This window comes from Ruegeria sp. HKCCA5929, from assembly GCF_013034525.1.
Classification (GTDB): Bacteria; Pseudomonadota; Alphaproteobacteria; order Rhodobacterales; family Rhodobacteraceae; genus Ruegeria.
This window is the reverse complement of the sequence record NZ_WQGE01000014.1, coordinates 1-40,609: the sequence shown is the minus strand read 5'-3', so window position 1 is coordinate 40,609 and position 40,609 is coordinate 1. Positions and strand designations below refer to the sequence as shown.

Sequence of the window (40,609 nt, the reverse complement as noted above, 5' to 3'; positions counted from 1 at the left end):
TTTGGACTCGACATCTCGGACAGACTTAGACCGCTCTCCTCATAGTTCGCGCTTGCCAATTTCACCGAGGCATGAGGGTATCTATCCGAAACGATTTCAAAGTACTTTTCGAGTTCCTTCTTACTGACTCGTGCTCCGAAAATCACTTCCTGGACGTTGTGTGGTTCAAGCGTAAGTATCCGACTTGGTGCACCAGTGATCATTCGATATTCGGCTTCGTAGGCCCACTCGCGAAATTTGTGACCCAATATGGCCTGAGCAAGCGTAAATTCCCTTTTTAACTCTTTTTTGTCGTAGATCACCTCAAAGCCGACAATCGCGTCGTTTTCATTGAGGATTTGGTCTGGGTCGATTCCAAGGCAAAAACCGTCATGGCTATTGGCGTAATGAGCCCACATAGGCATTGATGTCGGGTTGCGAGATAGTGACAAAACTCCGAGCTTGTCATTTGCGTCTCGGAAGAATTCGCGCTGTCCCACTCTGTTTATCAAGATAGATAAGAGTGCCCTTTCAAAATCTAGAAGGTCTTCCACTTTCTGGTTGGAAATATTGAGGTTTGCGCCCAGTTCCTTTGAAAGGGCATCCAAGACTTTCTGTGGGTCGGCGTCCAAACCAAGAGTGGCTGCAAATGGCCCTACTCCTTCGTAGAGATCGTTCAACGTGGCGGGTGGAGCAAAGAACAGCTCTCCATGAGTTAAACATCTAGTGTGAAATTCGGAATTCAGCGAACGGTACTTATACGCGAGTGACAATTTAACAGTTCCCCATATGGCAGTCCCATCCTCACACAATTGCGCAGCATGGAGAATTCTTGAAGTTGCGGAGTCTGTGGAACAAGTAGCAGAGTGGAAGCGGGCATGGGAGAAGCTACTTCGATCAGCGCCCGATGACACAGTGAAAAGGCTCCATCGCGAAGCTTGCGGCAGGTAGGCCCACAATCGACCTTGTAGCCCTGTTTCACAATGCCAGTGTTGTTTAACGGATTTGCCGCAATTTCAGAGTTTGTTTTGTTCAGCGGTCGAGCAACATGAACCATGACACGCGCTTCGAACTTTGAAAACCTGACATTCGCCGAAATGCAGAAAAAGTGTTACGTTTGGGCTCTTTCGGCACCTTAGCCGCGTTTTGCATGAAGGGCAGTTCTCGCAAACATACTATCCTGCCTTCTCCCCGAGCAGACCCCATCATGTCTAAAAAGTGTAGAAACTGAAGCTGTTTACCCGTCGTGTCTCTGTCAATGTCTCATTGAGCGTTTCTGACATTGTTATAGAGATATTGAGACGCTTGGCGACGCACTGTCGCAGAAAATTCCTTACCACCCTATTTTGCACTCAGCCGGACTCGACCCCAACAGGACCCGTCGAGATCCTGTATCAGATCGAAGACGTGGCCCGTCAGGTAGCCCTGCAAGCGCAGGTCACCGGTAGCATAAGTCTCCATGATTTTGATGTCCGTCGACGGTTCAACTCATTTAAAGGCGGGCAAGAGCTTGAAGCTTTCAAACGAAAGGCCCGGAAGAGCTTCCCGGACCTCGACATCGAGTATGCTGTTCTCGATGAGTGTAGCGACGTCTTCTATATGATCGAGCTCGGCCGCTATTACGCCAGCGACAGGGGCCTCAAGTAGTTCTCACGAAGGTGACCTAGCAGCAGTGATTCAAGAGGTGTCAGCTTTTTGTTTGGCGCCTTTTTTGCTCGGTAAACAGTGGCTTCTGACACCTGAAGGAGGTCAGCCAGGTCTTTAACAGTGAGACCTAGATCGATCCGGGCCTGTTCGAGATCCTTGAATTTTCCTGGCTTGATATCGTTGAGGATTACAATTGTTCGCACTGAGTATGACATGCCGCTGGCTCCAATATTGAATTCAGCAGATGTCTGTCAGTATGTAAGTCTCAAGCTTGGTCCTCTACTACAACATCAAAAAACAACCAGAGAACAATCATGGATCCAAAGGGCGACCAACACAATGAAATGATCCACCATGGCCACGTGCTCTGGCCATGCCACCTACGGTGCTGAAGATCAGCCAGATCACCAGTAGAACTAGAATGAATCCCAGCAGCGACAGAAGGGCTTCAAACAATTCTAGAAACCCTTTTCTTCAACCGACTTTCCTTCCAACACTAACTGTTCGTCAATCGCCAGAGTTGTGTTACCGGAGTTTTCGTATCTGATATATAGGAAGCCAACTTCGCTCTGAGGTGCCTCATCTGAATTGCAGTTGAGGGTGATCCTGTTTGGCCCTTATTGGAAGCTTTTTATGTCATTGAAGTGGCCTTTTCTGAACTTCGCGTTCGGATACTTCTCTTTCAAAATCCTCAGCACTGCGCTTTCAGTTGACAGACAAGCGCTCCGATCCATCTTGGATTGGGCGTAAATCATGAAGGGCAACCTACTTGTGGGTGTAATGGACACCCTGTAATCTCGAAAGATGCTGTTCGGCTCCGGTGGAACAACATCAAGGCTGTCCAGGTAAAGCTGCCAGCGTTCGCCAGCGCTGCTTTCTGCTGACCAAATGATCTTGTCTTCTTTGAGAATTTTGATTGATTCTGAAAATGGTTGATCGAACGGTATGCCAAAACCACCAGTTATTTCTTCAGCATTCACCTCAGAGAAACCAATCGCTAAAACTACTGCCGTTAAAAATGTTTTCACTTATTCAAGCCTTCAATTCGTCCAAGCTTCCACCAGCTTCCAAGTGCTCTTTAACCCAGCGAGGCTTCATGCCCCTGCCAGCCCAAGTCTGTGAGCTGTCAGCAGGATTCCTGAATTTCGGGGGCAGTTTCACCTTTGCTCCTGGAGCTGGCTGACCCATGTTACCCAATACTTGATCCACCGTGTAACCCTGCTCAGCCGCCAGCTTCACAAACTGATCTCGAAGGGCTTTCTGGGTTTCCTCATGGATAACTCGTTTTGCTTCGGTTGCCGCCTCTATAACGGCGTCTATCTCGGGCAAGCTGAGTTTCTTGAACTCTTCAAGCGTATATTTTGCTGGCATTTTGGTTCCTCTCGTTTGAGCCAATCAACCAGACTTACTTGTAATTTGCAACTTGCAAATAAGCCCTTAACCAAGTTCGAATTTCACACCTATATAACTATTGACGCTAAACGATTATAAACATAGTATAAAATTATGACTACAGTTAAACTCATACGCGATTCCAAAACAGTTTAAAACCCGGCATTCGGCCGGAACCATTACATTTGGAGACTTATGAGATGACTACTTCTGAAACCCTCGATCTTTGCATCGACTATCCACTATTCGTTGATACCAACTTCCTTGATTGCTTTGAGCCCGCCGTTGGGCCGGGTTGGATCCAATTGATCAAAGAAATGCTCGATGAGCTCAGGGCAATGACCCACGGGTATTCCGAGCAACCACAGTTCAACGATATCCGTGAAAAATGGGGGAAACTGGATGTCTTGGTTCACGCTGGGAACGATCAGATTTTTCAGCTTTTCGAAAAATACACGACCATCTCAGAACACGTGTGCGCTGAGTGCGGATCTTACGGTGACCGGCCGATGAAGGGTCGGAATGCGATCAGGCCGCTTTGCAGGGGCTGCGGGAACTATGACTGATCAGCTGGGTGACCTGACGACACGCGAGCTGCTCGACGAGATGCGACGCCGACTACGTGAGACACATCCTGATTTTGGAGCCTACTTTCTTAAGCAGTTGTTGCCTGATGACTTGTACCAGCCGGACAACGAACTCCATCAAGAGCTCGTCAGCGTAACGATGGACTGGCTGGAAGCAGAATTCAAACGGCATCGGCGAGCGCTGCATTCCGAAGGTCCAAGTGACGTCGAGAGCGCCATCGAGTGGATGGAAGAGCGCCGCGATTATTTAGAAAGCAAACGATTATGAGCAGAGTTCTTATCGACTGGAACGACCTTGAAGCCAGCGTCAAACGGCACCTGGAGGACCGGCCGGGCTGGGTTCCCCTAGTTGTTGAAGCGCTGGAGAAAATCAAAGAGCATGCCGAACTCGTTGGCGATGAGCTACCAGACATCACAACCATCAAGCAAGAGATGGGGTCTCTGATGATCTATAATGGCGGGTGTGCTGATCAGTATGTGTATGACGCTCTCGAACGGGCACAGCTGAAATCTGAATTCACTTGCGAATTCTGTGGAAGCTCGGCCCGTATCCAGGACTTCTATGGATATCTAGCGTGCCGGTGCCCTTGGTGCGCGCATGATCTGATCGAAGAGCGCAAGGAGGAGAACAGCCCGGAGCGTTACATTTTGAATCAACGCTTGCCGGAGTCCGAGAAGGACTTGTGTTGCACCGAATGCGGCTACTTCGGTCAGCGCGTTCGAGCTTGGCGGGAGACCAGGTGTCCGGTCTGCGTGATGAACGCCTGGGACCGGACCATGTCTTCAAATCTAATCTCCATCAGCTCGGGGATGATTCAGGACACAGGGAAAGCTGAGACCGACGTTGTCCAATACCAAGTGGTCTACGGCCATGATTTCGTCATGCGAAACGAGGAGTTCCAGGTCACCGGACATATGCGTACTGACGATCTGCTGGAGCGGTGTGCACAGGAAGTCCGTTCAGCAATTGAGGCCGGATAAATGAGGCTCCGACGTCTTCTTTGGCAGCTACCCAATGCCGCCCAAACAGACCTCCTGATGGAGCTGCGAGAAAGCATGTCAGATGAAGACAAAGCTACGTTCGAGCAACGCGTCAAACATCTGTTCGATACCAAAGAAGACCGGGCCCAAGCATGGCGACATGAGAATACAGGTTCATTCGACGCCCAGCGCCGCATTCATCGCGGGCCCAAGGATGATATTTAACATAAGAACTCTTACAGGTAATTTAGATGAGTGACCATTCTGTCATCGACTACGACAATATCCGAGGTTCAGCAGAGCGCAACCTGGGCGCTCAAAACGAGGGCTGGGTTGAGCTCGTCGCGAGGTGCTTTGAGGCCATCAAGAAGCACTGTGACCGCGAAGAGCTGCCATATCCGAGGGTGGCTCAGATCAAGCAGAAATTTGGCGGTCTGAGGATCTATCTGCACGACGGTGAAACTGGTGATGATCTGATGATCGACGAGTTCATCCACGCGGCATGCAATACCGCCGATAGTTCATGTGAAATGTGTGGAAATAGTAGCCGGCCGCAGTCAATTGGTGGATGGGTGCGCAATCTGTGCTGTTTCTGCGTTCACGCAGAGGCGCGTCGGCAGGAACGTGATCTAACTGCGTATCCGCTAAATGATCGCGTCGAACACCGTCTCAAATGTCTGTCCTGCGGATATCTTGGGCAGCTCGTAACAGGCCGCGATGACAAGAAATGCGCAGCCTGCGTGATCGGAGAACTTGAGAAATGAGACCAACGCTGAACTGGTTCGATATCAAAGATTCATTGGGCTACCAGATTGGCTACGAATACACCGACCTGATCGATACCGTGGCGGCCATCCTTGAGCGAGTACCCCGCTCACGCCGGCCGGTTGTCCAGGATCTTTATGTCGACGAGCAAGAATGTCGTCTGGTCATCGATTACAGCCATGCCAGCGATGATGTGGAGGCCTTGATCGATGAGGCTATACGAGCGGCCTACCCTTACATTCTCAGAGATATCATGAAAAAAACAGTTCAGAATCCGTGTTTCATCGCGTTGGAATCCAGCGATTTATGCTACGATGGCGGTTGGCCGGTCGAGGTAGGGACGGCAGTCAATGAAGGTGACTTTACGCATACCTGGTCGTCGTTAATCCGACCTAAAAAGGGCTGGAATATCGATAAAAATTGGGACGCACTTGCGGCGCGAGCGCATGGTATCGAAAAAAAGGATCTCATGACGGCGACAAAGAGAAAGAGGCTTAGCGAACAAATTTTGCTTAGTGCTATTCGTCATGACTATACGCTGGTTGTTCGTAACAAGCGCCACTCGCTTAATTTAATGAAGATGCTTTTTGGTGAGTACACGGAAAGATATGAGATCGATGTCATCAATTTTGATGATCTGCTAAAAATTCACGACCTGTCTGAGGCCCAGCTGACACGTGTTAATCGGTATTTCGAACGAGCCAATCAGCCGCTGCGAGCTGAAGCCTCGGCCGCAGCCATGGCATATGCGTACAAGCAAGCTGGTGAGTAATGAAACAACTGACCGCCGCCAGTTTTGATGTCTCAGATATGTCATCAATATTCATCGACATCCGGTCTGCAAATGTCAGGGGTAAGCTGTGGCCTGTGCAGATTGCTTTGTTGGGTATCAAAGACGGCGACGAATACTTGTGGTCCTCTGCAATCCACCCTGCCCTCTCGTGGCCCATGCAGATTTTGGACTTGGCTGACATCTATCTGAGAGACGCGCCGCGAGCGTCAGACGTCGCCAGAGAAACGCTGGAGCGCATCTCCAGAGCTTCTGGTAAATGGCTCCATGCAGAGGATCCTCCTGGCACCAAGAAGCTTCTCGATAGGCTTCTGGACGAGGCAAACCTCGCTTTCAGATCAGATGAGGCCGTCATCGCGATGGACATGGAATGGGGTCGTGATGGTGAAGCTGCTGGGGCCCGGATCAGGGAGTATTTTGGGAACTACCCTGCCCCATCGGATCCGGTCGATCAGGTTCAGAGGTTGGCAAATGCTTGGGTTTCTGGGTATCCGGGGTAGCCAGAAGAGAAACCTGGGGTTTTAAAGACACCCCTGCCCGACTGCTCTTAATCTCTCTAAGCAACTTAGCTATCCATTTGGCGATGAATTATGGGAATCAGAGACACGATCTGAACTTGATTCTGGGTTTTGGAGACACCCTGAGAATCCTGTTTTGGGTTTTAGAGACGGTCATGGACCCGATTTGGGGTGTTAAATAGGTGTTAATATAGGTGTTACGTGTCAGAATCCGTGTTGTAAGCTTTTGTTTTTTTTATGTTTATGGGAGAGCAGTGTCTTTAATACCCCGCAAAGGTGTCTTTAATACCCCGTAAGAACGTCTCTGATACCCCGAATCTGTTGATTGGGTTATCCACAGGCTGTATGGTACTAAGTTAAGCACTTTTTCGTCTTCAATACCCCGAATAGATCAGCTTGGTTCCAAAGGATAGCAGATGAAAAGCAAGAATAGCGTCTCTGATACCCCGAATCACAAGGGTAGTGATCTATTTTCCAAGGATAGCGTCTCTAAAACCCCGAATCGGGATGAGAATCCGAGCATTTCCAAGGATAGCGTCTTTGATACCCCGAATCGAATCGATGGTGAGATCAAGAAATCTCCCAACCTAGCTCTCCCAGATACAACCGGTTTGCTTCCGGAGCGTCACCCACAATCGGATTTGTTTCTGTGCGATATTGCGGATGCGGTATTCAAAGACATCCACCAAGGCATGGAACATCCTTTTTTCTCGCTATCAAAGAAGCCAGACACGACGCCTCGCGAGTATGAGCACAATGAAAAATGGATCAAAATCAATCCTTCGCCAATAGGCGGTATGCCAACAATCTATGACAAGGACGTTTTGATCTATGCGATCAGTCAGCTCATTGCCGCTCTGAATCGTGGAGAAAGAGTTTCACGAAGGATCAGGATCAACAGCCGAGATTTCCTTGTTTTTTCCAATCGAAAAACAGGTGGCAAGGACTACAAAGCGATGGAGGACTCCTTGGAGCGTCTGAGCGGCACTCGGATCAGGACAAATATTGTGACCGGTGATGAAGAACAGCTCGATGGCTTCGGCCTGATCAATGCTTATTCTGTTAGGAAAAAGAGAGATAGCAACGGCAAAGAAGGAAAGATGCTGTGGGTTGAGATTGAACTAAGCAGCTGGGTTTTCAACGCCATTGAGCAGCGTGAAGTCCTAACCCTAAGCCCTGACTATTTTCGTCTTAGGAAGCCTCTTGAGCGGAGGATCTACGAACTGGCTCGTAAACACTGTGGTCGCAAATCAGAATGGAAGTGCTCGGTCGACATTCTTTACAACAAGTCAGGCTCCAGATCGAACAAGCGCCAGTTCAGATACCTACTTTCTCAGATTGCACAGACTAATCATCTTCCTGACTATTTTGTGGAGTCTGACGGCCAGGAGGTCACATTTAGGAACCGGGGAACGGTTGGTTCTTCGCCTGCAATAGAGATCTTGGATGCCCCTACCCTGCCCAGCTATGCCTACGAAGACGCTCGTGAGGCCGCCCCTGGTTGGGATCCATATTACCTGGAACAGGAATGGAAAACATGGGTCGCGAAGGAATGCATCGACGTCAAAAGCCCAGGGAAGCATTTCCGAAAGTTCTGTGAGAGCTTTTATGAGAAGAACGGCCGGCCGCAATAACACCCCAAAAATGAAGACGCCCAGCGTATTGGCCAGGCGTCGTTCACATATTTTGCTAAGAAATCGGGGGGCTACCCCCCTGATTACCGCGAACTGGAAATGCGGGGGGTGCCCCCTGCCCTACTTGCCTTCGAACTTGTCCATTAAGATTTCAAGCATATCATAGTAGACCCGGCGGTCATCTTTGCACAGCTGCTTGAAGCGCTCGATAATATGATCGGGACCTTTAATGCTAATCTGGCCCTCTGTAGCTTTTTGTGGTGCCACCGGCTCTGCTGCTGGCTGTCTGGACACCCATTCTTGCCGTTCCCCCCTGCCCTTCTCCTTTTTGGACTCCTCAGGGGCTGAGACAGGTTCAGGACGCTTCTTAGGTTCAGTGAAGGCGCCGAAGTCGATGGGATTATTTTCGTTTGTCATCACGCGGCACCTCGCTGTTCGTCGTCTCCCCGAAGAACTTTGGAGACCTCAGCCGCGAAAGCTTTGGCATTCACCATTGCCTTGCCCACTCCGGAAACAGACTTTGGAAGGTCCTCCAGGGAACCGCCGGTATTGTGCAAGTTGCTGAAGGCGCCGCGATCTTTGAGTTCTGTATCAAAGCAAGGAACGTTACCGCGCATACTGCTGTTGATCATCTTGCGGAAGCGGGCCTTGGCCTGATCCAGCGCCTGAGTCCGAGTAAATAGAACACGTGCCGGAATCTGACGGTTTGCGAACTCGGCATCTTGCTTTACCTGCGCGAGTGTCTCAACGGCCGCTTTCGCGTCCTGTTGCTCGTCAGCCATTGGTACAATCACGAGGTCGGATTTCGCGATCACGAAGGAGTTCAGTCTGGAAGCAACGCCTTCCAGATCTACCAACACTACTTGTGAACGCTCTTGAGCGTCTTTAATTTCTTGCTGAATCCGTCGCTCATCTGCGCATGCTACGACATGGATATTCTCTGAGTGAGGCCCCTGCCCTGCCCAGTCCATGACGCGGGCTGCCGGGTCCGCGTCGATAATGGTCACCGTGAGTTGTTGGGCCAGAGTTGTGCCCAAAACAATGGTTGCAGTGGTTTTGCCGGCTCCACCTTTGGTTGAGGCGAATGCGATAACTGTCATGATTTTACCTGTTTTTTGTCTGCTCTACCTTAGTCTAGACTAGTCTACTCTACTCCTGTCTACCAAAAGTTACTTTGGCTTAGAGTTAACAAGAGTGTTCTATGGCAAGCATGACACAAGTACCCTACTCTACTGTATGGTATACTTGTCTACCGTACTCTACAGTACTGTAGACAAACTATCCAGAGACATCACAGCAGCATTTATAAATGTAATCGTCCCTATTGCTAAGGTATTTAATAATACGCACCAAAAACAATTTTAGTCTTAGTCAGTATAACCTAAAGCAGAGTTTGGACGGCGATGTTAAGTACAAGGACCTGATCACTGACGAGATCCGCGCACTGGAAGATGATCTGACTGCATTGAAGGCCGAGGAAGCCCTTTAGTCAACTGAGATTGCCGTCTAGAACGGCGTCGGCCACGTCCGGGACCCGAAAACGAAGGCTTGAACATTCCGAAACCGCGAACGGGTAGGGTGGGTGTACTCCGGCTAGCAGGAGATACACCTACAATTTGGGCACATGTAAGAACTCCCCAAACGACCTGGAGACAGGGCAGGGGAATTCAATTTGGGCCTACACCTTTATCCTGAACGACAAGTCTTTGCCGATCAAAGAGCACCACGCACAGATTCTGGAAAACACACGAAGCTGACTGCTTTTCAAGTGGCAAACGTAAGCGCTGTCTTGGGTCTCGTTATCAGCCAACATGGCCCGACGTGTGAAAACTGCGGTAAGCACCTGTGCACGCTAAACGCCAGGTTCTGCGCAGACTGTGATCACCCAGTTTCAGTATCCGATGCGGTGATCGAAGGTGAAGAAAGTGGCGTTAGTGAACGTAGTCCTAACGGAATCCGCGCGGTCGTCCGGAAAAGCACAAAATATGGAACCCTCACTGGATGATGTTGTGGGGAACACCGGCGAGGGCGGGTAAGTAGGCTTGCGAGCGTCGCTTATTGTTTTTGCTGACATGAATAGCGCGGTCAGGTTTGTTAGTTTAACCCTAAAACCACAAAAATAGTTTTACAAAATGTCAATCAAAATGACTAAATCTTGAAATATAAAGACTTTTCAAGTTGCCAACTATGTGAGTTGTGGCTCCGCGGTAACAGTGTCATATACATGGTTTGAAAACACTATAAGTAAATTGCTTAAATACTTGGTTTTACGGAAAACCGCCTCATAACGACAAAAATCAAGGAAATGGTATGACAAAACACATCGAGCAGATGGCGGATTGGATGATGTGGTACTGTATACAGGAAGGGCAGGGGGCCAAGGCTGACATCGAAAAAAAGGCATTCAGGAACCCGAAACTCAACGAGGCAGAATGATGGATATCAGCGAATTGCTAAGCGGCGTCGAATCCAACGCCGAAACCAAGGCAGAATTCGGCCATTTCATGAAGGATGCTCGCCGAAACATCGGTCTCACACAACAGCAGCTGGCGAACCGTACAGGGCTCAATAACGCAAGCTTCATTGCTGCCATCGAGTCGGGGAAGTCCCGGCTGCCGGCTGAGCGACTAGAGCTGTTTGCGGAAGCGCTGGAACTGGAAGCGAGAGACATCGCTTGGGCGTCAATTAAAGGCTGGGATATGGATACGTTTTTGTCCGTTGTCACCGAGCCGTTCAGAACAGGAAAGCAGTCATGATCGAACTGAAATCAAAACAAGAGACGTTCGAAGCTAGACTGGGCAGCCGCGTCGAGTACTTCCGCAGTGCTGAGTGGGGTGGCGATCTGAAGGTCCGAAAAGGCCAGGTCGCCAAGTTAAAAATGAATGACGTTGAATACACAATCACAATGCAGGATTCGGAATGCTTTGGAGACCATCAATTGCTGACAATCACACGTGAAGATGGTGAGAAAAGCGAAACATTTGCTGATACCAGGAAGCTGGAGCGCGGCTATACAGACCTGAAGATGGCCATGCTAGCGCTAGTCCAAGTGTTCCCTTGGATGGCACCGAAATTTATCGGTGAAGAGGTGTGCTCATGAGATATTTGTTGCAAGAAGGCCGTGAGAACCTGGATGCTTTGCTGGACAAGTATGCCGAAGCAAAAGCAATTCAGGATAAGGTCCAGGTTTTGCTAGACGGGGCCTTCTTTGTTAGTCTGACCGCATGGAGACGGCTGTACTCATATCTATTGCGGTATCCGCGGTTCTAACAACGATAGGGCTTGGCTTGGTCTTTTTTGCGCTCAAATATGGTGGGCGCCGACGGTCGCGGAATCCTGAGTTGGCAAAAAGAGTTGTTGAGATCGCTCCACTTCACCTGCTCGATGGCATCATGGACAGAAGGATCACACGATGACGATCTTAGCGATTATCGGTGGAGCCGCTGTTGCAGCTATCGGTTACTGGATATCTAGATATGCTGCGAGCCAAGTCGGAGAGTTGCCAAAAAGAAGCCCTGAACTCGCCAGGAAGGTCGCTGAAGCCCAGGATTGGGAAGCGTTTGATCGCATCACAACCCCCAGAAAACGAGATCTTCTTGAGTCTTGACTGTAAGACTTGTAAAATTCTACAGCCTACTATCCTTTACATCCTACAATATCGACGTCCACATTTTTGGTTTTGAGGCTGTTCACCCTAGAGAGCGTGGTGCCGGAAACAGGAACCACGCTTTGCGCGGATAGCGCTTGTTTTCAGGGCTGCATGTAGGGGCAGGGGGCGTGTGATCCCCCTTTTTGTCCCCGTTTTTGTGCGTGAATGGGGAATTGACTGAAAACTTGACCGGTTGTCCGCAGTGGATATCCTAATTTTGTTTTTTGATTGGGGGTCTTAATGAGTTTTCGAAACATAATTGTTGCAACGAGCATCCCTTTGTTCTCTCTAGGTTGTGCGCAACCAGCCAGTTTAAACTTACCACAGAATGTCGTTTTACCCACTCAGCAGCTACAGCCACCGCAGCTTTGTGACTCAGACAAACGTTTGAAAGCGGGCCAAGACGATCTCAATGTTTTAGGCTACAATAAGTTGCCGACCGGATCGCAGAAAACAGATGATCAGTCGGCGCTGTTTTGGGCTATAACTGCTGAGTCAGACGACCGTTATGCGGATATGCTCGAACGAGCGAAAGCGAGTTGTCCAGCCGAGACACTGAGCCAATGGGAAGCGGGAACGCTAGCCAATTCTGGTTCGTACACGTTTGATCAGGCTATTGCGAGCAATAGAAAAGCAGCTGAGAGGGACCGAGATACGTCCAGGACCTATGTTCGCTGGTCAAACGAAGAGCAGACGCAGCGGGTTTTGTCAGCAATTGGAGGCACAATAGTAGCAGCTGGTGCTGCGGCCGGTGCACCGACCACCACTAGCGGTTCATCGTCTAGGCAACCATTGTACGCGGCAGACAATGCAGCCGGTTGTTATAAGATCAGTCGTAATCCTGCTCGACATATCAACACTTGTTCGTCAGATATCATCATCAGTTGGAAAAACAGCGCCAATTCTTCGTGTCAGACCGCAACAGGATGCAGTCTAACCATTTCGGCAAACAGTCAGCGTTCAGATGATCCAGGAAATCTTCCGACAAGCCTTTTCGGTGTCACGCGATGCTTTGAAAGCGATTGGGCACGGGGGCTCTGTAAACTCTGATACCAGTAAGTTCGTGGGCAGCAGCTGAATTGGTTGTGGATCGGGGCAGGGGGCGTGTGATCCCCCTTTTGGTCCCCGTTTTTACAAATATGAAGAGCTCTCGCCGCAACGAGAGCTCTCTGGTCACTTTTTCTTTTGTGACCGCAGCTTTCTAAGCTCGAAAGCACATTTTTCCTCGCTTTTGGAGGCTTGTCGCTCCTTTTCCAAGGCTATCAGTTCAAGCCTTTTGGTTGCGAGGTGTATTCCAAGACTGATTAAAACTAGCTTTCCGATGCCAGCTAAAATCAGAATGACGTTCTTTATTAATATGAGGATAGATAGAAGTCCCAATGGGGCTCCTCCTCTAGATTGGGTCGAAAGGGGGCAGGCTTTGCCGGTACCCATTCCAACCATGTCCTCATACGAGTAATTTAGGTTGTGGAGCATTGATCTTCAAGATGAACGCAAACAAATGAGACCTATGATACTGGAACAGAAGGTCATCTATAGCAGAATCCTACGGCACCTGAGCACGAAGGACTATTCAGGTGCCCGCAAATACGTGGACGACAACGAGGTCTCCAAGGCTTGTGGCGCGGCCGATTTCGCTGATCTGCTGATGCACACAGCAAACAGTGAGCTGGACCACAGGTCGCCGGCAGAAGTGACTCTGGGGCCGGGTGGAGTGTTCTTGTTGAACAGGACCCGACCCTGGGAGTGATCACTGATCGTCGCTTTTGGCCGGCTTTTGGTCAAGGGATGACGGGATCAAAAGATGGTTTCATCCCCTTCTTGTTCGCTTTTGGCTTATCTCCGTTGGGGCATGAATTGCAGATCTTCATATGGTCCGTTGAACGACCCACCACCACCACCGATCCGGAGTACAGAAGTGGCATCAATGGTACCATTTGCACCAAAATCAATGTGTCCTGTAGGAACCCCCATCGGCCTTTGTGCCGGGATGCTTGGGATGCCGGCCCCATGGCCCGAGTAACCGCCGACGCTGCCAGATGAATGGCTTACTTCACCGCGCAGAGCCCGCATTTGTGGACGATTGGCCGACTCCTGCGCGTCCTTCACGGTTTCTGACGTTACAGATGGCTCTAAAACCTTCTCAACATCGACGGGACCGAGATCAATCTGTTCCTCTTCAAAAGCCTTAGAGAGCCCTTCGACCATGGAGTCAGCCACGGACTTACCTGGATGCGGCGAGTGACCACTCTCTATGTTCGGAAGAAGAGCATTGTTGCCTGTTTTATCGGTGTATGCACCAACTGCCGCTCCCGCATCGCGCGCTGCATCACTGACCGGAGACAGCGCCGTTGCGCCGCCAACAGCGATACTGGTCCTCATACCAGCTCCAGCAACTGCCGTGAGTGCACCGGTTGCCATGCCGAGTGCCACGGGGCCAAGTTCCCGTCCGAGTTGCTCGCCTATCCCTGGGGCCGGCGACACAACAGTTTCCATCTGGGACGAAGACCCAAGCTCAGGCATTTGGAAGTTTTCCTCAACACTAGGAACTTGATTTGCAAGGCTGGTCTCGCCGTGACCGAAGCCGGATGTTTCGTTCCTTGGTGCCTGGTAGATAATTTCCCATCCAAATCCGGGTGCGCCCCCATGGCCTCGACTATAATATGAAATATCATCATCACCGAGGCTTCCCGCGAGGCTCAGACTCGCCGTTGAGCCAGCAAAAATCGCACAAGTGGCGACTGAGAACAGAAGCTTTTTCATGTCAATTTCCCCCACAAGGTTAATCGCAGGACCCGCCTGCAACACATTTGACGTGACGACGTGGACGGTAGATTTCAACGAAATGGCCTTTGAGTGGGAGGATCACCGCTTCAAATATGCAACAGTTAGATTCTGTGAAGCTGTTGACAGATTCGCCGGGCATACAGCTCCAGCCGAACGCATTTCTTCGACCCGATTCAAAAACTCGCGTTCAGTTGCAATTTGACCTGGGCGGGGTTCGGCTGGGCACTCAAGAATATGATGTGGAACCGGGGCAGGGGTAGGCTTACTGCAAGCTGTCAACATAAGCGCGCATGAGAGGGCTAAGAGCCCAGTTTTTATAGGCATTACAGAAAATCACTTTTTCAATATTTTGGTTCTTTTGGTGTTCGGCTTCGAGAGCCTGGTTTCGCTTTTGGAGGGCTTGGACGGTCACCTCACGAGCATTTTTAGCCACTTTCAAATCCTACCGAAGTTCAGAGTTCTCACTAAGGTCGGAGATCACGTAGTTGACCCCAACCGCAGCCAGGAATCCGGCAGAAAAACTGATGTGCCATTTCTTGACGCCAAGCAAAAACGCATCACTTCACGTCTTTTTTAGCACCTCCTTTAAGTCTTGGCGCCCAACTGCTTGACAAATAACAAAAATATAGCCGCCAGTGATGAACGCCCAGGTTGCAATCGTGTCAGCGATGGCGCTTTAGGGCAGCAAAAAGACCTGAGCACATGCAACCAAACATCACTACACAAGCTACCGGCGCAGAGCGCGTTCCTCTCGATTATTTCCTAGGTCTGAAGTCAGGCGACAAAGCACGTTTTTTTTGGGGGGGGGTCTGACGACACCAAAATTGAGTGGACGCATGACTGCGTGGAGTATGATCGTGTCTTCTCGGCGTGTTTTCGGGCACCTGCCTTCCCATCGAGTTGTCGAGACGCTTGACGTAGATTATCAGACGGGATTTCAAGGCAAGAACTTTGAGTGGTTGTGGTCCCGCGTCTGGCAGCGCCCTGCTGTCTGCAAAGGGACCTTTCCTCAACGGAAAAAGGCAGGCCCCAACGCCCTAAAGGAGGGCAGTTGCTCGGGGCATTGGCTTCCGAGATGTGCAGGACGCTTGTTTTGCAAAATCTCAGATCGGGGTCCCCAGCTTGTCTGGTGAAGGATCGGCCTGAAACTGAGACAACCAAAGCATCCTCAAACTCGAAGGGAATACAGGATGCCGAAAACTAAAGCAATGAACTCCAAAGCAGCCGCACGGATTCAAGCCGCAAATTCAGCCAAGAGCGGCGGGCAAACGACCAAAGGCAGTTTCGCTGCACGCGCTCAAAGCGCCGCCGCGAAGAACGCTACCCGGACCAGTTCCAAGAAATAAGCTGGTTGGGATGGTGGCAATGTCGCCATCCCGTTATCGAGGTGACGCATGCCCTACTCCAGAGATAAAGACTTGAACAAAATCATTTCCGAAACCGTAAAAACAGGCGCCCGTTTTGTGCACGGTAAGAAGCATGGAAAGCTGTTATTCCCGAATGGCGGGCTGATGGTGATCTCCAAAACACCCAGTGGCGTCCGCGCAATCCGCAATGTTAAAGCAGAACTTGCAAGACTGCGCCGCACCCAGGAGCTGTTGGCATGAGCAATGTTGCTTCTCCCATCCCGCAACCATCCGAGATCGTTGCATTCCTGATCCGCGCAATGTCGCATATTGATGATGCGAACGAACCTGCGCTCAAGAAAGAGCTTCAACGCCTGCGCAAGGGTAAACCGCTTTCTCCTGAAGCCGCGAACGATATGCTTCAACGGCGTCTTGCGGAATTCCATTCGGCAAACGGCAATGATGTCTGGGGGGCAACCGACTTCTTGGATGCACTGCAAGACTATGCTGTCTTATGCCGTTCTCTGGACTGCGCGGCATTGCCCGTTGCGGCGGTACGCGGCGTGTTTGACCGCGTTGCATACGGATTTTTCCAGGAAATTTTGCAGATCGTGCTCGCCGCAACCGGTTTGAGTCCGGACGATATTCTGGGAAAGCCATGCCGTGCGACAACGCTGTTGTGGCAATGGCGCGCAAAAGATCGTGGTCTTGCACGCTTGGCGACAGAGATCGAAAGCAAACCCGGCCTGCGCCGAGGTCAGGAAAACTGGGAAATCTCAATCAAACGATGGGCTAGGGGTGAGCGCGACCCGCAAATTCATACAGTTCTATCGTTGATGAAGCACTGGGATCGGAAGTTTGCGCGGGCGCTGCTTGTGGTTCGGATGTACCAGAAATACTGCGAATTGAGCTTAGTGGATCCTAGCAACCATATCTCCGGCTATGAGCTACGGTTTGATGCAAATTCCATCCAAAAAGCGATTGTAGATCTTTCGGGATCGCCAAAATATCTGAAGACCAGCGGGCTTACCGTGCGCCAGCAACACGAGGTCAACGAAATTGTTCGGCTAACAGATCCACGCCGTTCGAAGGCCGGTGGAGATGCCGCTAGAGCGGATTTTTTGTTCACAGCGTTAGAGGACTCGTTGAAAGGCCAACCTCGTTTGGCGGGCCTTCAGTTCTATCGGGGGCGCTATTATTCCCAACTCGGCCGCTATAGCGATGCACTCAATGCGTTTGAAGACGCCGCGCAGTGGTTTGAGTTTCGCAGCGCCGTACAGATGAAATGCTGCCTGCACTACATACTCAACATCGCGCAGAAGCTTCAAAAAAAGCGTGTTTTCACAAAATGGGAAGGTTGGTGCGACGGCTTGGAACTTAATGTTGATGTTCCCGACGCTGACTTGGCATGTGCTAGGGACTTTCCAAATATGTATCCAGAAGCCGCCGAAGCTGACTGCGACGGTCCCTACAGAAAATACATTCTGGTCATGTCGGAATGGAAAGCTCGAAAGCCAGATATGAGAAATGTCGACCGCATCGTTAAGGGATACGGCCAGACCCCGGCACCGCAACTTGCACTGTTTGCTCATCTTGGGCAGGTGGAAAAAGTCGTACAATTATTGAGTGCCGGTGCAAATCCCAATGTTTTGGACAAGAATAGTGGGGCAGCGTTGCTAATGGCGCTGCAAGGTGGGGATGACGCCTGCATCAGGGCATTGCTGCCCCAAACCTCACTTGACGTAATCAATACAACGACGCGTAGTGGTAAGTCTGCTTTGAGTGAGGCTATCTGCATGGGTTGCCCCGATTACGTGCAAGCTCTTCTTGAAAAAGGCGCGGACGTCGAAATACAGGGGCCAGATCATCAAACGACGCTGTTCATCGCGGTCTGTCACTTCGCAGACGCCGAGTCCGGGTTGCGACGCGGCGGCCTAAGAGCAGATATGCCTGCCGTATTACGCAAAACAAACTCCCCCTTTTTTGACGTCGAAGCCCATGCGCAGGAAGTAAACCACTATTCACACGACGAGTTGGCCATTCTTCCTGACCTCGCCGAGTACTACCTCAAAGGCGATACACCAGAAATGCGCAGGATTGTGCAGCTCTTGCTGGATGCCGGCGCAGATGTGAATGCGCCTACTGAAGCCTATGGGCTGACACCGTTTTTGTATGCAGCTGAAATCGGAAACTCATGGCTTCTCAAGACCCTTGTTGATCATGGCGCTGACGTGCGTTCACAGGATGAGCGTGGCGGTACAGCCTTTACGCGTCTGCACTTCTTTGGTCATACCCGCCTGGCCGCTGACTTGTTGCGTTGGGTATTGCCGGACGACAGGATTTGGTTGAGAGAGAAAGCGTTTCGCTAATCCGGACGGGGATTGGCATCCATAGATCATTCGCACGCAATCTGATCCGGGGCGGATGAATGCAATCCGCTACACCTAAACGAGCACTTGGAGCGGCACTAAAACGGGGCAGGTCCAGATGACCTTCTTCTTCGTGGATAGCCCGCAGTTGATTCAATTGTACAGCAGGTTAAGTTAGGCAAAAATTCTTTGACTTATTGTTATTGGCATTTCGCTTTGACATTGGAGCAGGCAGATGAAGCTCAGCAAAACCGGATTTATCCAATATTTGAACTGCCCTAAGTCACTTTGGTTGAGCCTGCACAAACCAGATATCTACCCAAAAGGTGAATTTAGTGACTATGCGCGGAAATTGACCAAGGAGGGGTATGAGGTAGAGGGTTACGTTAAACAGCTTTTTCAAAGCCAGTCGGACGCGGCGCTCTATGACTTTCAACGTGTTTTTGAGACAGCAGAAGGGATGTTGGCCAGAGCGGACGTAGTCCGTCAAAACGAGGGAGGAACGATAAATCTCTATGAAGTGAAGTCGTCCACATCGGTTAAGGACAACAATCCCCACAACCAGCTCAAAGACGCCGCATTCCAGACAATTGCGGCCGAGGCGAACGGCGCGATGGTAGACCGGATTTTCATTGTACATCTTAACGGCACCTATGTCCGTAAGGGCGCTGTCGATCCGCAGCAGCTTCTTACCATCGCCGATGAGACACGCAGAGTGCGTGACTTGATTGATGAAACGCGCGATCAGATAAGCGGGGCGTTGGCCTTGCTGGCCGAAGAACAGATTGATGAAAGCGCATGCTCTTGCCTTCAGCTCGGCAAAAAAAAGCACTGCGACAGCTTTGATTACTTCAACCCTGACATACCCAAACCCTCGATCTATGATCTGCCGCGCCTACACAAGAACAAGATAATCCAATTTTCAAAAGAGGGCCGGTTTGCCCTCGATCAGATCGGGCAGGGCGAGGTATCAGCAAATCAGGCGTTGGTTCTATCGGCTGCTCAGAACGGCGCGCCTATAATCAACGCAGATGTGCTTGCGGAGTTTTGCGCGCAGGCGCAGTACCCGTTCTATTTCCTTGATTACGAGACCTATGCCTCGGCGATCCCGATCATCGACGGCGTGAGGCCGCAGTCTCAGTTGCCGTTTCAGTTCTCATTGCATGTGAAGCGTACACCGGACGATGTGACGCTTGCGCACCATGAATACCTAGCCGAAGCACCGCTGTTGCCGCTGGCCTTCATTGAAGAACTAGAGCGCCGGATAGGGCCGCGCGGCAGCCTGATCTCTTGGCACAAGAGTTTTGAGAACACCAGAAACCGTGAAATGGGTGATCTCTATCCGGACAAAGCCGAATTCCTCAGCGACATTTCTGCGCGCACGCTCGATCTCGAAGACGTCTTCAAGACCGGATATGTTGACATCCGCTTTGGCGGCTCGACTTCGATCAAAAAGGTGTTGCCCGTTTTGGCGCCTGATCTGACATATGAGGGAATGGACATTGCTGGGGGCACCGAAGCGATGGACGGGTGGATGAAATTCATCGACCAGCCACATGGAGCGGAGCGTGAGCGCCTACGCTCAGCCCTGCTCGAATATTGCAAGCTCGACACCTATGCCATGGTTCGCATTTTTGAGGAGATAGAAAAGCTGATCTGATGAGCCCTACAAAAAAATGTAAGAAGCTTAGCTTGTCCCTGTCAGGTTTTTATCCTGGCTTTCTAAATACCTGTGAACAACTGAGACGACGCATAGTGAGAAACTTCTCCCTTTGTGCACAAACTATGCGAAGTGCATCATGTGTTTGTTTTCAAAGTTGCTCAGGGCACCTTCAATCAGCGATACGGCTTCATCTACATCTTCTTCGCATGTGCCGCGCCCCAAACTGAACCGGATGGATGCATCTGCCTCATCATTTTTGAGCCCAATGGCGCGCAGAACGTGGGATGGTTCTGGGATCCCGCTCGTACAGGCGGCACCACTTGAGGCTACAAGTTGGGGTTGTGTTGCGCTAAGTATGTCTTGTGCTGAAAAGCCGTCAAAACGGATGTTGGCATTACCAGGGTGACGCATTTCTCCCAAGGGTGGCCCATTTAGCGCTATCGGATAGGGTAGAGCCATCAGATTCTGGACGAAACGGTCACGTAGCTGCGAAAGACGCGCTCGCTCGGATCGTGCATTATCTCGGTTCAGGAGTGCAGCCGCCCCACCCATGCCAACACATAGCGGCGTGGGAAGGGTACCGGACCGCAGATTGTTTTGTTGGCCGCCGCCATAGATCAATGGCTCGATGTCGCTTTGCAAGTCGCGCCGAATGTAGAGCGCACCGACGCCCATCGGACCGTACATTTTGTGGCCGGACAGGCTGACCATATCGGCATGTTCGGCCAATTCAGAAATATCCATCGCGCAAGGGGCCTGCGCACCATCGCAGTGAAAAATGGTACCGTAGGAATGGGCGATCTTACCGACGGTCTCGATGTCCTGAATCGTACCAATTTCGTTGTTTACTGCCATGACGGAAACGGCCAAAACGTCATCGCCGATCAGCTCTGCAAAATGTTCCAAATCGACGCGGCCCATAGCGTCGACCTTGAGCGTTTCAATCTGAAACCCGAGCTCCTTTTGGATGGCACGTCCGGTGGCAAGAACGCACTTATGTTCAATCGCGCTAAGCAATATCCGGCGCCGCTTGCCGCTAGAAGCTCTACGCGCTAGGCCCAAAAGCGCGAGATTGTTAGCTTCTGTCGCGCCGGAGGTGAAGATGATTTCATCGGTGTCTGCGCCAATCAGTGCGGCAATGCGAAGCGCCGCCAATTCCACAGATTGCGCGGCCTTCCAACCGCGGGCATGATCGGCAGAATGCGGGTTTCCGAAAGATTCTGCAAAATATGGAGACATTTGTTCTAAAACTTCTAAATCAAGAGGCGTTGTAGCTTGGTAGTCAAGATAGTATGATTTTACGTTTTTCATATTACTTACAAGTCACTATAAGAATTTTACGGGTTGGTCTTGCGCACATCTAACATTTCCGGGCATCTGGGAGATGTCTCCAGCTCTTGGATTGACCCTACCAAATGTTGTGGGTTAGTGTCGAGCTGGATCAATCCTCCAGTTCGAGAAAATCAATGCCACGCGGCCCAATATTCCTAGATGATTACACACCACAGCTTTCCGGACATGAAACTTTCCCGCTCCGATACGGATGGCTGAAGAAGGCCTTTGACGCTGTCAGCAAATGCGACGGTGAGGCGGGCGGAAAATCTGTATTTTTGGCCGATGAGGCCATCGCTCGATTTGGGCTTGGCAAGAATATGGTAGCGTCGATGCGCCATTGGGCGACGGCAGCCGGTATCATTGCCGACGGCAATGAGCCGAATTCCGTTACAACCTCTGCGCTTGGTAGAAAGCTATTCGGTGAGAGCGGCCTTGATCCCTACATGGAGCATCCGGCGAGCCTGTGGCTTATTCATTGGCAGATTGCCGGGCACCCAAAAAAAACGACGTGGTATTGGAGTTTTGGCAATTATCCTGGTTCAAATTTTGAACGTGAAAATCTAGCAAAAGGTATTGAAAAAGTTGCGAAAAATCGTGACTGGTCAAGAGTTGCTACGACCACGATCAAACGTGATGTTGAGTGTTTCGTACGGACCTATGTGGCGCGGCATGCGACCGTTCAAGCAGCTCACGAAGACACTCTTGAATCGCCGCTCGCGGAGCTTGGACTGATCAAGGCAACGGGGAAAAAGGACGGTTTCCGGTTTGTGCGCGGTCCAAAATCAACACTTGGCCGCGGCGTCTTTCTTTATGCGCTCATTGACTTCTGGAACGCATATTCTCCGGCACGCACTCTTTCCTTTGAGGCCATTGCCCATGAACCTGGTTCGCCGGGGCGTGTTTTCCTGCTTGATGAAAACGATGTAGCAGGCAGGCTTCTTGATCTCGAAGAGTTTACTGATGGGGCGTTTCGTTGGTCTGAGACGGCCGGCCTTAAGCAAGTCATTCGTGAAGGCGATCTCGATCTTCAGGCGGCCTTGAATTTTATTGATGCGGACTTTGGCCGTATATCGGAAAGGGAAGTAGCATAATGAGCCTTGCCGAGCGCATCCATATTGCCCGCCGTTTTCAACGCGCCATTAGGATCGATGCCGATTTCAACGATTCAAAAGCACTCGAAGGCTTTATTTGTCCGAAATCATCCGAAGATGTTCTTGCGACAACCGCCCACCACGTTGCGCAGACAGGTCATGGTGCTTTCACTTGGACTGGACCGTACGGAAGCGGGAAGTCAAGTCTCGTTGTGGCGCTCAGCGCGCTGTTAGGCCACGACAAGGCGTTGCGAGGACAAGCGAGCGCTGCCATCGGGAAGAAGACCGCGCAGGCCGTTCTCGAAGCTCTGCCACCCAAGACAAAAGGGTGGTGCATCCTGCCTGTCGTCGGGCGTCGGGACAATCCAGCGCGCGTTATCGGCGAAGCCATCGAAGCCGGAGGGTATGCGCAGAGCGTCAAAGGCACGACTTGGGACGACAAGCAGGTAGTTTCCACTTTAACCAAAATCGCTTCAAAACACCCGCGTAGTGAAGGTGGCCTGATCCTGTTCATCGATGAGATGGGCAAATTCCTTGAAGCCGCCGCGCAAGACGGATCCGATGTTTACCTATTTCAGCTTCTTGCTGAAGCCGCCTCTCGAAGCGGAGGGCGCCTTCTCCTGATCGGCATCTTGCATCAGTCCTTTGAAGACTATGCCGGGCGCCTGTCGCGGGAAATGCGCGATGAGTGGTCGAAAATCCAAGGACGGTTTGTCGATTTAGCCGTTAACGTTGCGGGCGAAGAGCAGATTGAGCTCGTTTCCCGCGCCATCGAGAATGGCCGTGACCCCGTCAAACCGGGTGTACGAGCAACTCTTGTAGCCGAAGAGATCAAGCGGCAAAAACCGGCATCTTCGGCCTACCTGCCGACAATCCTTGAAGGGTGCTGGCCTTTGCATCCGGTTGTGGCGTGTCTACTTGGCCCGATTTCCCGCAGGCGTTTCGGCCAAAACCAACGCAGTATTTTCGGGTTTTTGAATTCGGCTGAACCATTCGGGTTCCAGGACTTCATTCGCCACGCAGCCGATGAGGATATTTTCGAGCCGGCAAGGCTTTGGGACTATTTGCGCGTCAATCTAGAACCTTCGATCCTGGCATCACCTGACGGCCACAGATGGGCGATGGCCGCCGAAGCTGTTGAGCGCTGTGAAGCTCTTGGCGGTGATGAGGACCATATACGGCTGCTCAAGACCGTCGCACTTATCGACTTGTTTAAAGAGCGCTCCGGGCTTGTTCCCAACATCGCTTTGTTACGTAGCTGTTTAGGGGGTCTCTCTGAGGCGGACACCAAAATGGCCCTTGAGCAATTGCGGAAGTGGTCGCTTGTAATTTACCGCAAGTTCACCGACGCCTTTGCCATCTTTGCTGGAAGCGACTTTGATATCGACCGCGCTGTGGGGGATGCTCTGGAGCATGTTAGGGAAGCCGACTTCAATGTGCTTCAAAGACTCGCAGGCTTGCAACCCATCCTTGCCAAGCGCCACTACCATGAGACCGGGGCGTTACGATGGTTCGACGTTCACCTCGCGCCGCTGAATGGCTTGGTTGACAAGGCAATCACGTTCAAGCCGCAAAAGGGAACGATTGGCCAGTTCCTACTTGCTGTTCCGACAGAAGGTGAAAGCGAGGAACATGCGCAAAAGATTTGTCGTGAAGCAGCGCGGCAGTCGCAAGATTGGGACATCGTTGCCGGGCTTTCGCAACGGGCCTGGGCAATCACCGATCTTGCGCGGGAACTCATAGCCCTCGAAACAGTGAGGGAAGAACATCCAGACCTGGCAGGCGACCCCGTTGCGCAACGCGAAGTTCAGGCGCGGCATACCGCGCTGCAAGGGCAACTCGAAGAAGAGCTTCGCCGTGCCTTCGATCATGCCACTTGGCACCGCAAAGGGCGCAAAGAGCGGCACTGGTTGCATGCTGAACTCAACAGCATGGCATCCGAACTCGCAGACGCCCGCTTTCCAAAGACACCGCGCATCCAAAACGAGTTGCTCAATAGAATTAAGCCCTCAAGCAATGCGGTCGCAGCGCAAAACGCGCTCTTGCGCCACATGGTCGTGAATGAAGGCGAAGAACGCCTAGGCATCAAAGGATTTCCGGCTGAGGGTGGGCTCTATGCCTCTCTTCTCGAAGTCACTGGGCTCTACGTCAAAGACAAAAAAAACTGGCGTTTTTCCCAACCTGAAAAAGGCAGGGATCCTTGCGAATTGAAGCCTTTGTGGGACGCGGCGGCCGATTACCTTGCTGCATCTGAGGACAGAACCGTCGATGTCGCCGAGCTCTACGAGCTTTGGGCAGCGCCGCCATTTGGCCTGAAAGACGGACTTATGCCGGTTCTGGCCGTTGCATTCATAATGTCGCGGCGCGACAAGGTCGCAATCTATCGTCAGGGTGTTTTCCAACCGCGCTTCAAAGATGTGGATGTTGAAATGCTAGCAACAGACCCGTCCGAAGTTCAGCTTCGTTGGATGGACCTGTCGGCAGTAGCACGTCGGCTTTTGTCTGGCATGGCGGATGTCGTCCGTACGCTTGATGAAAGAAACAGTTTATCGCACCTTACACCCATCGACGTAGCGCGGGGACTTATTGCCATTTATGAACGTCTCCATGCGTGGACCAAACGCACGACGCGGCTCTCGGCCAACGCGGTCCATGTGCGTAACCTATTCAAGCATGCGAGCGATCCAAACAAGTTCTTGTTTGACGATATTCCTGCCACCTTCGGCGCAGATACCGGCCTCGATGATGATGCAGTTCTCGCAGCAATGATAAAGGATGTTCGCGAGGGCCTTGAAGAACTTTCCAACGCCTATCCTGCAATGCTGCGAAGGCTTACCGATTTGATGTTAGAAGAGTTGCAGGTGCCCAACGCGTCGCCGCAAGCTCTTTTGGAGTTGCGAGAGCGCGCGGAAAACATCCGGGCGCTTGGCGGCGACTTCAGACTTGAGGCCTTTGTTGCCCGCCTTTCTCAATTCGAGGGCAGTATTCCCGACATTGAAGGTATCGCGAGTTTTGCGGCCGACAAGCCACCGAGCTCCTGGACTGACCCCGATCTGGACAAGGCGGCCATTGAAGTGACCGCCCTTGCACAGCAGTTCATTCGCAATGAGACCTTCGCTCGCGTGAAGGGCCGCCGCGATAAGCGTCAAGCTATGGCAGTCGTGGTGGGAGTGGACGGCCGCCCGGCGCCGGTGCATGAGGAGTTCTCGATCACTGATGCTGACCGTCAGGATGTCGAGGCGCTTATCGAGCGCGTTGAGACCGCTCTTTCGGGTGCTGACCCGGATAGGCGCAATGTCATTCTCGCGGCCCTTGCCGAACTCAGTGCACGGTACATGCTACCCTCCACGAACGCGAAAGCGGAGGCTGACGCCGACGAAAGGGCTGTTTCATGACGGCAAACTTAGAAAAACACGTTTTAGGGCTTTCGGGTGGAAAGGACAGCGCCGCCCTAGCGGTCTATATGCGCCAGCACCACCCGGAGTTGGAAATTGAGTACTTTTTCACCGACACCGGAAAAGAGCTGCCTGAAGTCTATGAATTCTTGGGGCGGCTTGAAGGGTTCCTCGGCAAGCCGATCACAAGGCTAAACCCGGACAGGGATTTTGACTTCTGGCTCAAGCGCTACAACAACTTTCTACCGTCTCCGCAAACCAGGTGGTGCACCCGCCAGCTCAAATTGCGGCCGTTCGAGCACTGGATCAAACCGGTGCTTCAAGATGGCATCCGCGTCTACAGCTACGTTGCAATCCGCGCCGATGAGGAATACCGCGAAGGCTACAGCTCCAAGAACGACAATTTGATTATCAAGCTGCCGTTTAAGGACGACGGGATCGACAAGGCTGGTGTCACGGATATTCTGGAAGATTCGGGACTTGGCCTGCCACGTTACTATGACTGGCGCTCACGTAGTGGCTGCACCTTTTGTTTCTATCAGCAAAAGATCGAGTGGGTGCGGCTCAAAGAACATCATCCCGAGGCGTTCGAGGAGGCCAAGTCGTACGAGAAGGACGCCGTCGCGAACGGCTCGCCCTTCACCTGGTCGCAAGGCGAGTCTTTGGATGAGTTAACGGCACCGGAACGAGTTATTCAGATCAAGGCTGACTACGAAAGAAGGCTGGAAAGACTGCGCGCAAAGGTGCAAGTGAACCCGCTTCGGAGTGAAGTTGACGCAGTCGACATTGATGAGCTTTTTGGACAGGCCAAGGTTTGCTTAGCCTGCCACAAATAAGTGAATTCACAGTTCCAACCAAACAGAAAGGCGTTCCCAAGAAAGCTCAGCCAAACGTTTCGAGCGACTGTTGAGGAATTCTAGTGTCCACTCGTCACTCTTGTCCGCAAGGCTTTTGCAGAGTGGGAGATAGGTAGCATTTTTCAGGATTTCTTCACCTTTCCTGCTAATTGTTAGCCCAACCTTCTTGCAGTCAGCTTTTCGTTCTACCAATTCCTCATCCGTTTCCGCGGACAACAATCTATAGAGCAGCCGCTTGTGTTTCCAACTCCTGTTCCCGACCATGCCATTCTCAGCTCCAGGTAGCAGCGTCAGATTTCCAAGTAGGTCCACTGTTTCAGGATCGTCAAATATGGACCCGTCCCAGCCACCGGCAGATTTTTGCGGCGCTATATGTTCGACGGTCAGGTAATCCTTGTCGTGCCAACGCTCGATGCTCAACAATGGCAGGGTTCCTTTGCGACCCTTTTTAATTAACCCTGGTTTTGCTGTGTCAGGTACCGCATCGTGCGACGCCAAAAAAAGGAGATATCTTGCAATCGTTTTTTGCGGATATATCGGCTTTCTTATGACCGCCTTCACCCAATTTTTTTTGTCAGCAATACCCTCGTCAATCAGAATTGATTTCAGAGCTTTTTTGTAATTCGGTAGCGATACTGACCCAACATGCCCCTTTGGCCTAGCTGCCAGTGGACCGTATTTATTGTCGATCTTATCGCTCAGCACTTGCCGGTACCTGGTGTCGATACCCGCTGCCCCTCCGTAAACTGCTCTCCACATAACTGAAAACGCAATGCTAGCACGTATTGCCGACTCAAAATTCTCGAACTTCGCATCAACGTCGTCGTCGCTGGCAACTTCAAATTCCCCAAAAAACCTGGTTAGGGGGGCCGCAACAATGTGGTGATTGATCTCTTTTAGCACTTCGAGACCAACCAGAGTCTCGGTGTCCAGTTTTTTTCCAGCGCGTAATGAGATTTTTTCGTCTTTTGATCCCTTCCAAATTGTTCGCATAAACTTAGCAAGGTTCGACAGTCTCTGTACAAACTCCCGTTTTTCTTCGAGTGTACTGAGGTCGGCACCGTCAAACTGGTCACGCAAATACTTCCTCTGGTCTACTAGTTTCTTTTGGAGCTTCTCTCCCGTTTCTGAGAGAGCAAAAGGCACTAGCATCTCAGAGGTGGCCTTCTGCTTCTCTTCTGCTTTCTTGAATTTTTCTAAATAGGCTTCTATCTCGCCAACAAACTGAAAAGATGGGGACTTTTCGTATTTGGCCATTTCCTCCGCTTCAATGACCTTGGGCTTGAAAGTTTCAAAAGCTGTCAGTGGTTCACCGGTGGTATTCAGCGCTTCGAACATGTCGAATGCGTCGTCTTCACTCTCAGCCGTCACGACCGTAAATGCCATTCGGTCATTCAAGTACTTAGAAAGAACCAACAGCCGCAGCATATTGGAAAAAGTGCCGTATTCCTCATCTTCGACCCCGTCACGCACAAATTCGACAACTTCGTTCGGCAGGTCAAAGCCCCAAATTGCATCGCAGAGAGACTTGTTTTGAACTATTCCCAGAAGTTCTGGAAAATCGTTATCAGCATCCTTCCAGTCGGCAATATTTTTAATGCACTTTACAACATATCGGAATACATCGACCACTGCACTATAGTGCTGGTCGGAGTTCCCATTTTCGTCTTTAGGGTTGTATCGGAACAAATTGCCCGGTTTGTCCTTCGTGTGCAGAAAATACTCCCAAAGCAATCTTGCAATCGGACTCCGATAAACCGCTTGCACATCCCGCTTGGACCAGACGTCCTCATATGACCGAACAATTCTAGGGTAGTATCTATGGTTTTTGTCACCGGTTCGCATATCGAGGAAGAGAGCGTCGTTCAGATCGGCAACGAGCTTTTCCACTTGCTCCCTAATCCATTCGAAGTGCGCGCCACTAGATTTAGCTGTCTGTTCCTGCCACCGACACAACAGGTTATGGATCGCGACATTAATCATCAAAAATGTGCTGATGCGTTGCTGCCCATCAATGATCGTCATGACTTTAGAGGGCATTTCCGTCTTGAAAATCGGCTGGACTGTAACATGTTTGGTGTCGTGAATTGCGATTATCGTACCCAGAAAGCTGATTGTATTACTTCTTTTGTGGAGCAAGTGGAGGCCATGTATCGCGTCTTCAAACAAGCGGTCGACGTTATCCGCCCCCCAAGAAAAAGGCCGTTGATAAGCTGGGATATAGCACCCTTGGCCATTGGTGATCAAAAAGGACCACGAACTCTGTGCCGTAGCTTTAAATACGCTTTCGATATCAACGGACATCTTGCTCTCCTTGCCGTCCTTTTACAACGACGGTTTGCCTTCGTTTCTTCTATTGGCGCCGTTATTGGCGGTCAGGTTTATATCAAGTGCTCCAGATCATACGCTCTCAGCACTGGGGCAAGTGTTTCGTATGCATCGGAGCGGTTTTCTGAAAGAGACGAAAATTCAGCCACACGGCCAAGCTCGGATTTAATCAAGCGCTTGGCGTAGTGAGAATCCGTTTCAAAGTCACTGGGCAACACCACAACGAAATCGTGGATGAGGGCCTGTTCCTTACCCGGCGAGCGCCGAAGTATGCGGCCGCGGCGCTGAACGAACTGCCGAGGGTCACGAGAACTGGCGAGGATGTAGGCAGTGCTGCAAGCCGGAACATCAATACCTTCATCGAGGCACCTAATCGCAACCATAGCGTCAATCATGCCCAAACGGAAATTTTCCATGATGTTGTCCCGGTCTTTCCGAGATTCACGAGAGGTAAACCGAGAGACATCCCATCCCATGCTATGAAGCATCGCACTCACCGCCTCAACTTGGCGTTTACTCTGGCGAATGCTCTCTTCTGAACTCTCTTCGGTTTCGTCGGTCTCAACCGTGCCGTCACCACAATAAAAGAGTGTGTGTTGTGTTGGCTTATCGCCGGTTAGAACTGCTTGCAGCATCGGGATTTTGTTAGCCGCAGAACCAATTAGTCTTGCGCGACGCATCAACAGACCGGTGAGCTGAGGCGACATCTCGCTCGCTTTCTGGGCGCTCTTCCGAGCCATAATGCGACCGATCTGCTCTGATAGCTCCACAAACTCCTCTGCTTCGTCCTGCGTGAGCTCAACTAGATGCGGATAGTAGACGTACGGCGTGAGAACCTTGTCGGTGATCGCTTGCTTCAACGTATAGCTATAAACAATGTCGCCATAGAACTCGTTCAATCGCTCATTTCTTTCTTCGTCTAGGTAGTGCTCCGGCGTTGCTGAGAGTCCGATGCGATACCGCGCATGGATCGGCAGAAAGCCCTCATAGGCTTTGGAGGTGTGATGGTGGCACTCATCGCCAATCCAAAGCAACCGGTTCCCCTTTATCTTGTTCAAGCACTCCTGGAACTCAGGACTCTTGAGCGTACGGTTGACTACAACTATGGCGGCAAAACTCCTGCTTCCCATGGTCAGCTCGTGGACTGTGTTGCGAAGCTTTTCCTCCCAATTCGCCCGCGAGACGTAGCATTTCACTGGGTAGATGTTAAATGTAGACAGGATGTCCACCCATTGGTCGGCGAGATTTTGATAAGGTGCTGCAATCACACATATGAGGCCGTCTATAACTTCGGAAAGCTTGACGATGGCATGGATAGCAGTGATCGTTTTGCCTGCGCCGGTCGCGAGATCGAAAGTGCCCTGAAAATCGCCTTTGGCCTTCCATGCTTCGAGAGCAGCGATTTGGTGATCGCGCATTTTGAATGGCTGACCATTGATCGTCGCCGGTTCGCGCGGTTTGTTTGATACCGTGCTAACGGCCGTACCCGTCCGCGCTTGTATTCTAGCGGCGATTTCAGCTTCGATTTCCGGATCTGGCGTATAATCAAGTGATCTGGAAACGGAGATCAGCTTGTCTCGCACGGCAGTCGGAATATCTAAGACCGCCGTTGATGGGCTTTCATTTTTCCAGAGGCGATCAAAGCTCTCAACGTGTGGATCGAAGAACTCCTGATGCTCCGGCATCCACGACTTGAATACATTGATAGACTCGTAGTTATGTGTGGGGAGCAATGCATGTGTGCTTTCGTTCGCCGATCCTGCGAATACAACCCTGTCTTTAGCCTCATCAGAAATCACGCCAACTTTGTCATGATACATGCCGCGCTCACGCAAAGCGATTTTGACTTCAAGCCGTCCGTGTGCCACCAACCAGGAAAGCGTCTCAAAGCGGTTTTGGAACAACTCGTCACTGACGTGTGAAACCATCGACAAGAGTTCACTACCAATTTTCTCCGAGATCTCTTTTTCCCTATATCCTTGCTTAACTGCTTCCAGATCCTCACGGTCTGAAAAGGCTCCTAGGATCAACCGGATTTGGCCCCCATTTTTTACAAAAACCGATAAAGCCTGCGCCGCGTAACTGATTGTCGAGGCCGAGAAAAAACCAACCGCGCGATCATAGCGATTGGCCACTGAGAGTGTTGGGAAGTAAAAATCTTCCAGTATGTTATCAAAGTCGGACTTGTATACGCCCTTGTAGCTCAAATCCCTGAGCATTTAGAAACTAATCCCCGACACATCCGGCTCTTCGTCTTCGACGGATAGGTATCCGAGCTCCTTTAACACTTCCAGGATGTCCCGGTCTGGGTACTCTCCACCGCCGCGATTCATTGCTTCATGTATTATTTGCAGCCCGCCGTTGGCGTACTCTTCAAATATCTCTGCGCAACGGCTCTCCTCTCCATCCTTGAGGATTTCAGGATCTTTGGTTTCAGCCAAGGCAATCAGGTAGATCAGGTCCTCGGCGTCACCTCGTTCAAACTGCTGATAGGAGACATCCTCGACACCTGCTTCGCGGTCCAAAGGCAACCGTCGTTTTTCCGAGTGGCCGAGCAGGGCGGCAAAACAAAGCAACTCTCGAATTGTCGGAAATAGTGTCCTATCCGCACCCGGAAGTTTTTGCATGGACAAGCGCTGCACAATGTCCTCGTAAACGCGGCTCCGGTTAATGTTTGGAGATCGGCTGCTCATGGGCGGGTAATCTCCCTGATCTCAGTTCCGTCAAATTCAGCGTCAAACATCGCAGTCTTGAATTCTTCACCTTTGAAGTACCGGCTTTCCTGTTTCCGGTCGCCGCGTGGTTCTCGATTATGCCGGACGAGGAGGTACTCGGCGCCCAAATGCTCTTTGACTGCATTCAAAACGTCTTCCGATCCTTGTGATTTCGACACCAAAAGCACAACTTGCCGTGCCATCTTCGGAATAAATTCCGCTGTTGTAGCGCGGTAAGCTTCGTCGAGTTGACCGAATGGGGAGTCCAAAACAAGCGGGGCAATCGTGCCAGGTAACAGGCGGTAGTCCTGTGCATTTTTCCGAATCTTAGCAAACTCTACGAGAGCTGCGGTAAACGAGAGACCGAGTAATTGGTTTTCACCACTGGATTTTGGCAGGGCCGTTCCGTCTGCATTTACCAGGCTGATAACATAGTCGTCAGTCATACGTAAATTGAGGACTTTTCGCGTAGTGGCTTCCAGAATCCTCCTAATCCCAGCGCGCAGGACTTTTCTCGCTTGATCTTCTTCCTGGACAAGCTGAACTTCGAGTTTCCCCTTTAGGGACTCGCACAGATTGCGTCGGCGAGCGTAAATCGCTGTCTGCTTGTCTTGCTTAGCAAGCTCAGTGATATCCTTATCGATCCGCTCTTTTTCGCGTTCGGTTGACGATACATTCGTTTTGAACGCGCCGATCTTCCGGTCGATCTCGCGCAACTCTTCTTTCAATTCTTCACGCCGACGCTCGCGCTCCGCGATGTCCTCGAAATTGATACCTTTGAGTTTCTCGCTGATTTCCGCTAGTTGGGCTTCCGCGGTATCGAACTCGTCATTCGCGTCTGCTAGGCGTTTCTTTGCCGTCTTAAGCCTTACTGGGGACTTGGCGCGCTCAGTCTTTAGGCTGGAAAGTCGAGCACGGACTTTGGATACTCGGTCGCGCATTACCTGGTTGGCCGCCTTTTGCAACAGGCTTGCCACTTTCTTGCTTTCGGGGCTTCCCGGTTCGAGCTTGGCTCCGCAAATGCATTCTTCGGCTTCCAAAACGTCCCTCACGAACTCTTCGTTGTATGGAGAGGGGATGCGCCCGCGGTGCTGTTTTTCGTCTAAGAATGAGAATGTCTCTTCCGTTATGCGTTTCGAGACAATGAACCGGCCATTCTCCCCAAGCCATTTATAGACCTCGTCAGAGAATTCTTTTTTCCTTTTGGCGGCCCTTTGAAGTTGGCTCGTAAGTCGATCCCGGCTTCTTTGGAGCTCTTTTGCAGCGCTGGTATTGCGGAGTTTTGTGTCAATGTCGTTGATCTGCTGGTCGGTTTGCTCACGTTTTTTCTCAAGCTGCGCGATGCTTGCCTTCGCAGTCTCAGTTTGAGTGGTTAACGTGTCCAGACGTTTGTTCAGCTCCTCAATGCGCTGCGTTGCCGCCGTTTTAGGAATCTGCTTTCGGAATTTAGCGGACACGGCGTGGAGGTCAGCGATGGCCGTCTCAATCAGTGAGCAGCCAAGGATGTCTCGAACAGCGCTTTTGATTGAGTTTTTGTTGTTCTCGCCAAGGAATACTTCAGCATGTTCTCCATCGAACAAGAAGTGCGAGGCCATGTCACGAGGGATCACCGTGTTGATGAATGTATCCGGTGAATCGAGCGTGATCTGGCTTCCTTCGTCGATCCGGGCAACAAGAAAGTCCCTTTGGGACTTCGAGTTAATGCTAGAGAAGCGTTTGGCTACGTAGCGGCTGCCATTGTGTTCGAAGAATACCTCCACTGAAGCCGTCGTTTTTCCGGCCTTCCGAGCGTCGTAATTTAATATCTCTTCTTTCTTCTCAAATCGGGCCGTTGTTTCCCCGTAGAAGCACCACAGCAAAGCGTTTAACAACGTCGTTTTCCCGACCCCGTTTTCAGCATAAATGATTGTGACATTCTTCTCTGGGTCTTCCGAAAACTGGATATAAGTTTCGCCGAAAAAGCATCGAAAATCTGTAAGCCTGATCTCTTCAAGTATCATTGCCTGCCTCACCGAGCTTCGTATGGCGTTCGATAATTTCGCTCAACTTACGTTGCCGCTCCGTTTTCACATTGCGTTTTTCAAAGAAATAGCTTCGCTCAAGTTCGATGATCTCTCGGATTATGGGATCGTTATTAGTGCTTTCTTCCGGATTGCTCACCATGGGCCCCATACATTTCAACCAAAACTTGCCGCACGTTTGCAGAAGGGATAAAGAAACGCAATGCCTGTAGTCTAGAAAGATTCTGTAAGTACATATAATATATATGTTTTTAATCAACCTTGATACAAAGTTACGACTTGCAAATTGTGGTGTATGACTTCATCATAGATCTTATTGTCCACTCAACCGCCAAGTAGCATAAGGTAGCCGAACGTGCACGCACAGCCTGTCGCTCGTTGGACGGCTTCCTGAATGCGACCCCGCCCGAGCCGGAATATACCAAACTGCCAGTGCCGGATGCACAGCTTTCAGCCAAAGGTTTGGTGGTCGTGCCGCCTGGATCTTCCGCTTCTACTTTACGTGGTGAGACGTTCCAGATCTCAGCGGGAGAAGCCCTGGGTGTTGCCGGTAAGAGTGGATCAGGCAAAACATCACTGGCCAAAAAATGTATTTACAGATTTGTAACTAATCCAATACGTAAATTAACCTTCTTAAACGAGAAAGCCCTCGGCGTTTGCCGAGGGCGATCCCGAAAGAATAACCGGTATGTCCGGCTTATATATTTGATATACGCCCGGCTTTGCATTTTTCAACATTGGCGGCGGATTTTAAACAAAGCGCTCGATTTGACCACGCTCTCTAATCTCAACGTCAACCTCCAAGCCCAACTGACGACCTATGACGATCAGCTTCTGAAGAGAATGGCCTTCCGTGCGGCCATTGACGATCTGGTTCAGGTCAGTCCGTGTAACATCAATCAGACCTGATGCTGCTGCATCGGACTGGCTTATTTGGAGCTTGCTCATCCGCTTGGCAATAGCCAAGCTCAGAACGTCCTTCAGTTGGTCAATTTCTCGATTTTTTCTCACACTATCACCGTAACTGTCTCGTATTCTAATTGGGCTGAGATGTTACTAGTATCAAGTATAAACGTCTAAAAACAACAAATTACCGGAGTTTGATACTGTAGTAGTTTCCGCGACATTCAGCCCAACGCCGAAAGATCTCGATCCGGAATGGAAATGAGTATATCTCAAGCTCTCCAACATAGACAGCTACCCTATATCGGCCATCGTATTTTGGACTTCGCAGAAGCTCTGTCTGACCCATCTCCACTTTGCCATAGCCGTTCCAAGGATAAGATGCGATCCGGATATTGGTCTGATCAGACTCTTCAGCGGCTATGACGGCTAGACCTTTGTGAGTGTTCACGAAGCCGCTCAGGTAAGTCCTACTACTTGCGGCTTTAATCTTGCTGACCGTTAGAATACCGCTACCAAGGCGCTTGCTCGTCATTTCACTGGATTCCTAAGTACTACTCTGAAAATGGTTGGTAAGATGAAAGTTGAAATCGGCTCCTCTAATTTCTGTAAATTATTCGCATCGAACTTGGAGAAATCGATTCCGATATGGGTTTACTGGAATCCAATTAAGCATTGAGCGGCAGCTATACTCTTATTGTAATTATTAGTAATCTCGACTTTGGCTATGCAACAAAGGGTCTTGAGATCTCCCAATCGGAGGAATCCCCCCTAAGCACCGTACGAATCCCCCTTAAAGCAACCAAGCAGCTTACGCTTTTGGAGTCGTTTGAACAGCCAGAGTCCAGCCCTGGTCGTTGGTCTGAATAACTATAGGAAGGGGTTCGCCTAAGACGGGTGTCAAAACCACATGACAATCCTTGTTTTCAGGAGGCTTCGTTTAGGAAGGATTGAGCCGCCCAAATTCGGATACAGACTTGCTTATTTTCAAAGGATAACAAAATAAGAGATTGAAAGAATAACAAAAACGGTACGATGACAGGTTGCAGTCAAAGCGAGCAGGGCAGGGGCAGTCCATCTGAAAAATCCAGATGGAAATCGACCGATAGCAGGCCCGCATATCACGGAAAGATGGTCTACAGTGGCCTGAAAATGGCTTTTCAGTCCCCAGCTGAGTGGGTCGCTGAAGAGATGACGGGTAGACTTTTTCCGGAGTATCCAATGCCTGTCTCTCTGGCAGACATGGACCCAGGCACGGACATGACGCTGGCGGCCGCAAAGATCATGCACCTTGTGTTCGCAACTGTATGGTACGCGGGGTCTCAAAGAGTTCTACTCCCAAAGAAAACAGCTAAACGGTTTATTGCCAGCAGTGCATCTGCGGTCAGTAGTAAGGACGCAAAGGCAGCGGTTCAACGGCTGGAACGGAAGAAGGTCATCGTTTCAGCGTGTGGTGTGCTCGGAGGCAGGAATAAACCGCGACCGATCCCATTGTTTGAGTCTGTTCGTGATCACAACCGGTTTGACTATGAGTTTGTCGTGTCTGATGAAATTTGGTCGATTTTTCAGTCGCCCAAAATGTATACATATATCGGCCTCGATACGATCCGCAGGTTCAAAAGCGTCAACGGAATATACTTGTACACAGCGCTCACAGGGCTGTTTGAGGTTCAGAAACGCAGGAAAAACCTACACTCGTACTCTATTCTGAAGCACCGCCGTGGCGTCGACCTGAAGACCGGGAAATCTCTCTATCCCAAGACTCGCAAGCAATACGTTGCAAATATCTTGGATGTGCCCTTTGGGGACCTTGCGACGTGGACTGGGATGCGCAGCACGGCGGGTGGCACTGAACCCAGAAGGATCGAGAGAAAAGTTGGTGATATTTGTACCGGATATCTGAAATCTCATGGGCACTTTATGGAAGACCCTGATGTATTCGGTATCTACCCGGCATCGGTTGATGAGGCAGGTATCAAGTTCGAATATTATGAGGCAGTGCGTCCGATTGAATACCAGCGCATGAGCCCCGAAGCCAAGAAGTGGTACATCCTGAAGACCAACAATGAAGATCTCAGGCAAACACCAACGGCATTTCAGCTAGTCCTCAGGCTGGCCGGCATCGAAGACGGTTACCGAAATGCCCGGCGTGTTCACGATGAATGGAAGCACTACATCTGGACCGCCCGCGATACGTACCCAGGTGACAAGCCAGGCGCCGAGCATTTCCGGGATTTTGCCGACTTGTTGGCTGAACGACGCTCGCTGGAACACCTACCGGCCAAAGAGATGAAGTTGGCCGAGGCACACTGGGCTTGGCTGGAGGGCAAAGCCCCAAGGCCAGAAGAAGGCATAGATGAAACCCCGCCGGTACCGGTTGAAGATCCAGACGAAGATGTGGTTGTTCCAGAGTTCCCGGAGCTACCAGAGGTTCAGGAACCCGATGAAATGGAAGCCTTCAATATCGAATTCATGGGGTTGCGCCGCAGCCCTTTCGAGCACAACAGAGTTCTACGAGATGTCGATGGAGAGAGACAATACCTCCACGATGGCGCTTTGGATGCAATCAGAGTTCGTTTAGAGGTTATTCCGTTTCTGACTTCTAAAGAGGTCGGAGCCATAAAGGCCCAGCGAAGAATGTAAATTGTCAACACTGGTAGCCTACAAATTGTCAACATTTGTGGAGCTGTGCTTGGGACCGGGCGCCGAGGCTATAGTAACCAACTTCCACAGATTGGGTGGCATTAGCTGGTGGATTAGGTTCCGGGGGGATTGTTCCGGGAGCGTTAGCTGTTTCTGGGCAGCGACCTTCCTTTTTGGCCCCAATGAGGGGGATTGATCCGATTCCGATAGCGTAGGGTTTTAGTATCCAGATGATCGTTGAGGGGGATGGATGCAGTTTTGGAGAGAGAGTTTGAAGACGGAAAGATAGACTTTGATGTCAACAAATTGAGTTTTCGATTCCTGTACCCATTACTCCATCCAAAAGTAACCAAAATCCACAGAAAAGTAGGAAGAAACAGCAGGCCTGAATCTATCATGGTGACAGCATAAATCCTGGCGAAACCTCACACTTTTAAACCGGTTTCGAGACAATTTTTGGAGACCAGTTAGGCTCGAAGGTTAAAGGGGTGTCGCGAAAATCAACACAGCCATCATGCACGCTCAGCGCGTTCACAGTTTTCGAAAAAATTTGATCTTGGGAACAATGTCCAGTCGGGATCCGGATAGAAAACGGGAAGTCGAGTTTTTGATAGATAACTTTGCAGATCAGTGTCTGCGCATTGAGTTCTGCATAGCGGCCGCGGCGAGAACGGTGATCGCGTGCGCCAGTGATCAGTGGGCAGAAAGTGATATCGAGATGCGTCGCCAGGAAGCCGGATCCTTTTTGTCAGTTGTTTGCAGGCTTGGCGGCACTGTTTGCGGCTTCCAAAGGTCGACCTTCGATTTTTGCGAGAATTCGTGGACAAGCAACTGGGGGCCTGGGTAGAACAAGGACACTGCTCATGCCTCACCCAAAAACATTGCTTTCTCGGAATTCCGCTGGCGAAATAGGCCGCCCAGCTTTTCACCTAAGTGACCAGGTGGCCGGAATGATGACAACAGCAATCATCTCGGGGCCCGCTTGTATGTGAGATGAGGCGAGGTCTTCAGACTCTGCTGTGAGCATTATCATGGTTTCTAGAAACCGTCTCATGAGCTTTGCGATGGTCATCAATGAGAGAACGGCTTGAGAGCAAGTTTGGCTCCGCGAAGCCTATTTCTTTGGCGGAAGACGGAGCTACGGCGAGGAGTTGATCGATAGCTGAAACAAATACGCTTGTACTATAAACTTTCTGTTTTCCTCTTGTACTAACAAGTGGTTAAAGTGAGGTTTCAAACGGGGCCCAGCTGGTGTAGTTGTGAAGTCCGAAAGTATTTTTTGTCACAATTTGTGACTTCCCATTGTTATCACTTACTGATAACCCTATATACAGGAGGTCCGGTGAGAGACCACAGTTTGGACACACTGCTGGAGCTCCATGGGCAGACGTACTTTCTTGGTGACAATGGTTTCCGGGTAAAGTTTGACGTACGCAGAGTGGAAGTAACTGACGAACGCCCTCACGGGCTAAAGTATTCTTTGACTCTTCATGAGCCAAAGGGGGATCGTGTTGTCGGTTTCGACAATGCACATGCAATTGAAATCGGGAACGGCCCGGCAAAGAAAAAGTTAACCAAATACGATCATAAGCATCGATTCAGGACGATTGGTCCATACGATTATGAAGATGCAGCCACACTTTTGGGAGACTTTTGGGCCGAGGTTGATAGCGTTCTTGATGAGTTGGGAGTGAAGCTATGAAAACCTTAAAAGTTGGGATCATGACATATGATCAGATGAAAGAGCGGACCATGGCTATCGCACGAGGTGAGTACAAGCCTAAGTCTGGCGAACCCACTGTTTGGTTCAATTCAGTAGAAAGTTTTTCGAAGGTCTTGTCCGCAAGAAACAGAGAGCTTCTTGCGATCATTGCTAGAGAAAGACCAAAATCTCTTGGTGAGCTCGAATACATCTCTGGGCGCAAAAAGGCGAACCTTTCACGGACTCTGAAAACGATGTCGAAATACGGGCTGGTCAAGCTAGAAAAAGGGCACCGTGGTGCGGTGAAACCACGAGTGCCCTTTGGAAAAATCAATCTAGATCTAGATCTTAGACTCTCGGCTTAGGCCCCCAGCACACTGATCTCGGTCAGATACCCCAGCGCGAGAGTTTATGGTTGGGTGGGCTCCGCTCCCGTCGCGCTTGCCCAATCAGACGACAAAGAATATGAAAACCAGACCCGCAAACTCTCGTTATGAATGAGGGAGCCTCGGGGGGCAGGTCACTGAGTCCAACATGTGCTATTCAGATCGACCATTTCGGTCAAAAACATAGGACTGAGCAAAGCCGTATTTTGCTCCATATTCCGGCTTTTCCCTATTCTCTCGTAGGTCAATGGTATTCACCACTCGATTGTAGGTGGTGGAGAATACCTGTTCGACTTGAACCAATCCAAAGGTTCGACTCTCGAATCCGAAATGTCTCTCCAAATCTATTCCGCGAAGGGCGGCCTCAAACATCTCATCGACAAAGTCAATTAGATACTTTTCTTGGTCGCTCCGATGCTTGATGATGAACTCCTCAAATCCGAAGTTACAAAAACCTTCGGTGAATATTTTTTCACCGATAGCTACATCTTCAGCGTCTAGGTGCTTTACCAAGGTTACACACGCCGAAAATAGGTCCTCGCCTTCAATTATCTTCTCCAACTCCCGCGATGACAACTTATGCAGAGCGTTTCCAAAACAAAACTCGCCGCTTGGGAATATTCCAGCAACCGATTTGAAAACGCTCAGGCATAACGTCAAAGCGCGGGATACATCAATTGGCCGAAACGCAAAGGGGAAAACGGAAAATACAAATCTTCGCCGTTTTGTGAAATTAACAAGTTCAAAGAAATCGTCGTGAAGGCCTAGGCGTGCTTGATCTAGGCCGTCTAAATCAACAACTCGAACATACCCCCAGCTAGTCCTGAATGCTGCTGACGTTTGGAATAACTGTTCACTCTCGAACTTCCCGTTCTTTTGAATTCTCTCAACAACCTCATGGAAGTTGAGATCGGACGACATTGTGAAGTACTTTGAGCTTCTTGCAAAAATCAAAGATTCCGGATCAGACGGCCAGAACCCCACGACCTCGTCATCCGCATCAGGTGTTCGATGCATGTTCTCCGTGGTTGGCTGCATCCATCGGCTACGAGGCAGGCTAAAGGAATGGCGGTTTGGACTCGACATCTCGGACAGACTTAGACCGCTCTCCTCATAGTTCGCGCTTG

General features: G+C 50.6%; 38 protein-coding genes. 23 read left to right on the top strand and 15 right to left on the bottom strand.

Features of this window, described 5'->3' with window-relative positions:
* Nucleotides 1-752: DUF2971 domain-containing protein (locus GOV90_RS20785; RefSeq protein WP_171172930.1), on the bottom strand; the 752-nt coding region annotated here is incomplete at its 3' end.
* 634 nt (nucleotides 753-1,386) lie between these two features.
* On the opposite strand from GOV90_RS20785, the gene GOV90_RS20780 reads away from it, so the two are divergent.
* Nucleotides 1,387-1,626, top strand: coding sequence for a hypothetical protein (locus GOV90_RS20780; protein WP_171172929.1), 240 nt, complete (start codon nucleotides 1,387-1,389; stop codon nucleotides 1,624-1,626).
* Here GOV90_RS20780 and GOV90_RS21455 read toward each other — a convergent pair.
* The 3 genes from GOV90_RS21455 to GOV90_RS20770 form a co-directional block, all read right to left on the bottom strand.
* Nucleotides 1,599-1,841: an antitoxin Xre-like helix-turn-helix domain-containing protein gene (locus GOV90_RS21455; protein ID WP_371808857.1), complete on the bottom strand. Its 243-nt coding sequence runs from the start codon at nucleotides 1,839-1,841 to the stop codon at nucleotides 1,599-1,601. The two genes, GOV90_RS20780 and GOV90_RS21455, sit on opposite strands and share 28 nt — an antisense overlap.
* A 402-nt stretch (nucleotides 1,842-2,243) precedes the next feature.
* Nucleotides 2,244-2,654: a hypothetical protein gene (locus tag GOV90_RS20775; RefSeq protein ID WP_171172928.1), complete on the bottom strand. Its 411-nt coding sequence runs from the start codon at nucleotides 2,652-2,654 to the stop codon at nucleotides 2,244-2,246.
* A 4-nt stretch (nucleotides 2,655-2,658) separates the two neighbouring features.
* Nucleotides 2,659-2,997, bottom strand: a complete 339-nt coding sequence (locus GOV90_RS20770; protein ID WP_171172927.1) for an H-NS family nucleoid-associated regulatory protein — start codon at nucleotides 2,995-2,997, stop codon at nucleotides 2,659-2,661.
* Between the two features lie 579 nt (nucleotides 2,998-3,576).
* Here GOV90_RS20770 and GOV90_RS20765 point away from each other — a divergent pair.
* From GOV90_RS20765 to GOV90_RS20735, 7 genes are all read left to right on the top strand, one after another.
* Nucleotides 3,577-3,873, top strand: a complete 297-nt coding sequence (locus GOV90_RS20765; protein WP_171172926.1) for a hypothetical protein — start codon at nucleotides 3,577-3,579, stop codon at nucleotides 3,871-3,873.
* Nucleotides 3,870-4,586: a hypothetical protein gene (locus tag GOV90_RS20760; RefSeq protein WP_171172925.1), complete on the top strand. Its 717-nt coding sequence runs from the start codon at nucleotides 3,870-3,872 to the stop codon at nucleotides 4,584-4,586. The genes GOV90_RS20765 and GOV90_RS20760 overlap by 4 nt, the downstream gene beginning before the upstream one ends.
* A 75-nt stretch (nucleotides 4,587-4,661) precedes the next feature.
* Complete coding sequence (locus GOV90_RS20755) at nucleotides 4,662-4,811, top strand: hypothetical protein (protein ID WP_171172924.1); 150 nt, start codon at nucleotides 4,662-4,664, stop codon at nucleotides 4,809-4,811.
* 26 nt (nucleotides 4,812-4,837) lie between these two features.
* The gene (locus GOV90_RS20750) at nucleotides 4,838-5,350 is read left to right on the top strand and encodes a hypothetical protein (RefSeq protein ID WP_171172923.1); all 513 of its coding nucleotides are present in this window, start codon (nucleotides 4,838-4,840) and stop codon (nucleotides 5,348-5,350) included.
* Nucleotides 5,347-6,123 (top strand): hypothetical protein, encoded by a 777-nt coding sequence (locus GOV90_RS20745; protein ID WP_171172922.1) that lies wholly within the window; start codon nucleotides 5,347-5,349, stop codon nucleotides 6,121-6,123. The genes GOV90_RS20750 and GOV90_RS20745 overlap by 4 nt, the downstream gene beginning before the upstream one ends.
* Nucleotides 6,123-6,641: a hypothetical protein gene (locus GOV90_RS20740; RefSeq protein WP_171172921.1), complete on the top strand. Its 519-nt coding sequence runs from the start codon at nucleotides 6,123-6,125 to the stop codon at nucleotides 6,639-6,641. The genes GOV90_RS20745 and GOV90_RS20740 overlap by 1 nt, the downstream gene beginning before the upstream one ends.
* Nucleotides 6,642-7,075: 434 nt before the next feature.
* Entirely contained in the window at nucleotides 7,076-8,293 is a 1,218-nt protein-coding gene (locus GOV90_RS20735; RefSeq protein WP_171172920.1) for a replication initiator protein A, read from the top strand.
* Between the two features lie 120 nt (nucleotides 8,294-8,413).
* On the opposite strand, the gene GOV90_RS20730 is transcribed toward GOV90_RS20735, so the two are convergent.
* Both GOV90_RS20730 and GOV90_RS20725 read right to left on the bottom strand, forming a co-directional pair.
* Entirely contained in the window at nucleotides 8,414-8,710 is a 297-nt protein-coding gene (locus GOV90_RS20730; RefSeq protein ID WP_171172919.1) for a hypothetical protein, read from the bottom strand.
* Nucleotides 8,710-9,393, bottom strand: coding sequence for a ParA family protein (locus GOV90_RS20725; RefSeq protein WP_171172918.1), 684 nt, complete (start codon nucleotides 9,391-9,393; stop codon nucleotides 8,710-8,712). Before GOV90_RS20725 ends, GOV90_RS20730 begins: the two co-directional genes overlap by 1 nt.
* A gap of 1,210 nt (nucleotides 9,394-10,603) precedes the next feature.
* Here GOV90_RS20725 and GOV90_RS21340 point away from each other — a divergent pair.
* The 5 genes from GOV90_RS21340 to GOV90_RS20710 all read left to right on the top strand — a co-directional run bounded on the left by GOV90_RS21340 (nucleotide 10,604) and on the right by GOV90_RS20710 (nucleotide 13,692).
* Nucleotides 10,604-10,729, top strand: a complete 126-nt coding sequence (locus tag GOV90_RS21340) for a hypothetical protein (RefSeq protein ID WP_256368044.1) — start codon at nucleotides 10,604-10,606, stop codon at nucleotides 10,727-10,729.
* Entirely contained in the window at nucleotides 10,726-11,049 is a 324-nt protein-coding gene (locus GOV90_RS20720) for a helix-turn-helix domain-containing protein (protein WP_171172917.1), read from the top strand. The genes GOV90_RS21340 and GOV90_RS20720 overlap by 4 nt, the downstream gene beginning before the upstream one ends.
* Nucleotides 11,046-11,393, top strand: a complete 348-nt coding sequence (locus tag GOV90_RS20715) for a hypothetical protein (RefSeq protein WP_171172916.1) — start codon at nucleotides 11,046-11,048, stop codon at nucleotides 11,391-11,393. The genes GOV90_RS20720 and GOV90_RS20715 overlap by 4 nt, the downstream gene beginning before the upstream one ends.
* The gene (locus GOV90_RS21110) at nucleotides 11,390-11,563 is read left to right on the top strand and encodes a hypothetical protein (RefSeq protein ID WP_217352345.1); all 174 of its coding nucleotides are present in this window, start codon (nucleotides 11,390-11,392) and stop codon (nucleotides 11,561-11,563) included. Before GOV90_RS20715 ends, GOV90_RS21110 begins: the two co-directional genes overlap by 4 nt.
* A gap of 1,880 nt (nucleotides 11,564-13,443) precedes the next feature.
* The gene (locus GOV90_RS20710) at nucleotides 13,444-13,692 is read left to right on the top strand and encodes a hypothetical protein (RefSeq protein ID WP_171172915.1); all 249 of its coding nucleotides are present in this window, start codon (nucleotides 13,444-13,446) and stop codon (nucleotides 13,690-13,692) included.
* Between the two features lie 86 nt (nucleotides 13,693-13,778).
* Here the strand turns inward: GOV90_RS20710 and GOV90_RS20705 are convergent, their stop codons facing one another.
* Nucleotides 13,779-14,705 carry a hypothetical protein gene (locus GOV90_RS20705; protein ID WP_171172914.1) on the bottom strand — a complete coding sequence of 309 codons (927 nt, stop codon included), beginning with the start codon at nucleotides 14,703-14,705 and terminating at the stop codon, nucleotides 13,779-13,781.
* 1,214 nt (nucleotides 14,706-15,919) lie between these two features.
* Between GOV90_RS20705 and GOV90_RS21450 the strand changes: the two genes are divergently transcribed.
* From GOV90_RS21450 to GOV90_RS20685, 4 genes are all read left to right on the top strand, one after another.
* A complete protein-coding gene (locus GOV90_RS21450) occupies nucleotides 15,920-16,075 on the top strand; it encodes a hypothetical protein (protein ID WP_171172913.1) in 156 nt (51 codons plus the stop codon).
* 72 nt (nucleotides 16,076-16,147) lie between these two features.
* Entirely contained in the window at nucleotides 16,148-16,336 is a 189-nt protein-coding gene (locus GOV90_RS20695; protein ID WP_171172912.1) for a hypothetical protein, read from the top strand.
* On the top strand, nucleotides 16,333-18,444 hold the full coding sequence (locus GOV90_RS20690; RefSeq protein WP_171172911.1) for an ankyrin repeat domain-containing protein: 2,112 nt from the start codon (nucleotides 16,333-16,335) through the stop codon (nucleotides 18,442-18,444). Before GOV90_RS20695 ends, GOV90_RS20690 begins: the two co-directional genes overlap by 4 nt.
* A 235-nt stretch (nucleotides 18,445-18,679) precedes the next feature.
* Complete coding sequence (locus GOV90_RS20685; protein ID WP_171172910.1) at nucleotides 18,680-20,104, top strand: DUF2779 domain-containing protein; 1,425 nt, start codon at nucleotides 18,680-18,682, stop codon at nucleotides 20,102-20,104.
* Nucleotides 20,105-20,227: 123 nt separating this feature from the next.
* Here the strand turns inward: GOV90_RS20685 and GOV90_RS20680 are convergent, their stop codons facing one another.
* Nucleotides 20,228-21,418, bottom strand: coding sequence for a cysteine desulfurase family protein (locus tag GOV90_RS20680; protein ID WP_171172909.1), 1,191 nt, complete (start codon nucleotides 21,416-21,418; stop codon nucleotides 20,228-20,230).
* A gap of 155 nt (nucleotides 21,419-21,573) precedes the next feature.
* Between GOV90_RS20680 and GOV90_RS20675 the strand changes: the two genes are divergently transcribed.
* The 3 genes from GOV90_RS20675 to GOV90_RS20665 are packed head-to-tail and all read left to right on the top strand — an operon-like array spanning nucleotide 21,574 to nucleotide 26,764.
* The gene (locus GOV90_RS20675) at nucleotides 21,574-22,533 is read left to right on the top strand and encodes a DUF4007 family protein (protein WP_171172908.1); all 960 of its coding nucleotides are present in this window, start codon (nucleotides 21,574-21,576) and stop codon (nucleotides 22,531-22,533) included.
* A complete protein-coding gene (locus GOV90_RS20670) occupies nucleotides 22,533-25,928 on the top strand; it encodes an ATP-binding protein (protein ID WP_171172907.1) in 3,396 nt (1,131 codons plus the stop codon). Before GOV90_RS20675 ends, GOV90_RS20670 begins: the two co-directional genes overlap by 1 nt.
* A complete protein-coding gene (locus GOV90_RS20665; RefSeq protein WP_171172906.1) occupies nucleotides 25,925-26,764 on the top strand; it encodes a phosphoadenosine phosphosulfate reductase family protein in 840 nt (279 codons plus the stop codon). Before GOV90_RS20670 ends, GOV90_RS20665 begins: the two co-directional genes overlap by 4 nt.
* A gap of 6 nt (nucleotides 26,765-26,770) precedes the next feature.
* Here the strand turns inward: GOV90_RS20665 and GOV90_RS20660 are convergent, their stop codons facing one another.
* The 6 genes from GOV90_RS20660 to GOV90_RS21445 form a co-directional block, all read right to left on the bottom strand.
* Nucleotides 26,771-29,089: a DUF262 domain-containing HNH endonuclease family protein gene (locus GOV90_RS20660; protein WP_171172905.1), complete on the bottom strand. Its 2,319-nt coding sequence runs from the start codon at nucleotides 29,087-29,089 to the stop codon at nucleotides 26,771-26,773.
* A gap of 77 nt (nucleotides 29,090-29,166) precedes the next feature.
* Nucleotides 29,167-31,332: a DEAD/DEAH box helicase family protein gene (locus GOV90_RS20655; RefSeq protein WP_171172904.1), complete on the bottom strand. Its 2,166-nt coding sequence runs from the start codon at nucleotides 31,330-31,332 to the stop codon at nucleotides 29,167-29,169.
* Entirely contained in the window at nucleotides 31,333-31,806 is a 474-nt protein-coding gene (locus GOV90_RS20650; protein WP_171172903.1) for a DNA phosphorothioation-associated protein 4, read from the bottom strand. It lies immediately after the preceding gene.
* A complete protein-coding gene (locus tag GOV90_RS20645) occupies nucleotides 31,803-33,827 on the bottom strand; it encodes an AAA family ATPase (protein WP_171172902.1) in 2,025 nt (674 codons plus the stop codon). Before GOV90_RS20645 ends, GOV90_RS20650 begins: the two co-directional genes overlap by 4 nt.
* The gene (locus GOV90_RS20640; RefSeq protein ID WP_171172901.1) at nucleotides 33,817-33,987 is read right to left on the bottom strand and encodes a hypothetical protein; all 171 of its coding nucleotides are present in this window, start codon (nucleotides 33,985-33,987) and stop codon (nucleotides 33,817-33,819) included. The genes GOV90_RS20645 and GOV90_RS20640 overlap by 11 nt, the downstream gene beginning before the upstream one ends.
* A gap of 611 nt (nucleotides 33,988-34,598) precedes the next feature.
* Nucleotides 34,599-34,796, bottom strand: a complete 198-nt coding sequence (locus tag GOV90_RS21445) for a hypothetical protein (RefSeq protein ID WP_371808858.1) — start codon at nucleotides 34,794-34,796, stop codon at nucleotides 34,599-34,601.
* Nucleotides 34,797-35,972: 1,176 nt separating this feature from the next.
* On the opposite strand from GOV90_RS21445, the gene GOV90_RS20630 reads away from it, so the two are divergent.
* The 3 genes from GOV90_RS20630 to GOV90_RS20620 all read left to right on the top strand — a co-directional run bounded on the left by GOV90_RS20630 (nucleotide 35,973) and on the right by GOV90_RS20620 (nucleotide 39,461).
* The gene (locus tag GOV90_RS20630; protein ID WP_171172899.1) at nucleotides 35,973-37,394 is read left to right on the top strand and encodes a RepB family plasmid replication initiator protein; all 1,422 of its coding nucleotides are present in this window, start codon (nucleotides 35,973-35,975) and stop codon (nucleotides 37,392-37,394) included.
* 1,357 nt (nucleotides 37,395-38,751) lie between these two features.
* Nucleotides 38,752-39,096 carry a DUF6516 family protein gene (locus GOV90_RS20625; RefSeq protein ID WP_254440156.1) on the top strand — a complete coding sequence of 115 codons (345 nt, stop codon included), beginning with the start codon at nucleotides 38,752-38,754 and terminating at the stop codon, nucleotides 39,094-39,096.
* Nucleotides 39,093-39,461, top strand: coding sequence for a transcriptional regulator (locus GOV90_RS20620; RefSeq protein ID WP_171172897.1), 369 nt, complete (start codon nucleotides 39,093-39,095; stop codon nucleotides 39,459-39,461). Before GOV90_RS20625 ends, GOV90_RS20620 begins: the two co-directional genes overlap by 4 nt.
* A gap of 174 nt (nucleotides 39,462-39,635) precedes the next feature.
* On the opposite strand, the gene GOV90_RS20615 is transcribed toward GOV90_RS20620, so the two are convergent.
* The coding region (locus tag GOV90_RS20615) for a hypothetical protein (protein ID WP_217352344.1) at nucleotides 39,636-40,609 on the bottom strand (974 nt) is incomplete at its 5' end.

Excerpts from the sequence above, each read along its gene's own strand:
- GOV90_RS21455 (WP_371808857.1), bottom strand. The coding sequence starts at position 1,841 with ATGTCATACTCAGTGCGAACAATTGTAATCCTCAACGATATCAAGCCA.
- GOV90_RS20770 (WP_171172927.1), bottom strand. The coding sequence starts at position 2,997 with ATGCCAGCAAAATATACGCTTGAAGAGTTCAAGAAACTCAGCTTGCCC.
- GOV90_RS20765 (WP_171172926.1), top strand. The coding sequence starts at position 3,577 with ATGACTGATCAGCTGGGTGACCTGACGACACGCGAGCTGCTCGACGAG.
- GOV90_RS20760 (WP_171172925.1), top strand. The coding sequence starts at position 3,870 with ATGAGCAGAGTTCTTATCGACTGGAACGACCTTGAAGCCAGCGTCAAA.
- GOV90_RS20755 (WP_171172924.1), top strand. The coding sequence starts at position 4,662 with ATGTCAGATGAAGACAAAGCTACGTTCGAGCAACGCGTCAAACATCTG.
- GOV90_RS20750 (WP_171172923.1), top strand. The coding sequence starts at position 4,838 with ATGAGTGACCATTCTGTCATCGACTACGACAATATCCGAGGTTCAGCA.
- GOV90_RS20745 (WP_171172922.1), top strand. The coding sequence starts at position 5,347 with ATGAGACCAACGCTGAACTGGTTCGATATCAAAGATTCATTGGGCTAC.
- GOV90_RS20740 (WP_171172921.1), top strand. The coding sequence starts at position 6,123 with ATGAAACAACTGACCGCCGCCAGTTTTGATGTCTCAGATATGTCATCA.
- GOV90_RS20735 (WP_171172920.1), top strand. The coding sequence starts at position 7,076 with ATGAAAAGCAAGAATAGCGTCTCTGATACCCCGAATCACAAGGGTAGT.
- GOV90_RS20730 (WP_171172919.1), bottom strand. The coding sequence starts at position 8,710 with ATGACAAACGAAAATAATCCCATCGACTTCGGCGCCTTCACTGAACCT.
- GOV90_RS20725 (WP_171172918.1), bottom strand. The coding sequence starts at position 9,393 with ATGACAGTTATCGCATTCGCCTCAACCAAAGGTGGAGCCGGCAAAACC.
- GOV90_RS21340 (WP_256368044.1), top strand. The coding sequence starts at position 10,604 with ATGACAAAACACATCGAGCAGATGGCGGATTGGATGATGTGGTACTGT.
- GOV90_RS20720 (WP_171172917.1), top strand. The coding sequence starts at position 10,726 with ATGATGGATATCAGCGAATTGCTAAGCGGCGTCGAATCCAACGCCGAA.
- GOV90_RS20715 (WP_171172916.1), top strand. The coding sequence starts at position 11,046 with ATGATCGAACTGAAATCAAAACAAGAGACGTTCGAAGCTAGACTGGGC.
- GOV90_RS21110 (WP_217352345.1), top strand. The coding sequence starts at position 11,390 with ATGAGATATTTGTTGCAAGAAGGCCGTGAGAACCTGGATGCTTTGCTG.
- GOV90_RS20710 (WP_171172915.1), top strand. The coding sequence starts at position 13,444 with ATGAGACCTATGATACTGGAACAGAAGGTCATCTATAGCAGAATCCTA.
- GOV90_RS20705 (WP_171172914.1), bottom strand. The coding sequence starts at position 14,705 with ATGAAAAAGCTTCTGTTCTCAGTCGCCACTTGTGCGATTTTTGCTGGC.
- GOV90_RS21450 (WP_171172913.1), top strand. The coding sequence starts at position 15,920 with ATGCCGAAAACTAAAGCAATGAACTCCAAAGCAGCCGCACGGATTCAA.
- GOV90_RS20690 (WP_171172911.1), top strand. The coding sequence starts at position 16,333 with ATGAGCAATGTTGCTTCTCCCATCCCGCAACCATCCGAGATCGTTGCA.
- GOV90_RS20685 (WP_171172910.1), top strand. The coding sequence starts at position 18,680 with ATGAAGCTCAGCAAAACCGGATTTATCCAATATTTGAACTGCCCTAAG.
- GOV90_RS20680 (WP_171172909.1), bottom strand. The coding sequence starts at position 21,418 with ATGAAAAACGTAAAATCATACTATCTTGACTACCAAGCTACAACGCCT.
- GOV90_RS20675 (WP_171172908.1), top strand. The coding sequence starts at position 21,574 with ATGCCACGCGGCCCAATATTCCTAGATGATTACACACCACAGCTTTCC.
- GOV90_RS20670 (WP_171172907.1), top strand. The coding sequence starts at position 22,533 with ATGAGCCTTGCCGAGCGCATCCATATTGCCCGCCGTTTTCAACGCGCC.
- GOV90_RS20665 (WP_171172906.1), top strand. The coding sequence starts at position 25,925 with ATGACGGCAAACTTAGAAAAACACGTTTTAGGGCTTTCGGGTGGAAAG.
- GOV90_RS20660 (WP_171172905.1), bottom strand. The coding sequence starts at position 29,089 with ATGTCCGTTGATATCGAAAGCGTATTTAAAGCTACGGCACAGAGTTCG.
- GOV90_RS20655 (WP_171172904.1), bottom strand. The coding sequence starts at position 31,332 with ATGCTCAGGGATTTGAGCTACAAGGGCGTATACAAGTCCGACTTTGAT.
- GOV90_RS20650 (WP_171172903.1), bottom strand. The coding sequence starts at position 31,806 with ATGAGCAGCCGATCTCCAAACATTAACCGGAGCCGCGTTTACGAGGAC.
- GOV90_RS20645 (WP_171172902.1), bottom strand. The coding sequence starts at position 33,827 with ATGATACTTGAAGAGATCAGGCTTACAGATTTTCGATGCTTTTTCGGC.
- GOV90_RS21445 (WP_371808858.1), bottom strand. The coding sequence starts at position 34,796 with ATGAGCAAGCTCCAAATAAGCCAGTCCGATGCAGCAGCATCAGGTCTG.
- GOV90_RS20630 (WP_171172899.1), top strand. The coding sequence starts at position 35,973 with ATGCCTGTCTCTCTGGCAGACATGGACCCAGGCACGGACATGACGCTG.
- GOV90_RS20620 (WP_171172897.1), top strand. The coding sequence starts at position 39,093 with ATGAAAACCTTAAAAGTTGGGATCATGACATATGATCAGATGAAAGAG.